This is a genomic window from Streptomyces sp. NPDC088124 (assembly GCF_040685895.1).
GTDB lineage: Bacteria > Actinomycetota > Actinomycetes > Streptomycetales > Streptomycetaceae > Streptomyces.
Genome location: NZ_JBFBJB010000058.1, coordinates 1 through 55536 on the forward strand (window position 1 = coordinate 1; position 55536 = coordinate 55536).

Sequence of the window (55536 nt, forward strand, 5' to 3'; positions counted from 1 at the left end):
CGCCCGGTTACATTCCGAACCCGGAAGCTAAGCCTCACAGCGCCGATGGTACTGCAGGGGGGACCCTGTGGGAGAGTAGGACGCCGCCGAACAATTATTGTGGGAATGCCCCGCACCGTATGGTGCGGGGCATTTCTGCGTTCAGGGGCCGTTTAGGCTCGGTGGTATGCGCTACGAACTCGTCATCTTCGACAACGACGGCGTCCTCGTCGACAGTGAGCGGCTCTCCAACACCATCCTGGCCGGCTATCTCACCGAGCTGGGCCACCCCACCTCCTACGAGGACTCCCTGCGGGACTTCATGGGGGCCGCCGTGCACCGCGTCCACGATCTCGTTCAGGCGCGGACCGGGCAGCGGCTGCCCGAGGATTTCGACGAGGTGCTGCACTCCCGGGTCTTCGCCGCCTTCGAGCGGGAGTTGACGCCGGTCGAGGGTGTGGTCGCGGTGATCGAGAAGCTGGCCGCCGACGGCGTGCCGTACTGCCTCGCCTCCTCCGGCAGCCATGAGCGCATCCGTGTCGGGCACCGGAAGACCGGCCTCGACCGGTGGTTCCGCCACGGGGAGGCGGAAAGTGGCGCGGGCAACGTCGTCTTCAGTGCCGAGGACGTCGGGCGCGGGAAGCCGGCGCCCGATCTCTTTCTGTACGCCGCCGAGCGGATGGGGGTCGCCCCCGGGCGGTGTGCCGTCGTCGAGGACAGTGCCCTCGGGGTCCAGGCCGCGCGGGCCGCCGGCATGGACGTGTACGCGTTCACGGCGATGACGCCCGCCGGGAAACTGCCGGGTGCCACCGGGTACTTCGCCGCGATGGCCGAGCTGCCGGGATTGCTTGGCCGATCCGTTGCCTGATCCACCTACCCATGGGTAGAAGGGCGTCCTACGCTGTCCGGCCATGACAGATGTGCGTATGCGGCACGGTCGGTTCGCCCTGGGGCTCAGCTTCTTCGTCCAAGGGGTGAGCTTCGCCCTTCTGGTGACGCGTATCCCCGCCATCCAGGACCGGTACGGGATATCCGACGGTCTCCTCCCCCTCTTCCTCGCCGCCGTGCCCGTGCTGGCCGGTGTCGGCAGCGTCGCCACCGAGAAGGTGGTCGCACGGGTCCGGCCGGGGCTCGTGCTGCGCTGGGCTCAGCCCGTCGTGCTGCTGGCCCTGCTCGGTGTCGGGGCCGGTGACGCCGTCTGGCAGCTCGCGGTCGCGCTCGGGGCGTTCGGGCTCTCCGTCGGCGCGCTGGACGCGTCGATGAACATGCTCGGCGTCAGCCTCCAGCGGTCGTACGGGCGCAGCATCATGCTCGGCTTCCACGCGGCGTTCAGCCTCGGCGGGATCGCCGGTGCCTCGCTGGCCTGGGCGGGGGTGCACTGGCACCTCTCGCTGCTGGTGTCGTATCTGCCGGTCGTCGTGGTGCTGTTGCCGGCCGCGCTCGTCGGATCCCGCTGGTACGTGGATGCCGGGGAGGAAGCGGGAGCGGTGAGGGCGGACGGTGAAAGGGCGGCGGGGGATCGTACGCCGGTGGCTTTTCGGGTGCTGCTGCCGCTCTGCCTGGTGATGTGTTTCGCGTACATCGGTGACTCCACCGTCTCCAACTGGAGTGCCAAGTACCTCCAGGACGTGCTGGGCAGCTCGGAGGAGCTCGCGACCGTCCCGTACAACGCTTATATGGTCACCACTCTGGTGGGGCGTGCGGTCGGGGATCTCGGGGTGCGGCGGTTCGGGTCCGTGGTCGTCGTGCGGAGCGGATCCGTGCTGGCGGGGGCCGGGTTCGGGGTGGTGGCGGTGGCGCCGGGGGCGTGGGTCGGGATCCTCGGGTTCACGCTGCTGGGGCTCGGGCTGTGTGTGATCGTGCCGCAGACGTTCGCGGCGGCCGGGCGGCTGTTCCCGGGGGCGAGTGACGCGGCCGTGGCCCGGCTCAATGTCTTCAACTACGTGGGTTTTCTCGTCGGGTCGCCGCTGGTGGGGGCGTTGGGCGAGGCATGGGACTACCGGGGGGCGATGCTCGTGCCGATGGTGATGGTCCTCGTGACACTGGTGTACGCCCGCTCGTTCGCGGCGGAGGAGGACCGATACGGTGGCGGGCATGAGCGGCCGCGCACAGTTGATGTGGGATGACGCAGTCACGGCGTACGACTTCGGGCCCAGCCACCCGATGGATCCGGTGCGGCTGGCCCTGACGATGGGGTTGGTGCGGGCGTACGGGCTGGACAGAGCGGTGGACGTCGTCGCGGCGCCGCCCGCCGGGGACTCGACCCTGCGTCTCGTCCACCGGCAGGAGTACGTGGACGCGGTGCGGCGTGCCTCCCGCGACCCGCGGGCCGCCGAGATGTCGTACGGGCTCGGTACGACCGACGATCCGGCCTTCGCGGGGATGCACGAGGCGTCGGCGCTGATCGCCGGGCAGTCCGTGGGTGCGGCGGAGGCGCTGTGGCGCGGGGAGTGCGCGCACGCGGTGAACTTCGCGGGCGGGCTGCACCACGCGATGCCGGGGGCGGCGTCCGGGTTCTGCGTGTACAACGACGCGGCGCTGGCTATCGCGCGGCTGCTGGAGCTGGGTGCGGAGCGGGTCGCGTACGTCGATGTGGACGTGCATCACGGGGACGGTGTGCAGGCGGCGTTCTGGGAGGACCCGCGGGTGCTGACGGTGTCGTTGCACGAGCATCCCCGGACGCTCTTCCCGGCGACCGGCTGGCCGGAGGAGACCGGTGCCGGTGCGGGTGAGGGCGGTGCGGTCAATGTGGCGCTGCCGGCGGGGACGGGGGACGAGGGGTGGCTGCGGGCGTTCCACGCGGTGGTGCCGGAGCTGCTGGCGGACTTCCGGCCGCAGGTGCTGGTGACGCAGCACGGCGCGGACACGCACTTCGAGGATCCGCTCGCGCATCTCGCGGTGTCGCTGGACGCGCAGCGCGCGGTGCAGGCGTCCTGCCACGATCTGGCGCACGAGTACGTGGACGGCGGACGGTGGCTGGCGCTCGGCGGGGGCGGGTACGCGGTGGTCGACGTGGTGCCGCGGTCCTGGACCCATCTCGTGGGGATCGCGGCGCACGAGCCGGTCGATCCGCTGTCGGAGCCGCCGGAGTCGTGGCGGCACGAGGTGTACGCGCGGACGCGGCAGCGGGGTCCGGGGCGGATGACGGACGGGCGGACGCCGGCCTGGCGGTCGTGGGAGTCGGGGTACGACCCGGCGGACCGGCTGGACCAGGCGGTGCTGGCGACGCGTAAGGCGGTGTTCCCGCTGCGGGGGCTGCTGGCGTGAGCGGTGGCGCCGGTCCGTAGCGCTCGTTACGCCAACCGTGCGGTGTCGGCGGGGTTCCCGCCCGGCGGGGCGGGCAAGGCGGCAGCATCGGTGAGGTGTTGAGCACCGGTGCCCTGCGGGCGCATCTTCTGGCGGCCAGGCTGGCCGGTCCTGTGGCGACCTCGCGGGAGGAGAGCCTGCGCAGTTACCGTCTCTTCGCCGCGCGGGATCCGCGGGTGACGATCGGAATCGATCCTGAATGGGCATGGGATGAGCGAGACTTGCTCCGTCTCATGGCCGACAAGTGCGGGGTGTCGGGCGATTCCGATCATGTGTCGGGGCCTGATGTGATTGATCCGGAGCTGACGCTGACGGCGCTGGCGGCTTTCGCGGAACGGCTGGGCGAGGCGGCGGCGCGGCGGATTCCGGTGCTGCTGGGGACGGGGCATCCGCACCGGCTGCTGGGCTTCTACACGGGATTGGCAGACGCTTTGTCGGCGGCGGGATGTCTCGTCCTCACCCCGGCGCAGGGGCGATGTATCGACATAACGACCCGGTTCGGAGTACGCACGTACAACCTCGACTACGTACGGGGAGTCGCTCTGGTGCGGGAACCGGGCGTGCCGTGCGCGGGGCGTGAGACCGGCGCACACACCCACTCGCCGCTGCCGGTCCGGGCCGTTCTGGATGCTCTGGCGGAGGCCGGAGGGCCCCTTCCGGGACTGGTCGTCGGGGACCACGGATGGGTCTGCGGGGCAGGTCAGCTCGGCTTTGAGGCCATCGGTCTGGCGGACACGGACGATCCCGCGCTCTTCGTCGGGGAGGCGGAGGGGCGGGTGTCGGTGGCCGTCCCGCTCGATGACGCGGTGCGGTCCGATTACTACCTGCCGCTTACTCGCTATGTACTCAATCGGGCGTGTCTGTCACAGTAGGCGGCCGGAGGCTGCTCCTCTTCCCCACTCGCATCACCCGCCCCTAGTCTGGGATGTGAGCGCACAGCGACGAAGAGTTACCGGAGGGGAAGCCGGTGGCCGTCGGGTGCGGAAGGTACAGGTGGATCATGGTTGCTGGCGAGAGGCCTCTCAACGAGGTCAAGTTCCTTACCGTGGCGGAGGTCGCCTCGGTGATGCGAGTGTCGAAGATGACCGTGTACCGCTTGGTGCACAGCGGTCATCTGCCGGCGATCCGGGTGGGCAGGTCCTTCCGGGTTCCGGAGCAAGCGGTTCACGAGTACCTCCGCGAGTCCTTTGTGGGGGTCGAGTCCGCGTAGTACCCGTGACCGGCGGTGTTCTGTCCTCCAGGGCTTGTCGGAGGGCGAATACCGCCGGGAGGGGGGACTGGGTCTTCCCTCGGATTACGTCCCTCACTCGGCGGCGGGTAGGCTAGGCCGACGTAGGTCGTGTGGGCCCAGACGCCCCGCACCGAGTGAAGAGAAGTGAGCGAGGGTAGTCGTGGGCTCTGTTATCAAGAAGCGGCGTAAGCGGATGGCCAAGAAGAAGCACCGCAAGCTGCTCAAGCGCACCCGCGTTCAGCGTCGCAACAAGAAGTAAGTGCGATAGCTGTACGCGCATTCGTGGCCCTTTCACCGACGTGGTGAGAGGGCCACGATTGTTTCCCGGCGTCCTCCGCACGTGGCCGTCCGTCGGTCGAATGGGCGCGTGGCGCGTCCTCCGGTCGTCACATCGTGACGGCGACCCGCTACGGTGACGTGGCAGACCCAGTGGGAACACCAGTGGGAACAGGGAAGGCGCTGATCTTGGGCAAGGTCGTGCTCGTGACCGGGGCGGCCCGGCAGCTCGGCGGCCGTTTCGTACGGCGTGTGCAACGGGAGTCCGGTGTGGACCGGGTGATCGCCGTGGACGCGGTGACCCCGGGGCACGGACTGGGCGAGGCGGAGTTCGTCCGGGCGGACATCCGCAGACCGGCCATCGCGCGGGTCCTCGCCGAGCACGCGGTCGACACCGTCGTCCATCTCGATGTGACGGGCACTCCGCTGGGCGCGGGCGGCCGGGCGGCGGTCAAGGAGACCAACGTCATCGGCACGATGCAGCTTCTCGGCGCTTGTCAGAAATCGCCGGCTGTCAAGCGGCTGGTCGTGAAGTCCAGCACCAGCGTGTACGGCTCGGCGCCCCGGGACCCGGCGGTCTTCCTGGAGACCACGCCGCCCAAGTCGCTGCCGAGCGGCGGCTTCGCCAAGGACGCGGTGGAGGTCGAGGGGTACGTACGCGGCTTCGCGCGCCGCAGGCCCGATGTGGCGGTCTGCGTGCTGCGCTTCGCGAACATCCTGGGACCCTCGGCCGACTCCCCGCTCGCCGAGTATCTGTCGCTGCCCGTCCTGCCGACGGTCTTCGGCTACGACCCGCGGCTGCAGTTCGTGCACGAGGACGATGTGCTCGATGTCCTGCTGATCGCGTCGGAGGCGCCGCGGCGCGGGACGCTGAACAGCGGCACGTTCAATGTGGCCGGTGACGGTGTGCTGACCCTCTCGCAGTGCTCACGGCGGCTGGGGCGGCCCACGGTGCCCGTGCCGCTGCCCGCGGTGACCTGGGTGGGTTCGGCGCTGCGCACGGTCGGTGTCTCGGACTTCTCGCCGGAGCAGATCCGGCTGCTGACCCACGGCCGGGTGGTCAGTACGGACCAGATGCGCGACACACTGGGTTTTGTGCCCTCGTACACGACCGCGGAGGCCTTCGCGGACTTCGCGCGCACCCGGGACGCCGGCCTGCTGCCGCCGGAGGCGGTGGGCCGTACCGTCGACCGTCTCTCCACCCTCGTCAGCAAGGAGCGCCCCGGACATGGCTGATGCCAAGGTCATCCCCTTCGGTGAGGAGCCGAGGTCGCGGCGCGGGGCCGGCTCGGGCGGCGGCTCGGGACCGGGCTCAGGGGGCGGCGGTGGCCGGCGGCAGCAGCACGGCAAGGACGGTGCGTCGAAGCGCGCTCAGGGGCCGCTGACGCCCGTACCGGAACCGCGGGCGGGCGACGGCCCCGACGGCCCCGACGGTCCTGAGGACGGTGAGCGGGCCGCGGCGCCGGAGGACGCCGCCGCGGGAGGCTGGGAGCGGCGGCTCGCGGGCGGACTGGCGTTTCTGCGCCGCCGGGTCACCGGGGAGTACGAGGTCGACGAGTTCGGCTACGACAAGGAACTGACCGACCAGGTCCTGATGTCGCTGCTCCGGCCGCTGTACGAAAACTACTTCCGTGTCGAGGTGAAGGGCATCGAGAACATCCCGTCGGACGGTGGGGCGCTCGTGGTGGCCAACCACTCGGGCACGCTGCCGCTGGACGGGCTGATGATGCAGGTGGCCGTCCACGACAACCATCCGGCACAGCGGCATCTGCGGCTGCTCGCGGCGGATCTCGTCTTCGTGCTGCCGGTCTTCAACGAGCTGGCGCGGAAGGCCGGGCACACGCTGGCCTGCGCGGAGGACGCGGAGCGGCTGCTGCTGGGCGGTGAGGTCGTCGGGGTGATGCCGGAGGGGTTCAAGGGCATCGGGAAGCCGTTCGGCGAGCGGTACAAGTTGCAGCGTTTCGGGCGGGGCGGGTTCGTCTCGACGGCACTGCGGGCCGGGGTGCCGATCGTGCCGTGCTCGATCGTGGGTGCCGAGGAGATCTATCCGATGATCGGCAACGCGCGGACGCTGGCTCGGTTGCTGGGGCTTCCGTACTTTCCGATCACGCCGACCTTTCCGTGGCTGGGGCCGCTGGGGGCGCTGCCGCTGCCGACGAAGTGGACGATCCAGTTCGGTGAGCCGATCCCGACGGACGGCTATCCGCCGGAGGCGGCGGAGGATCCGATGCTGATGTTCAACCTGACCGATCAGGTCCGCGAACAGATCCAGCACACGCTCTACAAGCTGCTGGTGCAGCGGCGGTCGGTCTTCTTCTGATCGCGTGCGTCTTCTTCGCACGATTGTTGCGGTGTGCTGGGCGGGGAGGCCCCCGCCCAGCACACCAAGGGGAAACCCCTGTGATACCGGCCTAGTCGGTGTCCTCCGCCTTGATGCCGAGCCCTGGGAGGAGGTCGGGCAGCAGGGGCGGGATGGTGATGTCCGGGCCGGGGCGGTCGGTGCTGTCCTTGTTGTTGTTGTCGTCGGACGGCGAGGGGGTGACGCTGTCCGGCGGCGGGTCGAGCAGGCCGCCCGTACTTCCGCCGAGCAGACCGTCCTCGGAGGAGGAGGCCGCGCCGGGGCTCGACGGATCCGTCTTCCGCTCCTCGGTGTGCGCGGAGCCGCTGCCCGTACCGCCGCTCTCGTGCGGGGTGGCGGGTGCGGGGCGGTCCTGGTGCGGGTGGCCGCCGCCGGTGGAGTCCTGGGTGGAGCCGGGTCGGGTGGGGTCCTGGTGCGTCTCCGGTTCTTGTGGCAGGAGCGACTGGAGGGGGGCCACCTCTTCGTCTATGGCGTCGAACACCGAACTCACCTCGTTGCCGACGTCCGTGAGCTGGACGGGCAGCCGCTCGCGCAGCCCGTTCCACGTCTGACGGTGCGAGGTGGAGAACGAGGAGAGGGTGGCGATCGGGCCGAGCGAGCCGTCCCGTTCGTAGGCCCGGTGGAGCAGTTGGTGGCCCTGGGTGACGTCGTGCTTCATGACGCCCAGGGTGCGGCGGATCTCGCTGAGGGACTCGTGGTCCAACTGGCCGGAGCGGCCCCGCTCCATCAGCCGGCGTGCCTCGTTGAGGCGGGTCGAGGCATGGTCGAGGTACAGCTCGCCGCGGTCGGACTCGTCGCCCGCCAGGTTGAGCTTGAAGTCCTCCATGCCGCGCTTGAGCCCGTACAGGGAGTCGCCGGGCAGGGCGTCGGAGCTGGCGGCGGCGACGCCGCCGAAGGCGCCCGCGGCCACTCCGACCGTGAGTCCGCCGGCCGCGAGCCCCTTGGACCAGCGGGATCTCGGCCGCAATGTGCGCAGCCGGGACGCGCGGTGGGCCCCGCGGCCCGACTTCCGCTGCTCGGGGACCGTAGGGCTGGGATTCACCTCCCCGGCGGCTGTGCCCTCCAGCAGCATGGCCTCCATGGCGGCCACGAGCTTCGCCCGGTGCACCACTTTGACCTCGGGATCCAGCGTGGGTCCCGGCAGTTCACCGAGACCACTTGCCAGGGCCAACAGCCGCCCCTGTTCAGCCGGTTCGGCCGAATCGGCGGGCTGTTCGGCCGCCGTGCCCTGGAGCGTCCGGTCTTCCAGGGCCTGGGCGAAGGCGTTCGCCCGCCGGTGTGCCGAAACGTTCGCGATCACTGGCGGCACCTCCTCTCGTCATGACGATCGACTCCCCTGGGGGTCCGGAAGGTTGCACGCCTTGAGCGCATCCACACGAATGAGTGAGTGGACTGCGGGCATGGCGTGACCGCAGGGAGCCTGCATCTCGCACAACGAGCGGCGCGGCACTTGGGTTACGGACGAAGGATGATCGGACCAGTGCGTCACCGGGACGTCACTGAAGGTGAGTTGGGGCGGCGGTGCGGGCGGGCGTGGGGAGATGTGGAGCGAGATGCGGGGCGGGATGTGGGGGACGAGATGCGGGAGTGACGTCGGGGTGATGCGGGGTGGGGCGGGGTGATGCGGGATGGGGCGCGGCCGCGGGGTGGGGGCCGTGAGCGGGACGGTCAGCGGGCGTCTTCGGGGAGCAGTCGGGCCAGGGTGCGGACGGCTCGGTACTGCAAGGTTTTGATCGCTCCTTCGTTCTTGCCCATGACCCGCGCGGTCTCGGCGACCGAGAGGCCCTGGAGGAAGCGGAGCGTGACGCACTCCTGCTGCTGGGGGTTGAGCTTCCGTACGGCTTCGAGGAGTGCCGCGTTCGAGAGGGACTCCAGGACCGAGTCCTCGGGGCTGCGCTCGACCTCGTTGGCGTCGAGCATTTCGCCGGTGGTCACTTCCAGCCGGAAGCGGCTCGACTTGAAGTGGTCGGCCACCAGGTTCCTGGCGATCGTGACCAGCCAGGCGCCGAAGTCGCGGCCTTGCCAGGTGAAGGTGGAGATGCGGCGCAGGGCGCGCAGAAACGTCTCGCTGGTGAGGTCCTCGGCGGTCGCCTTCCCGCCCACGCGGTAGTAGATGTAGCGATAGACGGTGTCGCTGTACTGGTCGTACAGCCGGCCGAAGGCTTCGGCCTCACCGGCCTGGGCGCGCTCCACCAGCTCCATCATGCGGGCGCTGTCGCTGTCGGCGCTGGGCCGGCGGGCGGTGGCCGGGGCGGCGGAGCTGCTGCGGCCACCCCGTCTGCCGACGGCCGCACCACCATTCGCCAGGGCGTAACAAGGTCCGATAGGGCCGCTCACGGCAGGGGCCGGTGCGGCGAGGGCGGGGACGGCGTACGCGGTGGGGACGAAGCCGCGCAAGTGGTCGATGACCGTTGCGCGCAGCGTAGCCAGGCCCGAGGCGTCAACCCCGACGTGTGGGTACACGGGACTCCCAGAGGCAGAGCTTCCATCACGTGCAGTGCGGGACCGTTCACTCACCGTGGTGGCTCGTGGGGTCCGGTATGCGTCTGAGGAGAATAACGCTTCGTACAGGCAGTGCTACACCCAGTTGCTCAAATCATCGATTACGTCGCTTCCGTGCCCCCTAGGGGGCGGATCTAGTAGCACATCGTGACCATTTATTGATCAGATTGCGTCAAGATCTGCTTGCTCTCGTGATGGGTTGTGGCTGAGTGACGGCGTGCAGATGTGCGGACGGCCCCGCGCGTGTTGCCGCGGGGCCGTCCGTTGTGTCGCTCGGCGTGTCGAAACATATGGAACACGCCGGATGTGCCTGATGTGCTGAATGTCGAGTGCCGAATGGCGGACGCGCCGGGCCCCTCCGGGGGTCAGCGCCGGCGGCGGTGCAGGGCCACCGCGGCGGCCGTGCCGCCGGCGAGGGCGCCGACCCCGGCCGCGGCCGGGATGCCGACCTTGGCCGCCTTGCGGCCGGTGCGGTAGTCACGCAGCCGCCAGTCCAGTTTCCGCGCGTGCTTGCGGAGCTTGGCGTCGGGGTTGATCGCGTACGGGTGTCCGACCAGCGAGAGCATCGGGATGTCGTTGTGCGAGTCGCTGTACGCGGCGCAGCGGTCCAGGTCGAAGCCCTCGGCGGCGGCGAGCGCGCGGACGGCCTCGGCCTTGGCGGGGCCGTGCAGCGGTTCGCCGACGAGCCGGCCGGTGTAGACGCCGTCGACCGACTCGGCGACGGTGCCGAGGGCGCCGGTCAGGCCGAGGCGGCGGGCGATGATCGTGGCGGTCTCGACGGGCGCGGCGGTCACCAGCCAGACCTGCTGGCCGGCGTCGAGGTGGGCCTGGGCGAGGGCGCGGGTGCCCGGCCAGATGCGGTCGGCCATGTATTCGTCGTAGACCTCCTCGCCGATGGACATCAGCTCGGAGACGCGGTGGCCCTTGACGATGGACAGGGCGCTCTCGCGGGCGTCCTGCATGTGGCCCGGGTCCTCGACGCCCGCGAGCCGGAACCAGGTCTGCTGCCAGGCGAACCGGGCCAGCTCGCGGCGCTGGAAGAACTTCCGCTTGTACAGGCCGCGGCCGAGGTGGAAGATCGCGGCGCCCTGCATCACGGTGTTGTCGAGGTCGAAGAAGGCGGCGGCGCGTACGTCCCCGGCGACGGGGAAGTCCGGCACCTCGGCGGCCGTGTCCGGGGCGGGTTCGGTGACCTGTGACTCCTGTGTGGACCTGAGTCCTGCCTCGGCTGCGGCCTCGCCTGCGAGCACGCTCCTCGCGGTGGCGGAGCGCTTACGGGGGGTGAGCCATCCCAGTGCGGCCATAGCGTGAGCATAGCCAGTCTGTTCGGTGGTTCCGGACGGGCGGGGAGGACGAGGGGTGAACTCTCCGTGACCGGTGTGCTAATGCGGTGATCATGCCAACAGGGTCCGGTTGTGGACAACCGGCGGGTCCCGGCGCCCGGCGGGCGGAGAATGGGGGCCATGAGTCCTTTGTTGCGGCGTACGACGAAGAAGAAGGCTGGCGAGCGGATGGTGACGCTTGTCTCGAAACCGGGGTGTCATCTCTGCGACGACGCCCGCGCGGTCGTCGAGGCGGTCTGCTCCGAGACCGGTGCTTCCTGGGAGGAGAAGGACATCACGCGGGACGAGGCGCTGCACCGTGCCTACTGGGAGCAGATCCCGGTGGTGCTGGTCGACGGCGAGCAGCACACGTTCTGGCGGGTGGACGCGGAGCGGCTCCGGCGCGAGCTGGGGGCGTGAGTCAAAAGACGGCTACCATCGTGGGCGCTTTGCAGCCTTCTCTCCGGTGATCGTCCTCCCGTGCGCGACCCGGGTGCGGGGGTGGATCGCCGCCGGTGCGGGGACCGGTGCCGGGAGGGTGCGGGAGCGGTCGCGGGGGCGTATTTCGTGAGGAGTGTGTGCGGTTTTGCCCCCTTCGTGTGTGCAACGGGCTGAAGCGGTCCCCGGTTCCGGGATGGCCGGATCGGGACGCGTGACCCCGGTCACTTTGCTCGGACAAAGCGGACACAATCTTTGTGCACGCGTTCACAAAGACATAGCCTGCATTCGACGGGGCGGTCCTGGGACATACGGCCGCCTGCAGCCCAGCTCATCCCGTTGGAGCACCGTGGCAACTGGCCGAACTCACCGACCGGCGACCCGTAGCCGAGGAATCCCCGAGGCCACCGTCGCCAGGCTTCCGCTGTATCTGCGGGCGCTGACCGCTCTCTCCGAGCGTTCGGTACCCACGGTCTCCTCCGAGGAGCTCGCCACCGCCGCCGGGGTCAACTCCGCGAAGCTGCGCAAGGACTTCTCGTACCTCGGCTCCTACGGGACCCGCGGTGTGGGCTACGACGTCGAGTACCTCGTCTACCAGATCTCGCGCGAGCTGGGCCTGACACAGGACTGGCCGGTCGTGATCGTCGGGATCGGTAATCTCGGCGCCGCGCTCGCCAACTACGGCGGGTTCGCCTCCCGCGGCTTCCGGGTCGCCGCGCTGATCGACGCCGACCCCGCGATGGCGGGCCGGCCGGTCGCGGGGATCCCCGTCCAGCACACGGACGAGCTGGAGACGATCATCAGCGACAACGGCGTCTCGATCGGGGTCATCGCGACCCCCGCGGGCGCCGCCCAGCAGGTCTGTGAGCGGCTGGTCGCCGCCGGGGTCACCTCGATCCTCAACTTCGCGCCGACCGTGCTGTCGGTACCCGACGGTGTGGACGTCCGCAAGGTCGACCTCTCCATCGAACTCCAGATCCTCGCCTTCCACGAGCAGCGCAAGGCCGGTGAGGGCGCCGCCGCCGAGGCGGCCCTCGCGGCGATGACGCCCGCCGAGCGCGAGACCGCCGCGGGCGTGACGGAGACGACGGCCGACACCGCCCCCTCCGGCCGGAAGGGACCCGACGGGGACGTCCCCGCGGTGATGCCGGCATGAGTCTCCTGGTCGTCGGACTGAGCCACCGCAGCGCGCCGGTGAGCGTCCTCGAACACGCGTCGCTCACCGCGGACGCGCAGGTCAAGCTGTTGCAGGACACCCTCGCCGCGGAGCCCGCGACCGAGGCCACCGTCCTCGCCACCTGCAACCGCATCGAGCTCTACGCCGACGTCGACAAGTTCCACGCCGGGGTCGCCGAGCTGTCCACCCTCCTCGCCCAGCACAGCGGCGTCGGGCTGGACGAGCTGACCCCCTATCTCTACGTGCACTACGAGGACCGCGCCGTCCACCACCTCTTCTCGGTGGCCTGCGGCCTGGACTCGATGGTCGTCGGCGAGGGCCAGATCCTCGGCCAGATCAAGGACGCGCTCGCGCTCGGCCAGGAGCTGCACACCGCGGGCCGTCTCCTCAACGACCTGTTCCAGCAGGCCCTGCGGGTCGGCAAGCGGGCCCACAGCGAGACCGGGATCGACCGGGCCGGGCAGTCGCTCGTCACCTTCGGCCTCGAACAGCTCGCCACCGGCGCCGACGTGGACGCCTGGGCCGAGGGCAAGCGCGCGCTGGTGATCGGCGCGGGCTCCATGTCCTCGCTGGCCGCCGCGACCCTCGCCCGGGCCGGCGTCGCCGAGATCGTCGTCGCCAACCGCACGGCCGGCCGGGCCGAGCGGCTCGTCCAGATACTGGCCCAGTACAGCCTGACCGAGTCCGGCGGGGGCGTCACCGCCCGCGCCGTGGACATGGGCGCCGTACCCGGCGAGCTGGCCCGCGCCGATGTCGTCGTCTCCTGCACCGGCGCCACCGGCCTCGTCCTGACGGCCGACGCCGTCGAGGCGGCGCTGCTGGACCGCGCCCGCCCGGCGCCGCTCGCGCTCCTCGACCTCGCCATGCCCCGCGACATCGACGCCGGGGCGCACCGGCTCGGCGGCGCACGGCTGGTGGACATCGAGACACTGGCCGAGGCGTCCGCCGACGCGCCCATGGCGGCCGACGTCGACCAGGTCCGCACGATCGTCTCCGACGAGGTGGCCGCCTTCGGCGCCGCCCAGCGCGCCGCCCACATCACCCCGACCGTGGTCGCGCTGCGCGCCATGGCCGCCGACGTGGTGAACAGCGAGATCGCCCGACTCGACAGCAGGCTCCCCGGCCTCGACGGGAAACAGCGCGCCGAGGTCACCAGGACCGTGCGCCGCGTTGTCGACAAACTCCTGCACGCGCCCACCGTGCGGGTCAAGCAGCTCGCCAGCGAGCCCGGCGGCGCCGGGTACGCGGACGCGCTGCGTGAACTCTTCGACCTCGACCCGCAGACGGTCGCCGCCGTCAGCCGGGCCGACCTGAATGACACCGACGGTGTAGGCAGAGGGCGAGTATGACCGAGAAGGCACTGAGGCCCGGAACGGCCTCACGGCCCGAGGAGCCGTTGAGGCCCGACAAGGCCCTGAGGCTGGGCACGAGGCGCAGCAAGCTCGCCATGGCGCAGTCCGGCCAGGTGGCGGAGGCGGTGCGCCTGCTCACCGGGCGCCCCGTCGAACTGGTCGAGATCACCACGTACGGCGACATCTCGCGCGAGCACCTGGCGCAGATCGGCGGCACCGGCGTCTTCGTCACCGCGCTCCGGGACGCGGTGCTGCGCGGCGAGGTCGACTTCGCCGTGCACTCCCTCAAGGACCTGCCGACGGCGCAGCCGGCCGAGCTGACGCTGGCCGCCGTGCCGCGCCGCGAGGACCCCAGGGACGCGCTGATCGCCCGGGACGGGCTGCTCTTCAAGGGGCTGCCCGACGGGGCCCGCGTCGGTACGGGTTCGCCGCGCCGCACCGCCCAGCTCAACGCGTACGCGCGCAGTCATGGGCTGACCATAGAGACCGTGCCGATCCGCGGGAACATAGACACCCGGATCGGATACGTCCGCAGCGGGGAGCTCGACGCCGTCGTGCTCGCCGCCGCCGGGCTCCATCGCATCGGCAGGTCGGACGAAGTGACCGACCTCCTGCCGGTCGACACCGTTTTGCCGGCCCCCGGCCAGGGGGCCCTCGCAGTGGAGTGCGCCGCGGTCAACGTGGACCTCGCCGCTGTGCTCGCCGAGCTCGACGACCCGTACACCCGGGTCGCCGTGACCGCCGAGCGTTCCCTGCTCGCCGCCCTGGAGGCCGGCTGCAGCGCACCTGTGGGCGCGCTGGCCGACCTGCTGGCCGACGGACAGGTTGTCAACGAAATGCGCCTGCGCGGCGTCGTCGGCACGACCGACGGCTCGACGCTGGTGCAGCAGTCCATCACCGGTCCCGTACCCACGTCGCTCGACGACGCCCTCGCGCTCGGGCGCGAACTCGCGTCGGGGATGCTCGCCAAGGGTGCGGCCGGTCTTATGGGGGAGCGAGCACATTGAGCCCCACCACCTCTGACCTTCCGGCCTGCTCCGCATCGGGGCACGTCACCTTCCTAGGTGCCGGACCCGGAGATCCGGGTCTGCTGACACTCCGCGCCGTCGAGGCGCTCGCGGGGGCGGACGTACTGATCGCCGAGCCTGATGTGCTCGACGTCGTACGGAGCCATGCGCGGGCCGGCGTGAGCACCCCCGCACTGACGGTTGTCGACGATGCGTCAGCAGCCGCCGGGATCCCCGCGATCCGGGATGCGGCCAATATTGTCATGGAGGCCGCGCGGGGCGGCAGGCGGGTGGTCCGTGCGGTCGCGGGCGACCCCGGGCTCGACGCCGACGCGGGCACGGAGATGCTCGCCTGCGCCACCGCGGGCATCCCCTTCGAGGTCGTCCCCGGCGTCGCCGCCGCGGTCGGTGTGCCGGCGTACGCCGGGGTGCCGCTGCGCGACGCCCAGGGCACGGACGTACGCATGGTGGACGCCAGGACCGCCAGCGAGCGCTGCTGGAGCGAGGTCGGCGCCAGCGACGGCACGGTCGTCGTCTCCACCACCCTGGAGTCGGTGGCGGCCACCGCCGGTGAGCTGGTCGCGGCCGGCCGCAAGCCGGACACCCCGATGACCGTCACCGTCGCCGGTACGACCACGCGCCAGCGGACGTGGAACGCGACGCTCGGCACGATCGCGCAGATCCTGAAGCAGGCGAAGGTGCTGCCGTCGTCGGAGGGACACCGGCCGGTCATAGCCGTGGTCGGGGAGCGCAGCGCGGCGGCCCAGCGCGACCAGCTCGCGTGGTTCGAGTCCAAGCCGCTCTTCGGCTGGAAGGTCCTCGTCCCGCGCACGAAGGAGCAGGCCGCCTCGCTCTCCGACCAGCTCAGGTCGTACGGCGCGGTCCCGCACGAGGTCCCGACCATCGCGGTCGAGCCGCCGCGTACGCCACAGCAGATGGAGCGCGCGGTCAAGGGCCTGGTCACGGGGCGGTACGAGTGGATCGCGTTCACCTCGGTCAACGCGGTCAAGGCCGTACGGGAGAAGTTCGAGGAGTACGGGCTCGACGCCCGCGCCTTCGCCGGGATCAAGGTGGCCGCGGTGGGCGAGCAGACCGCCGCGGCGCTGGTCGACTTCGGTGTGAAGCCCGACCTGGTGCCCTCCGGTGAGCAGTCCGCCGCCGGGCTGCTGGAGGACTGGCCGCCGTACGACCCGGTCTTCGACCCGATCGACCGGGTGTTCCTGCCGCGCGCCGACATCGCCACGGAGACGCTGGTGGCCGGGCTGATCGAGCTGGGCTGGGAGGTCGACGACGTCACGGCGTACCGCACCGTGCGCGCCTCGCCGCCGCCGGCCGAGACCCGCGAGGCGATCAAGGGCGGCGGCTTCGACGCCGTGCTGTTCACCTCGTCCTCGACGGTCCGGAACCTGGTCGGTATCGCGGGCAAGCCGCACAACGTGACGGTGATCGCGTGCATCGGCCCCGCGACCGCGAAGACCGCCGAGGAGCACGGGCTGCGCGTCGACGTCCTGGCGCCGGAGCCGTCGGTGCACAAGCTGGCGGAGGCGCTGGCCGCGTTCGGCACGCAGCGCCGGGAGGCGGCCAAGGAGGCCGGTGAAACGGTCACCCGGCCGAGCGAACGCCGTCCGGGCAGCAGGAGACGGCGTACGACGACCTGAGGTCGTACGCGGGAGACAGGGGCGCGGCCCGGTCGCTGAGGCGGCCGGGCCGCGCCGTGCGTGACGGCTCCGGGGGCCGCGGTCCCGGAGTTTCCCGGTCCCGGTGTCGGTAAGGCCATGGGGCGCCCGGGGCTATCGTCGAAGGTGGCCCCGCACGCGCAGGACGCGCCCGTAAGGACACCCAAGAGGGGCAAGAGGCGACTGACGATGACTGACTACGGATCCTTCCCCGGTACGCGGCCCCGCCGGCTGCGCGTCAACCCGGTCATGCGCCGGATGGTCGCGGAGACCCGGGTCCACCCGGCGGATCTGATCCTCCCCGCGTTCGTACGCGAGGGGATCAGCGAGCCCGTGGCGATCTCCGCGATGCCCGGCGTCGTCCAGCACACCCTGGACACGCTGCGGAAGGCGGCGGCCGAGGCGGCCTCGGCCGGAGTCTCCGGCATCATGCTCTTCGGCGTCCCGGAGGAAGCCAGGAAGGACGCCACGGGGTCGGCCGGCACGGACCCCGACGGGATCCTCCAGGTCGCGATCCGCGCCGTGAAGGCCGAGGTCGGCGACGACCTGCTCGTCATGTCCGACCTCTGCCTGGACGAGTTCACGGACCACGGCCACTGCGGGGTGCTGGACGGCGAGGGCCGGGTCGACAACGACGCCACCCTGGAGCGGTACGCGGAGATGGCGCAGGTCCAGGCCGACGCGGGCGTCCATGTGGTGGGCCCCAGCGGCATGATGGACGGCCAGATCGGGGTGGTCCGCGACGCGCTCGACACGATCGGCAAGGAGGACGTGGCGATCCTCGCGTACACGGCGAAGTACTCGTCGGCGTTCTACGGCCCGTTCCGGGAGGCCGTCGGCTCCTCCCTCCGGGGCGACCGCAAGACGTACCAGCAGGACCCGGCCAACGCCCGCGAGGCCCTGCGCGAGCTGGCGCTCGACCTCGAAGAGGGTGCCGACATGGTGATGGTCAAGCCGGCCCTGCCGTACCTGGACATCCTGGCGCGGATCGCGGAGAGCTCGGACGTGCCGGTCGCCGCGTACCAGATCTCCGGCGAGTACGCGATGGTCGAGGCGGCGGCGGAGAAGGGCTGGATCGACCGGGACGCGGCGATCCTGGAGACCCTGACCGGGATCAAGCGCGCGGGCGCCTCCATGATCCTGACGTACTGGGCGACGGAGGCCGCGCACCGGCTCTGAACCGCCGGTCCGCCGGGGCCGGGGCCGGTTGTCAGTGGCTGCTGATGGAACGTCAGGTGTCCGAAGCGGCCCGAACCGAGCCCCGGGAGCCTCAACTTGTCGTACGTGCAGCACGTCCGGGAATTCCACGGACTCCCCGTCTTCACCGTTCCGCCGTTCGCCCACCCGGCGGAGCTGCCGGATGCGGAGACCGTGGCCTGGCGCCTGCGGTGCGGCCTCTACGTGACCGACGAGGACCAGGGCAGCTACTGGGAGCGCTTCACCGGCGCGGTCGAGCCGGAGAAGGTGCGGGCGGTCATCCTCGGCCATCCCTGGTACGACTCCGACGGGGGCGGCGGGGAGCACTGCCTGATGGAGCTGGGCTCCCGGCTGACCTCGCTGGAGGCGGTCTTCCTCGGTGACGTCGAGGACGACGAGGCGATGATCTCCACGACAGGCCAGAGCGATCTCTCGCCGTTCCTGGAGGCGTTCCCCGGGCTGCGGGAGCTGGCCGTACGCGGTGGGGACGGCCTGGACTTCCCCGTGACGGGCCACAAGGAACCGCGGGTGCTGCGCGTCGAGTCGGGCGGTCTGCCCCGGGAGGCGGCGGCGCACATCGCCGCGGCCGAACTGCCCGCGCTGGAGCGCCTGGAGCTGTGGCTCGGCGACGACGAGTACGGGGGCGGCACCACGGTCGAGGACCTCGCCCCGCTGTTCGCGGGAGTGGGCAAGCCGAGCCTGCGCCACCTGGGGGTCCAGAACAGCCCCCGCCAGGACGAGATGGCCGCCGCGTTCGCCTCGGCACCGGTCGTGGAGCAGCTGACCTCGCTGAGCCTGTCGATGGGCACGCTCTCCGACGCGGGCGCGGCGGCGCTGCTGCGCGGACAGCCGCTGACCCATCTCGAACTGCTCGACCTCTCGCACCACTTCCTCAGCCGGGACATGATGCTGCGGCTGTGGACGACGCTGGAACCGGCGAGGGTCCGGGTACACCTGCGCGGGCGGAACGACGAGAACGACGAGAACGACGAGGACGACGAGCTTCTCGAATTCGCCGGGGAGGACCACGGCCGCTATGTCGCGGCGGCCGAATGAGAGCCGTATCCGCGGGCGTTCCCGCCGTTCCCGCCGTCACACCGCTTCGAGAGGCGTCACGATGAGGCACACCCCCGAGTTCGAGGATCCGGACGACAACCGGATCACCAGTCTCCGGCTGGCCGGTGAGGCGCCCTGGTGGACGACCGACAGGACGGTGCCGTACGGACATGTCCTGTACGCGGCGGGCCGGACGGGGTGGAGCGCCGACGCCGTGGTGGCACGGCTGACCGCGCTGGGGTTCGCCGACATCGCGCTGCCCGAAGGCCCGCTGCCCGAGCGGGTCACACCCGACGACGCCCTGCTGTCCAATGCGGGAGGCAGGACGGACTACGACCTCCGCTGGATCGATGCCGGCGCGCCGGTGCCGACGGAACTCGGCTACCGGCTGCCCGAGGAGGTGACGTACCCGGAGATACGGGGTTCGGGCGCGGTCTCCCGGGCGGCCACGGCGCCCGTCGGGCGGTGACCGCTGACCGCGGGTGACGGCCCGACCGCAGGCGACGGCCTTGCCCGTAGGGAAGGCGGCGGCCTGATGCCCGCACGGCGGCTGCGGGGCGGCCCCCGCATCGACCGCACCAGCTACAAGGCCACCACCGGCATCGAAATCCTCGCAGCCGCAGGCCCTTGAACCCCGGGCCGACCAGCAACGAGGCCCGGCGCTCCGGGCACCGTTCACGGGCGGGCCGGCTGCGCGGCCAGGAAGTCGCGGAACGAGCGCGGCGTCGTACCCGTGATCTCCTCGACCCTCGTCGTCGTACGGTCCTCGGCTCCGCCCGCGATCGCCGTGTCCAGTCCGGCGAGCAGGTCCGCGAACGCGGCGGGCATCCCGTCGCGCTGGAGAAACGCCGACAACTCCGCCGCGCTCACCCGCCGGTGACGTACCGTCCGGCCGGTGGATTCGGTGAGCGCGACCGCGACCTCGTCGAAGGTGAGCGGCTGCGGCCCGGTGAGCACCAGGTCGCGCGCCGGGGCGTGCGGGGCGGTGAGCACCTGGTACGCGACGGACGCGATGTCGTCGGGGTCGATGAACGGAACGCGGCCGTCGTCGGTGGCGCTGACGATCTCGCCGTACCGGCGGATGGACTCGGCGTGCGGATGGGCGCCGGTGAAGTTGCTCGCGAACCAACTCGGCCGCAGCGCCGTCCACTCCGGTACGTACCGCTCCAGCAACCCGCCGAGAGCACCGGGCCCGTCGGCTCCGGGCCCGGAGCCGGGGTCGCTCATCGGGACGGCGGACGACCCGAGCAGCGCGACCCGTTCCACCCCCGCCCGCCGAGCCGCCGCGAGGAACGGCTCCACCACCGGAACCGGCTCGGCGACGCCGATCGGCGCCACCAGATAGACGGCCCGTACGCCGCGTACAGCGGGTTCGAACGTGGCCGGGTCCGCCCAGTCGAAACGGAGATCGGCGGCTGCGGACCGCCCGGCCTTCCGGACCGGCACACCGGCGTCGCCCAGCCGACGCGCGAGCCGGCCACCGGTGGTGCCGCTGGCGCCGATGACCAGGACGGTTCCCTTTGCGGAGCCGGTCACGCGACGGCTCCTTCCGCAAGGGTCGTGTCCTGGAACGCCAGGGGGCTCCAGTAGTCGCGGTAGTGCCGGATAAGGCCGTCGACGATGGTCAGTACGGCGACATAGCGGGCGGTGTAGGGCGCGTCCGTGGCGACGATCCGCCCGCTGATGGCCAGCTCCGCGACGATGACCTCGGGGTTGGTGGTCTCGTGCACGGTCACATCGTGGATGCGCTGGATATCGAGCAGGTCCGTGTACCCGTCGAGATACGCCTCGACGGCCGCGCGTCCGTCCAGCCGCTGCGGCCGGCCGGGCGGCGCGAAGGGGAACTCCATGACGGCGTCGTCCGCGTACAGCGCTGCGAACGCGGCCATGTCATGGGCGAGCAGGTGGTCGGTGGCGCGGCGGAACACGGCCACCGGGGTCTGTGCGGCTGTGGACATGGACTTCGCTCCTTCTGGTGATGGACGGATAAGATACGGACTACTGGTCCGCTCTCCACCTTACCGGACCGATAGTCCGTTTCAGGGTGAGAAGAAGACAAGCAGAAGGAGGGCCCGCCATGCGGGCGGACAAGGCGCGCAACAGGGACGCGGTGCTGGCGGCGGCGGGCCGCCTGTTCGACGCGGCCACCGACCCGGACGAGGTCTCCATGGACGCGGTTGCGACCGCCGCGGGCGTCGGCAAGGGCACGATCTTCCGCGGCTTCGGCGACCGTCGCGGCCTGATCCGCGCCCTGTACGACGGCCGGGTCGCAGCCGAGTTCGACGCGCTCGGCCCGATCGAGGACGCAACCGGGGACCCGGGCGCCGCACCGGCGGACATCGCGTACGGACTCCTCGTGCGCACCTGGCGGTTCAAGGAACGGAACCGCGTGCTGGCGCTCGCACTCGAACGCGAGGGATACGGCAGCCCCTACCAGAACGAGAGCTACGACAGCCTCCACGCACAACTCAAAACCCTGATCGCCCACACCCGCGGCACCACCAACGCCGACTTCGTGGCCCACGGCCTGCTGGCCGCCGTACGCAGCGACCTCGTAGAACACCTGCACGCCCACCCGGACACAGACCCGGAAGCGGGCCTGCGGGCCCTGGTGGAAGGCGTCTTCGGCACGAGCGGCACAGAACCGGAGCGGTGAGCGGGGCAGAGCCCGCTGCACTCACACCGCCCCGCACCCTCTGATGGGTGAGGGCGGGCTGCTGCCCGACCCGGCCCAGCACCTGACGCAGGACGCCCCCGAAGCCGACCCGGCCCAGCACCCGATGCAGGACGCCCCCGAAGCCGACCCGGACGAGCGCCGGCCGGGAGGGGCACTAGCCCGCCGCGTACCGCCAGAAGTCGTGCATCAGGGCGGGCGGGGTCGGGCCGGTCATCGCCACCTGGCTGAGCAGGATCGACACCGCGCCGGTGGACGGGACGAGGTGCGCGGCCGTTCCCGTACCGCCGACCCAGCCGTACCGGCCCGGTACGTTCCAGGGCGCCGACTCCACGACGTCCACCGAGCCGCCGAACCCCCACCCCTGCCCCTCCGTGAACAGCCCGCTCGCCTCGCGCTGCGCCGGGGTGAGGTGGTCCGTGGTCATCTGCGCCACCGACTCCGGCGACAGCAGCGCCCGGCCGTCCGCGCGTCCCCCGGCGAGCAGCATCCGCGCGAAGGCGTACAGGTCGTCGGCGGTCGACACCAGCCCGCCCGCGCCGGACGGGAACGACGGCGGGGTGCTCCACTGCCCGTCCGGGGCGTCGACCAGGTCGAGGCCGTCGCCGGGACCGCTCTCTCCGTCCCTCTTGTAGTAGCTGGTGAAGCGGTCGAGTTTCGCGGCCGGCACGACGAATCCGGTGTCCGTCATGCCCAGCGGCTCGAAGACCCGCTCCGCCAGGAACTCCGGCAGCGACCGGCCCGCGACCCGGGCGATCAGCACGCCCTGGATGTCGGAGCACGTGTTGTAGAGCCACGCCTCGCCCGGCTGGTGCAGCAGCGGGATCCGGGACAGCTTCTCCATCCACGCGCCGGGCGTCGTCAGGTGCAGCGGCTCCGGCGTGCCCTGGGTCAGCTCCTTGAAGAGCAGCCGGACCGCGGGGAGCGAGAAGTCGGCGGGAAAGCCGTACCCGGCGCGGAAGGTGAGCAGGTCGAAGACAGTGATCGGCGCGGTGGCGGGGACCACGTCGTCGACCGGGCTCCCGGGCGTACGGACGACACGCGGCGCGGCCAGCTCCGGCAGCCACCGCGCCACCGGGTCGTGCAGCCCGATCAGCCCGTCGTCGACCAGCATCATGAGCGCGGCGGCGGTGATCGGCTTGGTGGCCGACGCGATACGGAAGATCGTGTCCCGGGCCATCGGAGCGCCCCCGGCCGTATCGACGGAACCGACCGCCGCCACCTCAGGATCCCGCCCGGCGCCGTGCGCCACCAGGCCCACCACGCCGGGTACGGATCCGCTGTTGACATGGGAATCAAGGACATCGCTCAGGCTGTTCATACGGCCCACTTTCTCCGGGATGCGGTGTGAAGGTGGACTTCCGACACGGCCCGAACTCATCGGATCGGCCGCGATCGGGCCGGCCCGAGGATCAGGGGAAGCACAGAGCGATCAAGGGAAGCACAGAGCGATCAGGGGGAGCGCAGCGCCGCCGTGATCACCGCGTCCGGGTTGTCCCGGTACACGGAGTGCCCCGCCCCTTCCACCACCGACCAGCGGAAGCCGGAGTTGAGGCCCTCGATACGGCGGCCCACCTCGGCGGTGAAGACCGGGCCACGGCTCGGGTCGGCGGCGAGCACCGTGACGGGCCGCGGATACGCGGCCAGCGCCTTCTCGTACGACCACGGACCGTTGTCCCGCAGGAACGTCTCGACCACGTACGGCGTGGTCCGGCGCGCCGCCTGCGCCTTCAGATAGGCGTCCTCGGGGTGCCAGTGCGGGTTCTCCCTGAGCATCTGCTCCGGGTCGGCGTTCCGGATCTCGGCGGAGACCGAGCGGACGAAGCCCTCGATGACCTCCTCCCGTACGGTGATGACGGGGTCGAGCAGCAGCAGCCGGTCCGCCCAGCCGTGGTCGGCGCTCGCGGCGGCGGTGGCGACGAGACCACCCAGGGAGTGCCCGACGACGAGGTCCCACGCCGCTGATCCGCCGGGCGGCCGGATGGGCAGCACGTCGGCCACGAACCCGTCGATGTCGTAACGCCGGGTCCGTGGCGCGAGCCCGTGCCCCCGGAGGTCCGGGGCGGTGACCGACCAGCCCGCGCCGGCGAGTTCATCCGCCACGCGCCACCAGCAGGCCGCCGCCGAGGTGAGACCGTGGAGCAGCAGGACGCGCCGGGGCGCGTCCTGTCGACCCCAGTGCAGGACAGGCAGTTGTACGGGGGTGTGATCCATCGCGCCATCGAAGCACGGCGTGGGGCGCGTGGGGTACGGGAATCAGAGAGTGGCGGGCTTGACTTCCCCGGAGAGAGGCAGTCCGAGCCGCGCCACGGCCTGGGCGACCAGACGGGACATCTGGGTGGCGCCGTTCTGCTGGAAGTGGGTGTCGTCCGAGACCCCGTTCGGGAAGTTGGGGTACTGCCCGGGGTTCAGCCACAGGAAGACGTTCTTGGACGCCTCGATCCCGATGCCGTTCAGGTAGGCGCGGCTGAGCGCGGAGAGGTCGACCAGCGGCGCGCCCTCCTCGGCGGCGACGGCCTTGGCGGCGTCGACGTACGCGGGGAACGAGACGTTGAACTGCCCGGTGGACGCGTTGTACGACCGCCGGGAGACCGGAGTCACCACGACGGGGGTCGCCCCTCGGGCACGGGTGGCCCGGATGTAGTCGTTGCGCAGGTACTCCTTGTAGTCGGCGGGCGGGGTGTAGCGCTCGGCGTTGCCGACGGTGGCGTCGTTGTGGCCGAACTGTACGAAGAGGTAGTCGCCCGGCTTGATGACCTGGTGGATGGAGGCGAGCCGCCCCTGCTCGATGAAGGAACGCGAACTGCGCCCGCCGATGGCCCGGTTGGCGACGGTGATGTTGGAGGAGAAGAACCCGGGCAGTGTCTGCCCCCACCCGGCCTGCGGGTAGTAGCCGGAGTTGTACGTCTGCGCGGTGGAGTCACTGGCGATGTAGAGGGTGCCGGTGGCCGCGCTTGCCGCTGACGCGGCGGACGCGGTGCCGGGCAGCCCGAGCGCGGTGGCGGCTCCGGCACCGAGCGCGGCGGTGGTGCCGAGGAGGAAGCGCCTGCGATCGGCGGAGAACGCGGAGAAGGCGGAGAAGGCGGAGAAGGGGTGGGAGCGGGGCGTGGTGGGGGACATCCGGGACTCCTGACGGGGGTGGGGTCGTGCCGTCGTCAGCCGGAAGTCGCCACCGGGGGCGGAAAGGTTGGCGGGGGCGCTTGAGGTGCGGCCCGGCGCGGGGTCATTCCTCCGCGTCGCGGACCAGGAGCGCGATCTGCACGCGGTTCTCGACCGCCAGCTTGCTGAACAGGTTGCCGGTGTGCGCCTTGACGGTGGCGACGCTGATCCGCAGCCTCCGGGCGATGTCCGGGTTGGCCAGTCCGTCCGCGATGGCCCGAGCGGTTTCGCGTTCTCGTACGGTCAGTTCGGACAGCTTTTTCCGCGCGGTCTCGCGGGATGAGCCGCGAGCGTGGGGTGAGCGCGGACCGGTGGCCGCGGCGATCACCGTTGCCGTGGCCGCCGGGGACAGCGCGGGGTTGCCGCCCGCGACGCTCCGCACCGCGTCGAGGAACCGTGCCGGCTGGGTGTCCTTGAGGACGAATCCGAGGGCGCCGGCCTCCAGCGCGCCGAGCACGAGATCGTCGGAGTCGAAGGTGGTCAGGACGAGCACCCGGGGCGGCGCCGGCCGGGCGAGGATCTCCCGGGTCGCGCTGAGACCGTCACGGCCGGGCATCCGTACGTCCATCAGCACGACGTCCGGCCGCTGCTCGTCCACCACGGTGATCGCGGCGTCCCCGTCCGCGGCCTCCGCGACGACGGTCAGGTCCGGTTCGCCGTCGATGATGAGCCGCAGCACCATGCGTACCAGCTGGTCGTCGTCGACGACGACGACCCGCACCGGCTCCCGTTCGCTGTCCACTCAGGTTCCCTTCTCGTGGGCAGGGTCCGGCCAGGGTAGTTGTGCGCTGAGCACATACCCGTTGTCGGACGTGGGGTGATGGGAGAGTTGTCCGCCGACGAGGCCGACGCGTTCGGTGAGGCCGAGCAGGCCGAATCCCGATGCCGGTGGCCGCGGGCTCTCCGTGGTGGCCGAGGCTGTGGCCGCCAAGGCTGTGGCCGCTGAGGAATTGCGGACGCTGACGTCCAGTCCGTCGCCCGCCGTTCCTTCGAGAGTGATGTGGACGGGTGCGCCCGGGGCGTGTTTGGCGGCGTTGGTCAGTCCTTCCTGGACGATCCGGTAACAGGTCCGTCCGACGACGTCGGACGGCTTTCCCGTCACGGCGGTCGTGAGCGTGACGTCCAGTCCGGAGGCACGGGCTTCGGCCGCGAGTGCGGGTATCCGGTCGAGGGAGGGCTGCGGTGGTTCCGGGCGGCCCGGGTCGGCCCGGAGCACACCGAGAACGTCCCGTAGCTCTTCCAGTGCCTGCTGGGAGCCGTCGGCGATACCGCGGATCAGCACGCGGTTCTCCTCGGCGGTGAGGTCGCCGCGGTGGTCCAGCGCTCCGGCCTGCATGGCGACCAGGGAGATCCGGTGCGCGAGCACGTCGTGCATCTCGCGGGCGATCCGGTTCCGTTCCCGGGCCCGTGCCTGCGCCGCACGTGCCGTCTGCTCCCGTTCCGCGCTCTCCGCCCGGTCCCGCAGCGACCGTACTTCGGCCCGGCGCGCGCCGACGGCCATGCCCACGGCCGCCGCGATGCCCGCGGTCAGCGCCGGGAACACGACCAGGGCCCACCACAAGTCGGGCGGGGTCTCGACCGGGTGGAGCACGGCGGCGAACTGCGACGCGATCACGTAGGCCAGCCCGACGGCGCCGATCTCCACCGGGCGGCGACGGGTGGAGATCGAGCACAGCGCCACGAGCGCGGCGCCGGTGGCCAGTGCCGACATGGTCGAGGCGACCGAGACCGTCATGGCGACGGCGAGCGGGAACCGCCGGCGCCACAGAAGCGCCGCCAGGCAGCCGAGCGCCACCAGTGGATCACCGATGAGGAGCCAGGAGTTCGACTCGCCCGTCTGCCGGTACAGCAGCACACCGCTGGGGAGCCAGACGGCCACGCCCACCGCCGTGGCCGCCGCCAGCCGCCAGGCCTGCTCCCACCACGCGAGCCGTGGCGCACCGTCCCTGTTCACCGGGCCAGTATCGCGAAACGGGGGTGGCCGGTGCGCCGGACCAAGGGCTGACGTGCCCTGACCAAAGTCGCGTCTTCGCCTCGACCGTGGTCGACGTCGGTCGGGCCGCTGGGCTGATGTGCCGGCCGCGCCGCGCGGACAGACTCGTTCTCGCCGCGCACGCGTTCGGTCCACACCGCTCCGCCTCGGCCCCGTAACTCCGTCCGGAACGACGTGCCGACCCCCAGGAACGGCCGGCCGCCGGGCCGCCCCGCCGCCGGGCCGCCCCGCCGCCCGCCCGTACCGGCGCCCCCGCGCGCCCCTCAGGAGGACACCCGATGAACAGAACCCTGTCCCTCGCCCTCGCCGCCCTCACGGTGGCGGCGACCGCGATCCCGGGAGTGTCGGTGGCGGCGACGCCGGACACCGTACGGTGGGGCCCGTGCCCGGAGGGCGTCGCCGGGCCCCGCCTCCAGTGCTCGACGCTCGAAGTCCCGCTGGACTACCGGGATCCCGACGGCCGGCAGATAGAGATCGCGATCTCCCGGCTGGCGAGCGAGAAACCGGCCCAGCGCCGAGGCGTACTGCTGACCAATCCCGGCGGCCCCGGCGGCGCGGGGCTCGACTACCCGGCCGTTCTCGCCGCCTCGGGGCTGCCGCGGGAGGTGCTGGACGCCTACGACGTGATCGGCTTCGACCCGCGTGGGGTCGGCCGCAGCGCGCCGGTGACCTGCGATCTGACGCCGGAGCAGCAGGCGCGGGGCTACGCCCGGTACGCGTACACCGATGCCGATGTGGTCGAGGAGGTGGGGCCCGCCCGGGCCGTCGCCGAACAGTGCGCCACGTCGAGCACGGCGGGGATGCTGCCGCACACCACCACCCCGAACACCGCGCGCGACATGGACCGGATCCGGGCGGCACTGGGCGAGCCGAAGCTCTCGTACCTCGGGCACTCCTACGGCACCTACCTCGGCGCGGTGTACACGACGATGTTCCCCGGGCGCGGCGACCGGATCGTGCTCGACAGCAACCTGGGCCCCGGCGGTTACGACGTCACGGCCATGCGGACGTTCGCCCGTGGGCTGGAGGACCGGTTCCCGGACTTCGCGGCGTACGCGGCCGCCCGTCCCGAGTACGGTCTGGGCACCACACCGCAGCAGGTGACCGCGGAGTTCTTCGATCTCGCGAAGCGGCTGGACGAGAAGCCGGTCCAGGGCATGGACGGAACGGCGTTCCGCTGGGCCACGTTCCAGTACCTCTACAGCGACCTGACCATGCGCCTGCTGGCCGCCACCTGGCAAGCGCTCGACAACGACCGGCCGCTGCCGCCCCCACTGCCGGCGACGGAGAACCTGGAGAACAGCCTGGCCTCCCGCCTGTACGTGGTCTGCGGTGATTCCCGCTGGCCGGGGACGGTCCGGGAGTATCAGAAGAACGTCCGGACCGACCGGGTGCGCTACCCCATGCTGGGCGGGTCCTCGGCCAGCGTCAGTCCGTGCGCGTTCTGGCCGACCGAGCGGGTCGAGGCGCCCGTACGCATCGGTGACCGGGGCCCGTCGAACGTGCTCATGGTGCAGAACGAACGCGACCCGGGGACGCCGCTGGCCGGAGCCCAGGAGCTGCGGCGGGCGTTCGGCAAGCGGGCCACGATGGTGACGGCCGACCAAGGAGGGCACGGGGTCTATCCGTTCGGCGCCAACACGTGCGCGAACGACGCGGTGACGGCGTTCCTGACCGCCGGGCAGCGCCCGTCGAAGGACCTCGCCTGCGCGGCGGAGCCGAGCGAGTAGCACTGGCCGCTCGACGACGGCGCGGGCGGCTGACGGCGCTTCCGGTCGTGCGCGGTCAGCCGGCCGCGTACGGGGTGAAGGCGGCCCAGGCGGCGGGGGTGAGGGTGAGGGTGGGGCCGGTGGGGTTCTTGGAGTCGCGGATGTGGATGGCGTGGGGGCAGGGGGCGACCTCGACGCAGGCACCGCCCTGTTCGGTGCTGTAGCTGGACTTGTGCCAGTCGTAGGCGACTTCGAGGCAGACGCCGCCCTCGTCGTCACTGTAACTGGACTTGAACCACTTGAGGCCGGTGTTCATAGCTCTCCCAGGAGACGGTCCAGCAGGTCGATGGAGTCTTCAGTATTGAGGGCCTGTGTTCGCAGCATCGCATACTTGCGTGCCATGGTGGACACGTCGTCAGGGTCGGAGAACCAATGGCTGCCCCGCTGCGATTCCGCGTAGGCGAGGTGTTGGTGGTCGGACGTTTCCAGGAGGAGAAAGGGGCCGCTGACACCGGCGTGGGATGCCCGGTCGAGAGGAAGGAACTGGAGCGACAGACCAGGGAGTTCGGCGCAGGTGCGCAGATGTTCCAGTTGGTCGCGGTGGACCTTCGGGCCGCCGAGTGGGAATCGGAGCACCGGTTCCCAGATCACGAAGCTGAGCGTTGGCGGGACCCGGCGATGAAGGATCTCCTGACGTTCGACGCGGGCGGCGGTCTTGGTCTCAATCTCGTCCTCGCTGAAGGCGGGGACACGTCCCTGGAACAATGCCCTTGCGTAGGGCGTGGTCTGGAGGAGCCCGCTCACCACATTGTTGTCGTAGGAAGACAGCGAAATCGCCTCGCGCTCGTGGTCCATGTATTGCTCGGACCACATGGGGTAGAGATCAATCTCCGGCAAGTTTTTGAGTCCCACCGACAACGCGCCTTTGGTGTCGAGCAGTTCGTCCAGCATTTTGGCCAGATCCGGCTTGAGGGGACGTCTCCCTCCCTCGATCGAGCGGATCGTCTCCTCATCGACAATGACGAGTCCGGCAAGCGACTTCTGAGTGTGCCCCGCCGCCCTGCGGAACACCCCCACCTGGGCGCCCAGCATCTTCATCGCGGATGCGTTCTTCCTGTTCGGACGGCTCCTGGGGTTCATGTCATCCAACTCCCCGCGTACATCGGCATCTGATCCGCTTCGATCGGTACGAGTGGTTCGTACCGCACCACGCACTGTGCCGGCGTAGTCACGTTCGGCAACATTCGGATCGTGAATGCGACAACTCGCCATTGCGTGATGAGGGAGCGGTTCTTCCGCCGCGATCGCCGGTCCGTCCCCGCGGCCAGGAAGTTCGCCCACTGGGCCCTGACCGACTGGGCCTTGACCGAGGGGTTCCGCTTCGAGGACGTGTTGCTCTGCGTGAGCGAAGTTTCAACCAACGCCCTGCTGCACGGCGTTCCGCCCGGCCGGGGCTTCCGGCTCTTCCTGCGGTACGACGGTGCCGTGCTCCGCGCCGAGGTGCACGACAGCGGGCCCGGTGTGCCGCGTGTGGTGGAGTCGGCGGACGGGGAGGGCGGGCGCGGGCTGCTGCTCGTGGCGGCGTACGCGGACCGGTGGGGGGTGAGTGAACGGCGGCCCGGCAAGGTCGTGTGGTGCGAGTTCGACGTCGGGCGGGACGAGCTCGACGCCGCTGCGCCTCCCGTGCTCCGGGAATGTGCCGGGGGCGGGTGACCGCCGTGCCAGGTAGGTCGTTGCAGTGGTTGCCGGGGTGAATCCGGTGTGGACCACGCTGGCAAGGCGGTCGTGCGGTTGCGGTGGCATCGGGTTCTGGTGTGCGTGTCCAGTGGCGTGCTGGTGGTCGGACTCGGCCTTCTGTGCCTGCTGAGAAGTGTTTCGGAGGCGGCCAACGCCGCGACCGTGCTTGGTTCCGCCGGCGTGGTCGCGTTGTTCGTGGAGTGGGCCCGCCGTCGGAGCCGGACGCAGAGCACCTCGGACCAGGTGGACGAGGCGGCGAGGGCGCTGGCGCGGCTGGTCGGCCGGCAGTGGGAGGAGGAGGCGGTGTTACGGCAGCTGTTCGACCCGGCGCCCCTCCCGGTGACATGGTCCGACTGCCCGGAGGCCGGTGTGGCAGACCACCGGGAACTGGTGGGCGACCCCATCACCTGGTACGTGGACCATCCGGACTCCCTGGCGCGGGACTTCAGGGGGCTGCGACGCCGCCGGCTCGTGGCGGTCGGACCGGCGGGCTCGGGCAAGAGCACCTTCGCGGTGCTGCTGACGCTCGGGTTGCTGCGCTCCCCCGAGGAAGGCGACCCGGTTCCGGTGCTGCTCTCGCTCGCCTCCTTCGATCCTGGCCGGGAGGCCCCGGCGGAGTGGCTCCGGCGCAGGATCACTTCGGACTACCCGACGCTGGCCGATGCCGAGGCGTACGGGCCGAGCGTCGTGCGGGACCTGTTGGCCGAAGGCCGGATCCTGCCCGTACTGGACGGCCTGGACGAACTCCCGGCCTCCGGCCACCGAGCGGTGCTTGCCGCCCTGAACCGTGCCTATCCGGCGGGCGCGCCGCTGGTGCTGACGTGTCGTACCGAAAGTTACGTCGCTGCCGTGACCGAGGCGGGGGTGCTGGCAGGCGCCGCCGTGATCGCTCCCGCGCCGGTGCGCCATGCCGACGCGGCCGCCCTGCTGCGGCTGGCCGCGTCGCCCGGCCGGGGCCAGGAGCGTTGGACGATCCTCGTCGACCACCTGGCCCGTCACCCCGAAGGTCCGGCGGCCCGGGCGCTGGCCAGCCCGCTGATGGTCGCCCTGGTCCGCTCCGTCTACGCGGACGCCTCCCCCGGCACCGGCGCCGATCCGGCCGAGCTCACCGAGTCCACCCGCTTCCCCACCGCGGCCGCCATCGAGCATCACCTCTTGGACTCCTTGGTCCCCACCCTCTACGGGCGCGCGAGCAGCACCGAGCCCGGCACCCGCCGCTGGGACCCGGGCCGCGCCCGCCGCCACCTCAGCTGCCTCGCCCGGTATCTGAACGGGCAGAGCACCTATGACCTGGCCTGGTGGCGGCTGTACCACGCGGTACCGGCCTTGGCCTCGACCTGGAGCCGGGCACTCCTGTGGAGCCTGCCGATCGCGATGGTGGGCGGCCTGCGGATCCTGCGGGTCTCGGCCGAAGAACGCGGCCACGGGCTGACGGACAACACGCTGCTGCTCGCCGTGGAATACGCCTCGATCTTCGCCCTCACCTTCTTCGGCATGCAGTGCGTGGCGTCGGCGCTGCCGCGCCAGGACACCGCCGCGGCCTGGATCACCGCCCTGTACGGGACACTGACCGCCTCCGCGGTGATTTTTGTCTGGTACACAACGGTGAGTGACAAGAGCTTCGTCGACGCGGCTCTCACCTCGCTGTACGACACCATCGGTGGAACCTTCGCGTTCTTTGTCGTCCTGCTCACCACCGGCCCTCCGGTGCCGCCGCAAGCACCCAGCCGAGCCGCCTTCAACGTCCGGCACTGGCGCCGTCGGCTGCCCCGTGCCATCGCCCGCGCTGTCGGCGTGGCCCTTGTCTTCGTCCTGGTACTCCACGTCTACTGGCTGGCGGAGGGCAGGAACCGGCCACCGGTCGCCGCCATGGGCGTGAGCCTTCTGATCGGTCTGTTCTTCGGCACAGGACTGGCCGCCCTTCAGTGGACCAGGAGCGCGGTGACCGTCCAGGACATCGCCTCCCCCCGGTCGTCGATCCGGGGCGACCGGGGCGTCACGCTGCTGCAGGGCGCCTATGTCGCACTGTTGACGAGCATCCATACCGCCGCCGTGAACATCTTCTTCGTCCTGTCCGAACCACCCAGCCTTGCCGCGGTCATGGAGGAAGCCATGAGACCGCGTTACGTCTCCCTCGGCCTGTTCGGAATGATCCTGGCCCTGGCCGCCTCCGCGTGGCCGCACTACCTCACGGCCCGACTCGTGCTGGCCGCCGACGGTGGCCTGCCGTGGCGGCTGCAGGCATTCCTCGCCGACGCCCGCCGCCTCGGAGTGCTCCGTCAGGTCGGTCCCGTCCACCAGTTCCGCCATGCCCGCCTTCAGCACCACCTCGCCGGTGTTCCCGAACTCCCCCGTCCGCGCCCACGCCCGGAACCGTCCGGCACCGTCCCGGCACCGACCGACCCTCACTGACGGTGAGCCGGATCCGCCGCGACCGCCGGTCCGTCCCCGCGGCCAGGAAGTTCGCCCACCGGGCGATGTGCGCGGGCTGATCAGTCGGTCGCCGTCAGGGCCGCGTGCGCGGTGGTGAGGATCTCCTCGGAGAGCGGGGAACCCTTGGTGGCCCTGGCCAGGACGAGTGCGCCGAGCATGGTGCACAGCCGGGTGATGCCGTCCTGGTCCTCGGTGGCGAGCGACTCGGCGAAGGCGCTCACGCCCTCGGTGTAGACGCGGCGGGCCTCGCCGTCCCCGGGGGCGCGGGTCATGTCGGTGGCGAGCGCGGCGACGGGGCAGCCGTCTGCCGCGCTGTCGCGGTGTTCGACGGAGAGGTAGCTGTCGACCAGTGCCCGCTGGGCGGCGTCGCGCTGCCCGGCGTGCTGCTGAAGTCCGTCGTGGTGGAGCCGGGCGAGCTCGCCGAACGCGTGGGCGGTGGCTTCGTCGACGAGCGCCTCTTTCGAGGCGAACTGCTTGTAGAAGCCGCCGTGGGTCAGGCCGGACGCCTTCATCAGGTCGGCGACGCTCACGTGGGTGCCCTGCTCCCGGAACAGCCGGGAGGCGGTTTCCACGACCCGCCGGCGGTTCTCCTCCGCCTGTGCCTGCGATACGCGGCCCATCGGCCACCTCCCGTTGGATGCTCTTTGGATGTCGACTGGCATCTATTCTAGGCCAGGGGTTAGATTGTGAGCGTAATCTAATTTGGTCGCGGGCCGCTCGGCGGGTCCCGTCACGCAGGGAGTGGTCATGGAACTGAAGAACGCGGTCGCGGTGGTCACCGGCGCCAACCGGGGGCTCGGGCGGCAGCTGGCCGCCCAGCTCGTGGAGCGTGGAGCGACGGTGTACGCGGCGGCCCGCCGCCCCGAGACGGTGGACCTGCCCGGCGTCACCCCGCTGCGGCTGGACGTGACGGACGGGGAGTCGGTCCGGGCCGCCGCACGCGCCGCGTCCGACGCGACACTGCTGGTGAACAACGCGGGTATCTCCACCGCCACGCCGCTGATGGCGGGTGGCCTGGACGCCGTGCGCCTGGAGATGGAGACGAACTTCTTCGGCCCGCTCGCCGTGACGCGAGCCTTCGCCCCCGTCATCGAGCGCAACGGCGGCGGCGCCGTACTCAACGTCCTGTCCGTGCTGTCCTGGCTGCACCCCGCCGGCCTCGGCTCCTACGCCGCGGCCAAGGCGGCGGCATGGGCGCTGACCGACGCGACCCGGGAGGAACTGGCGCCCCGCGGCATCACTGTCTCGGCGCTGCACGTCGCATACATGGACACCGACATGGCCGCGTCCGTCCCCGCCGAGCAGAAGAGCGACCCCGCCGAGGTCGCCGCACAGGCCCTGGACGGCATCGAGACGGGGCTGCCCGAGATCCTCGCCGACGAGATCACCCGGCAGGTCAGGCAGGGCCTGGCCGCCCCGGTGGCCTGACGCGCGGAGGCGGGCCGGGGTCGGTCCCCGGCTGCGGGGCGGAGCGCCTCGGGGGCGCGTGTGGAGATGCCGGAGCCTGCCTCCACGTAATTACTTGGCCAGCCACATAATTGGTGCTACTTTTATGTGGCTAGCCACGGAAAGTGGCCGGCGCGGCATCCCACCTGAGGAGACCACCGTCATGAAGGCCATTGTTTTCGACACGTTCGGCGGCACCGAGGTTCTGCACGAGGCCGAGATCGACATCCCCCGGCCCGGCCCCGGCCAGGTCCGTGTGCGGGTATGGGCCGTCGGCGTCAACCCGGTCGACGGCAAGATCCGCTCCGGTGGGATGGAGGCGATCTTCCCCACCACGCTGCCCGCCGTGCCCGGCGGGGAGATCGCCGGTGTGGTCGACGCCGTCGGTGACGGCGTCGACCACCTGAAGGTGGGGGACGAGGTCCTCGGCTGGTCCGACACCGGCTCCTACGCCCAGTACGCCCTGGCACCCGCGGCCGTCCTCGCGCCCAAGCCGGCCGGCCTGGAGTGGACGAACGCCGCGGCCCTGCCCGTGGCGAGCGACGGCGCGGAACGCGTGCTGGATCTGCTCGACGTCACCTCGGGCGAGACGCTGCTGATCCACGGGGCGTCCGGCGCGCTCGGCACCATCGCCGTCCAGCTCGCCGTCGCACGCGGCGCCCGTGTCATCGGCACCGCAGGACCGGCCAACCAGGAGTACGTCACCTCGCTCGGCGCGACCGCGCTGGTCTACGGGGACAACCTGGTCCAGCGGGTCCGCGAACTCGCCCCCGGCGGGGTGGACGCCGTCTTCGACGCCGCGGGCAAGGGCGCGCTGGAGGACTCCATCACCCTGCGCGGCGGCACCGACCGGATCGTCACCACCGCGGACTTCCGGGCCGCCGAACTCGGAATCGTCTTCGCCGAGGGTCCGCAGCGCCGCTCCGCGGCCCGGCTGGCCGAACTGGCCCGGCAGGCCGCCGACGGCACACTGGTGACCACGATCAGCGCCACCTACCCGCTGGCGGAGGCGGCGAAGGCGCAGCAGGCCAGCGACGGCGGCCACAACCGCGGCAAAATCGTGCTCACCGTCAACTGACCGATCACCCCACTCTTGTGACCAGGGAGCAGCGATGCCCGACACCACCTCATCGGAAGTGCCGGACACGGCGCGTGACGGGCGATTGAGTTACGCCATCTTCCAGCTCGCCCGTGCCCACCGCGGCCACGCCGCCGCCATGCTGCGCGCCCTGAACCTGCACCCGGGACAGGAACTGCTGCTGATGCAGCTCTTCGACCGCGACGGCCGGACGCAGGCGGAACTTCTGGAGCGGGCCGGCCTCGACCACTCCACCGTCTCCAAGTCACTGCGCCGCATGCAGGAGGCCGGACTGCTCACCCGGGAGCCCGCTCCGCACGACCGGCGGGTCATGGTGGTCCACCTCACCGATGCCGGCCGGGCCCTGCGGGAGCCCATCGCGGACATGTGGCGCACCCTGGAGCAGATTTCCGTACGCGATCTGACCCCTGACCAGATCGAGATGTTCACCGCGTGTGCGCGGACCGTCGAGAAGTCGGTCAGGGACCACGGCCGGCAGGCCTCCGGCGGGTGAATCCGACCCGGGCCGGGGGCCGTTCCCCCTGCCGGGCGTACCCAGCAGCCCCACGCGGCGCCGGCGGGCGCAGAGTGGGGCTATGGGGCAGCGTGGGTTCGACCGGTTCAAGGTGGCGGCGGCGCTCTGCCTGCCGGGGCTTCTCCTCGTGACGTGCGACGCTCCCGCACGTGACCGGTCGGCCCCGCCCCGCAATGAAGCGCGGGCCCGGCCCGCGGGGGCGCAGAGGCCGCCCGTGGTGGAGCGGCGGGCGTGGCGGGCGGACGAGACGGCCGTACGGGAGAAACCGCTGTACACCGGGCCGGTACAGGCTGTGTTCGTCCACCACACACTGCACTCGAACAAGTACGACTGCGCGACGGACGTGCCCGCCATGCTGCTGTCCATGGAGCGGCACCACATCAACCGCATGGGGTGGGCCGACCTCGGCTACAACTTCGTCGTTGACCGCTGCGGAACGATCTACGAGGGACGCGCGGGCGGTGTCGACCGGGCGGTCAAGGGGGCGCACACGATCGGCTTCAACGAGCGCAGCGTCGGTATCGCCGCCCTCGGCCACTTCGAGAAGGGCGAGCCCGTCCCCGCGCCGATGCTCCGGGCCCTGGCGACGGTGGCGGCCTGGAAACTGGGGCCCGGGGCCGACCCGGAGGGGCGGACACGGCTGGTCTCCAGCAGCGACGACAGCCGGCATCCGGAGGGCACGCCGGTGGAGGTGAACGTGATCTCGGGCCACCGCGACGAGTTCGACACCACCTGCCCCGGCGACGCCCTGTACGAGGCGCTGCCCCGGCTGCGCGAGGAGACGGCCCGTATACGGCAGGGAAGGGCCCCGGTGGGTCCCGCAGGAGCGCGCGGGGCGCGGTAAATCGGTCGCCCGCCGGTCTCCTTCTTCCTAGTCTGCGTCGATGATGGATTTCGGACGTGCGGACCGGGCCGGGCGCCGCGTCGTACTGCGGGACGTGGACGACGAGAACTGGCGCGCGGTCGCGGACACGGCGCCCCTGGACGATCAGCGCGACTACGTTCCCGCCCTGGCGGCCCGCTATCTGCTGCTGTCGGCGCGCGAGGGCGTGTGGAACTCCCTCGCGGCGTGCGCGGACGACACGGTCGTGGGCCATGTCATGTGGGGCCGCGACGAGGACGACGGCTCGTACTGGATCGGCGGCATGCTGATCGACGGCCCGGAACAGGGCAAGGGCGTCGGGCGGGCCGTGGCACGGACCCTGATGGCCTGGCTGGCGGCCCGGGAGGACTGCCGGGTGCTCCGGCTGTCGTACCACCCGGACAACACCGTTGCCCGCGATCTCTGCACGTCGCTGGGGTTCCGGCCGACGGAGACCGTCGAGGGGGACGAAGTGGTCGCCTGGCTGCCGGCGCAGGAGGCCGCGGCGACGGGGGAGGGCTGAGTGCGCGGTCGACCCGGGCGAAGGCGTCACGCCACGCGGACGTGAGGAGCCCCGCCCGGGCCGGCCGGTCGGCGTCCTACAGGCGCTCGGGGGCCTTGATGCCCAGGAGTGCCAGGCCCTGCTTGAGGGTGCGGGCGGTGATGTCGCAGAGGAAGAGGCGGTTCTCCACCAGCTCGGCCGGGTTCTCGTCGCTCAGGACGTGGCACTGGTCGTAGAACGTCGTGAACAGCGACGAGAGCTGGTACAGGTACGCGGCCAGCTTGTGCGGCTCGTACGACGACGCCACCTCCGCGAGGACCTCGCCGAACTGGTCCACGTGCAGGCCGAGCGCCCGCTCCGCCGGGGCCAGGGGCAGCTCCGGGTGCGCGGCGGGGACCGCGTCGCCCGCCTTGCGGAGGATGGAGCGGATCCGGGCGTGCGCGTACTGGATGTAGACGGACGTGTCGCCGTTGAGCGAGACCATCTGGTCCAGGTCGAACTTGTAGTCCCGGGCGGCCGATGTCGACAGGTCGGCGTACTTCACCGCGCCGATGCCGACCTGCTTGCCGTTCGTGACGATCTCGTCCTCCGAGAGACCGATCTTCTCGGACTTCTCCCGGACGACCGCCGTCGCCCGGTCGACCGCCTCGTCGAGCAGGTCCACCAGCCGCACCGTCTCGCCCTCACGGGTCTTGAACGGCTTGCCGTCCCTGCCCAGGACCGTGCCGAAGGCCAGCTGGACGGCCTTCACGTCGTCGTTCAGCCAGCCGGCCCGGCGGGCCGTCTCGAAGACCATCCTGAAGTGCAGCGACTGCCGGGCGTCCACCACGTACAGCAGGGTCGACGCGGACAGGTTGCCCACCCGGTCGCGGACCGCGGAGAGGTCCGTCGCCGCGTAGCCGTAGCCGCCGTTCGACTTCTTGACGATCAGGGGGACCTGGTTGCCGTCCGGGCCCTTCACGTCGTCGAAGAAGACGCAGAGCGCGCCCTCGGAGCGGACCGCCACCCCGGACTCCTCCAGGAGCCGGCAGGTCTCCTCCAGCATGTCGTTGTAGCCGGACTCGCCGACGATGTCGGCGTCCCGGATCTCCATGTCGAGCTGGTCGAAGACCGAGTAGAAGTAGATCTTCGACTCGTCGACGAAGCGCTGCCAGAGCGCCAGCGTCTCCTTGTCCCCGGCCTGGAGCTCCACCACCCGGTCCCGGGAGCGCGCCTTGAACTCCTCGTCGGAGTCGAAGAGCGCCCGCGATGCCTTGTAGAGGCGGTTCAGGTTGGACATCGCGGTCTCGCCGTCCGCCCCGGGCGACGGGGCGGCGGCCTCGTGGTCCAGCTCGTGCGGGTGCTCGATCAGGTACTGGATGAGCATGCCGAACTGGGTGCCCCAGTCGCCGATGTGGTGGCGCCGTACCACCCGCTCGCCCGTGAACTCCAGGATCTCGACCATCGCCGCGCCGATCACCGCCGAGCGCAGGTGCCCGACGTGCATCTCCTTCGCCACGTTCGGCTGCGCGTAGTCGATCACCGTCGTCCCGGGCCGCTCCGCGTACGGGACGCCGAGCCGGTCGTCCGCCGCGCGGGCCGCCAGGGTCTCGATGATCGCCCGGTCCGCGACGGTGATGTTGAGGAAGCCGGGGCCCGAGACCTCGATCTCCTCGATCAGGCCGGGCGCGGCGAGCGCCGACACCACCTGGGTCGCCAGCTCTCTGGGGTTGCCCTTGAGCTTCTTCGCGAGCGCCAAAATGCCGTTGGCCTGGTAGTCGGCCCGGTCGCTGCGTCGCAGCAACGGATCGGCGGAACCGGCCTCCGGCAGGGCAGCCGAGAGGGCGTCCGCGATGCGCTGATCGACGGTCGAGGCGAGGGAGGTGACCGGGGCCATGGGGTGGGTGCCGTTCCTGTCGGGGATCGGGGAGGGTGTGCTCTCCGGGTGAGCCGCCGCGGGGAAGTCCGTCAGGAGTCCGTCAGGAAATCTGTCAGGAATCTGTCAGGGGGTCCTCGCGAAGTCCTCCCAGTATCCCATGGGGCAACAAGCCATTTTCGCTCTGTCGGTGGTACCTGGGAGAATGACGTACGAGATCGTTCGAGCGTATGAGGAAAGAAGAAGGACGTGCCGATCGTGGCTCAGAGCACCGAGACCGACTGGGTCTCCCGTTTCGCGGACGAGGTCATCGCCGAGGCGGAGCGACGTGCGCCCGGCACGAAACCACTCGTCGTCGTCGCGTCCGGGCTCTCGCCCTCGGGCCCGATCCACTTGGGCAACCTGCGCGAGGTCATGACCCCGCACCTGGTCGCGGACGAGATCCGCCGGCGGGGGTACGAGGTCAGGCACCTGATCTCCTGGGACGACTACGACCGCTACCGCAAGGTGCCCGCGGGCGTTCCGGGTACGGACACCTCCTGGTCCGAGCACATCGGCAAGCCCCTGACCTCGGTGCCCGCGCCGGCCGGGTCGGCGTATCCGAACTGGGCCGAGCACTTCAAGGCCGCCATGACCGAGTCGCTGGCCGAGATGGGCGTCACGTACGAGGGGATCAGCCAGACCGAGCAGTACACCTCGGGCGTGTACCGCGAGCAGATCCTGCACGCGATGAGGCACCGGGCGGACATCGACGCGATCCTCGACCGGTACCGGACCAAGGACAAGCCGAAGACCTCGCAGCAGCAGGGACAGAAGCAGGGACAGAAGAAGGTCGAGGAGGCGGAGCTCGAAGCCGCCGAGGGCTCCGGCGCCGCCGCCGAGGACGACGGCAGCGGCGGCTCGGCCGGGTACTTCCCGTACAAGCCGTACTGCGGCGGCTGCGGCAAGGACCTGACGACCGTCACCGCGTACGACGACGCGACGACGGAGCTCACGTACACCTGCGCGGAGTGCGGCTTCTCCGAGACGGTCGCGCTCAGCGAGTTCAACCGGGGCAAGCTGGTCTGGAAGGTCGACTGGCCGATGCGCTGGGCCTACGAGGGCGTGGTCTTCGAGCCGTCCGGTGTGGACCACTCCTCGCCGGGGTCCTCCTTCGTCGTCGGCGGGCAGATCGTGCGCGAGATCTTCGGCGGTGTGCAGCCGATCGGCCCGATGTACGCCTTCGTCGGGATCTCCGGGATGGCGAAGATGTCGTCCAGCAAGGGCGGCGTGCCCACCCCGGCCGACGCGCTGAAGATCATGGAGGCGCCGCTGCTGCGCTGGCTGTACGCGCGTCGTCGGCCGAACCAGTCGTTCAAGATCGCCTTCGACCAGGAGATCCAGCGGCTGTACGACGAGTGGGACGCCCTGGAGCGCAAGGTCGCCGACGGCTCGGTCCTGCCGGCCGACGCCGCCGCGTACGCGCGGGCGACGACCACGGCCACGGGTGAGCTGCCGCGCACGCCGCGCCCGCTGCCGTACCGGACCCTCGCCTCGGTCGTGGACATCACGGCCGGCGCCGAGGAGCAGACCCTGCGCATCCTGAGCGAGCTGGACCCGGAGCACCCGCTGTCCTCGCTGGCGGAGGCGCGCCCCCGGCTCGACCGCGCGGAGAACTGGATCACCAGCCAGGTGCCGGCCGAGGCGCGCACGATCGTGCGCGCCGAGCCGGACGCGGAGCTGCTGGGCTCGCTCGACGAGGAGGGGCGCGAGTCGCTGCGGCGGCTGCTCGAAGGGCTGGACAGCCACTGGTCGCTGGACGGGCTGACGACGCTCGTCTACGGCGTGCCGAAGGTGATGGCGGGGCTGGAGCCGGACGCCAAGCCGACGCCCGAGCTGAAGGTCGCCCAGCGGGCGTTCTTCGCGCTGCTGTACCGGCTGCTGGTGAGCCGGGAGACCGGGCCGCGGCTGCCCACGCTGCTGCTGGCGGTGGGGGCGGACCGGGTGCGGAAGCTGCTCGGCGGCTGAGGAGCACGTGGCACGGCGGGCGGAGGGCTCTGCTTCGGACGGGTGACCGTCGGGGGAGGGCCCTCCGCCCGGCCCGTTACGGCTGCGGGTCCGCCATGTCGTCCGGGCGGTCGAGACGGTCCAGGCGGTCCAGGCGGTCGCGCTGGGACGGGGAGAGACGGAGGTCCGCGGCCGCCAGGTTCTCCTCCAGGTGGTCGGTCCTGGCGGTGCCCGGGATCGGGAGGACGACCGGCGCGTGGCCGAGGAGCCAGGCGAGCGAGACCTGGGTGGGCGTGGCGCCGAGTTCGGCCGCCACCGCGGCGATCTCGGCCCGTTCCCCCGCGGCGCCCGCCGCGACGGGCCGCCACGGCAGGAACGCGATGCCCGCCGCGGCGCAGGCCGCCAGGACGGGCTCGTGCTCGCGGTCCAGCAGGTTGTAGCGGTTCTGCACGCTCGCGATGTCGACGATCTCCCGCGCCCGGTCGAGTTCCGCGACGGTGATCTCGGAGAGCCCGATCCGGCCGATCTTGCCTTCGGCCCGCAGCTCCCGCAACGTCCCGATCTGGTCGGCGAGCGGCGTCGCGGGATCGATCCGGTGGAGCTGGAGCAGCTCGATCCGCTCGACGCGCAGCCGGCGCAGGGCCCGCTCGACCTGTGCGCGCAGGACGGCGGGCCGGCCGTCGAGCCCCCACTCGCCCGAGTCCGCCGAGCGCTCGACGCCCACCTTCGTGGTGACGGTCAGCCCGTCCGGGTAGGGGTGCAGGGCCTCGACGAGGAGTTCCTCGTTGGCCCCGCCGCCGTAGAGGTACGCGGTGTCGATCAGCGTGACGCCCAGCTCGACCGCCCGCCGGGCGACGGCGACCGCTCGCGCACGGTCGGCGGCGGGCTCGGTCGGCAGGTGCATGGCACCGAATCCGAGCCTCCGTACGAGCAGATCGCCACTGATACGGAAGGTCGACGAGGGCGTGGGCACGGGGCGGCTCTCCTGACGTGGTCGGCTTGCGCGGACGCTTCTCTCAGGCGCTGAACTCGCTGTCCAGTTCCGACTGGTACCGGAGACCGAAGTCCTTGAGGTAGGTCTTGAGCGAGTTCTCGCTCAGCGGGTTCCCGCCGCGCCCTGTGATGCCGTACAGGTCCATCAGATAGATGGCGAACTGGCGGGCGTTGGGGAAGCCGCCGTACTCGTTGGTGTACTTGCGGAAGGCGCTGAAGAACGCCTCCTCGCGGGACATGTCGTCGGGCAGACCGGAGACGGGCTGGTCCTCGGCCGCTTCCTCGGGCCGGCCCTGGCTCTGGCCCTGGTCCTGCGGCGGGGACTGCGGGTCGGGGTACTGCGACTGCGACGCCTGCCCCGGGATGCCGCCCAGGGGACGGCGGCTGCGGCCGGGCGCGGGCGCGGGGCCGCCGTCGGGGGTGCCCTCGGGGCCGGAGGGGACCATCACCGGGGTGGGCTCAAGGCCCTCGATGTAGGTGGGGTTGTACGCGCCCTCGTACGCGCCCTCCGGGACCTGCGGCGCCGCGAACCAGGGGCTCACCTGGGTGGTGGGAGAGGAAGCGGGAGCGGGGGCCTGGGGCTGCTGCTCCTGCTGTGGCTGCTGGGTCGACTGTTGCTGTTGCTGCTGCTGGTCCCACTGAGCCTGCTGCTGCTCCTGCTGCTCCTGCTGCACCTGCTGTTCCTGCTGCAGGTCTTGCTGGGGCTGCTTCCGCAGCCGCGCGGGCTCGACCGCCGGTATCTCCCGCTGCTGCTGCGGCTGTTCGAGCTCCTGGTACTGGTCCTGCTGCTGGTCCGCCGTCAGCTCGCCCTTGGCCTGCGGGAGTTCGGCCCGTACCGGAACCGGCTCAGGCGCGGGCGCCGGCGGCAGCAGCACCGGTTCGATCCCGGCCGCCGCCAGCCCCGAGTGGGCCGTGTCGGCGAGCGGTACGCCGTACTTCGCGAGCCGCAGCGGCATCAGGGCTTCGACGGGCGCCTTGCGCTTCCAGTTGCGGCCGAACCGGGCCTGGAGGCGCGACTGGTAGATGAGCCGGTCCTGTTCGAGCTTGATGACCTGCTCGTACGACCGCAGCTCCCACAGCTTCATCCGCCGCCACAGCATGAACGTCGGAATGGGCGAGAGCAGCCAGCGCGTCAGCCGTACGCCCTCCATGTGCTTGTCGGCGGTGATGTCCGCGATCCGGCCGACCGCGTGGCGCGCCGCCTCGACCGAGACGATGAAGAGGAGCGGGATGACCGCGTGCATCCCGACGCCGAGCGGGTCGGGCCAGGCCGCCGCGCCGTTGAACGCGATGGTGGCGGCGGTCAGCAGCCAGGCCGACTGGCGCAGCAGCGGGAAGGGGATCCGCATCCAGGTCAGGAGCAGGTCGAGCGCGAGCAGTACGCAGATGCCCGCGTCGATGCCGATCGGGAAGACCAGCGAGAACGCCCCGAAACCCTTGAGCTCGGCGAGTTCGCGTACGGCGGCGTAGGAGCCCGCGAAACCGATGGCGGCGATGATCACCGCTCCCGTGACGACGACCCCGATAAGTATCCGGTGCGTACGTGTCAGCTCCATCGCGGCCACCCGCGACCCCTCCCCGTTTCGGCATCAGGTACATGACGTCCTGACGTCATCTGGCGGGCACAGCCTGGCACATGTGTGCGGGAGGTGTGGCGTGGGGAGCGGGGAGCGGCCCTCCGGGGAGGGCCGCTTTCCGGGCAGAACGGAAGAAAGGGTGCCGGTTTGCGGGCGTGACCGAGATTACTCGGACTTTGCCTTGGCGTCGGACTCCACGGACGCCCCGGAGGACTCCGGCTCGGGCGCCTTGCCCTTCGCGGGGCTCTCGGAGGCGTCGGCGCCCGGGGAGCCCGCGCCGCCGCCCGCGACGGCCGCCACGGCCTCCTTCGCGGCGGTCACGGCGTCCTTCGACAGATCGGCGGCGCTCGGGGACTTGGCGCCCGCGTATCCCGCGCCGTTGTAGGTGAGCGTGATGACGACGTTCTCGGTACGGGCCACGACGGTGGCGTACGAGAAGTCCACGCCGGTCTTCTTGAGCGAGTACGTGATCGTGCTCGCCTCGTTGCCGATGCCGGTCCCGGGCGCCGTCTTGACGTCCTTGGCGGCCTCGGTGCCCTGGGCGCTCGCCAGCTCCTTCGTGTAGAACTCGCCGGCCCGCTTGGCGCCGCTGCCGAGCGTCGCGTCGGAGTCGTACCGCATAAGGGAGATGTCGAGCCAGCGGTACTGGGACCCGTCGACGCCCTTGTCGTCCAGACCGTTCCAGGAGCAGCTGCCGCGCGTGGCGATGTCGCTGGACTTGCCGGCCGTACCGCCCTTGGACTTGGCCTTCGGGACCAGCGATTCGACCGTCTTGCCGCCGACCGTCTTGCACGCGTCGGGCAGCGCGCTGAACTTCGCGGGGACGACGGTGGGGGACGGGGCGCTGCTGGGACTGGTCCCGGAGCTGTTCGAGCTGTCCTTGTCGCCGTCGCCGGAGTCGGACGAGCAGCCGGCGACGGCGAGCATCACCGGAACGGCTGCGCAGGCGAGTATGCGGGTGAGTCGCGAGGCTGATCGGTGCATGGTTCCTTCAGAGTTCTTGAGTCAGTCGGTCGCGTGCGGTCTCAGTCGGTCGCGTACGGTTCTCGGTCGGTCGCGTGCGGTTCTTGGTCGGTCTCGGTCCGTCCCGGGCTCGGTCCCGGTCTCGGTCCCGGGCTCGGTCTGTCTCGGACGGTCCGCGGCCACGGTAACCGGCGAGCCCGCCCCGCGGGGCCCGGAGCCCGACTCCGGCGCCGGGCGGCGGGTGCTTCGCGGCCGGGCCGTACCCGCTCCTACTCGTTGAGCTGGTCGACGAGCCTACGGGCCAGTCCCCGGGCCTTGTCCTGGAGTTCTTTGCTGTCGGGGACCCCGGCGGCGAGGGCCGGCTGCTCCGTGTACCGGACGGTCACGATCACATTCGATGTGCGGAACACCACGCTCACCGTGCGGTGCTGGGCGGCCGCACCGGAGCGCGCGAGGACGTCGTCGAGGAAGGCGGCGTCGCCGAGGTCGTCGAGGACGCGGGGTTCGAGACCGCCGGTCGCCGACGCGGATGCCGAAGCCGAAGCCGACGCGGACGAGGGGGCGGAAGGGGACCCCGAGGCCGAGCCGGAGGGGGCGGCGGTCTGGGCCTCGGGAGCGCCCGATGCGCCCGGAGAGCCTGACGCGCTCGGGGCGTCCGGCGTACCGGATGAACCGGACGAGCCGGATGCGCTGGAGGAGGGTGTGGAGGGGGCGAGGTTCGCGCCCGTCTCCTTCTTGGCGTAGACCTCCTGCGCGCGGGTGTCGTCGCTCACACTCGGGTCGTACGACACCACACGCTCGAAGTCGATCACGAGCTGGTGCGAGGCGGCGGGCGAGGCCGCCTTCCAGCTGCAGCCCACGCGGCGGTCGGTGTCGTACGTCACGGCGGCCGTGCCCTGGTACGCCTTCTCCTGCTGCTCCTCGGGGAGCGAGGCGGCGCCCGGCAGCAGGTCCTTGAGCGTGGAGCGCGGCACGGAACCGCACGCCTCGCGCAGGGTCCGGTACTTGCCGGGCTGCGCCGCGGTCGCGCTCTCCGTCTCGCCGGGCTTGGAGTCGCCGGCCGAGCCGTCGTCGCCGCTGCCGCCCGAACAGCCGGCGACGGCCATCAGGAGGAGCACGGCCAGGCCGGGGGCGTACGCGCGTGGCGCCTTGAGCTGCACGGTCCCGGGCTCCCTTCCGCCAAAACTGTTTGCCGCCGGACGGCGGTCGATGGACACAATGTCTATCGCACGCGATGCCGTCGACGCTGGTCGGCCGTCCTCTGTGGCTGCCTTTGCTCCGGTTTTTGCGTTATTCGGACTTTCGGGGGAATTGAGGAAATATGTCATACGTAGAGATACCGGGCGCGAAGGTGCCCATACGGATGTGGGCCGACCCGGCGACGGTCGAGGACGGCGCGATGCAGCAGCTGCGCAATGTCGCCACCCTGCCGTGGATCAAGGGCCTCGCCGTGATGCCGGACGTGCACTACGGCAAGGGCGCCACGGTCGGCTCGGTGATCGCCATGCACGGCGCGGTCTGCCCGGCGGCGGTGGGTGTGGACATCGGCTGCGGCATGTCGGCGGTGAAGACGTCCCTGACGGCGAACGACCTGCCGGGCGACCTGTCCCGGCTGCGCTCCAAGATCGAACAGGCCATTCCGGTGGGTCGCGGGATGCACGACGACCCGGTGGATCCGGGACGGCTGCACGGATTCCCGACGGCGGGGTGGGACGACTTCTGGGCGCGGTTCGGGGGTGTCGCCGACGCGGTCAAGTTCCGTGAGGACCGCGCGGTCAAGCAGATGGGAACGCTTGGATCGGGTAACCATTTTATCGAGTTCTGCATCGACGAGTCGGGCGCGGTCTGGCTGATGCTGCACTCCGGATCCCGGAACATCGGCAAGGAACTGGCCGACCACCACATCGGCACGGCACAGAAGCTTCCGCACAACCAGGGGCTGATCGACCGGGACCTGGCCGTCTTCATCGCGGACACCCCGCAGATGGCGGCGTACCGGAACGACCTCTTCTGGGCGCAGGAGTACGCGAAGTACAACCGCGCGATCATGATGGGGCTCTTCCAGGACGTGGTCCGCAAGGAGTTCAAGAAGGCCCGGGTGACGTTCGAACCGGTGATCTCCTGCCACCACAACTACGTGTCGGAGGAGCGGTACGAGGACATGGAACTGCTGGTCACGCGGAAGGGCGCGATCCGGGCGGGCAGCGGGGAGTTCGGGATCATCCCGGGGTCCATGGGCACGGGTTCGTACATCGTGAAGGGGCTGGGGAACGCGGCGTCGTTCAACTCGGCCTCGCACGGCGCCGGCCGGCGGATGAGCCGTAACGCGGCGAAGCGGCGGTTCTCGACCCAGGATCTGGAGGAGCAGACGCGCGGGGTCGAGTGCCGCAAGGACTCCGGTGTCGTGGACGAGATCCCGGCGGCGTACAAGCCGATCGAGCAGGTCATCGATCAGCAGCGGGACCTGGTGGAAGTCGTGGCCAAGCTGAAGCAGGTCATCTGCGTGAAGGGCTGAGGCGGCGGGGCCCCGTGTGTGAAGGGCAAGGGGCGGGGCCCCGGTGTGCCGCGGGCCGAGGGCACGGTGCTCACAGCTCGCGGTGGACCTTGGTGTTGGAGGCCTGGGCGCGGGGGCGCAGGAGCAGGAGGTCGACGTTGACATGGCTCGGGCGGGTGATCGCCCAGGTGATGGTGTCGGCCACGTCGTCCGCGGTGAGGGGGGCCGCCACGCCCTCGTAGACCTTGGCCGCCTTCTCCTTGTCGCCGCCGAAGCGGGTGGTGGCGAATTCCTCGGTCTTGACCATGCCGGGGGCGATCTCGATGACCCGGACCGGGGTGCCGACGATCTCCAGGCGGAGGGTCTCGGCGAGGACGTGGGCGCCGTGCTTGGCGGCCACGTAGCCCGCCCCGCCCTCGTACGTGCCGTGGCCCGCTGTCGAGGAGAGGACGACGACCGTGCCGTCGCCGCTCGCGGTGAGCGCGGGAAGCAGGGCCTGGGTGACGTTGAGGGTGCCGATGACGTTCGTCTCGTACATCCGGCGCCAGTCCGCCGGGTCGCCGGTGGCCACCGGGTCCGCGCCCAGGGCGCCGCCCGCGTTGTTGACCAGGACGTTCACCGAGGGGAAACGGTCCAGCTCGGCGGCGAAGGCGTCGACCGCCGCGCGGTCGGTGACATCGAGGACGTACGCGGTGGCGCGGTGGCCGGCGGCGGTGAGCTCGGCGGCGAGCGCCTCGATCCGGTCCTTGCGGCGCGCCGTGACGACGACGTGGTGCCCGGCGGCGGCGAGCTGCCGTGCGGTGGCGGCACCGATGCCGCTGCTCGCTCCGGTGATGACGGCGATGGGGGTCCCCGCGGCGGTCATGACGTACTCCTCGCGCGTGTGATCGAGCGTGTGATCGACTCCGGTCAGGATAGGACCCGCGGGTGAGCGGGGTGGGGGAGAGGGCGGCGGAACGGAGCACGAGCGTGCGGTCGGCCTGCCACGCGCCCACGGCCTGCGGCATGCGGGTGACCGGAGGCGCGTCGGGTTGGCGAGTGACCCGGGTCACATTGTGATGATCATTATCTTCCGGTCATGGGTGATACGCGGAAAGTGGTGCTGGTACTGGTCTCGGCCGCCACGGCGGTGGTCATGGGCACGGCTCCGGGGGCCGGAGCGAGTGTGCAGAAGCGGGGCGCGGGCACGGATGCCGTCGAGGCCGATCTTGCCCACCACGGGCATGTGACGCTGTCGAGTGGCCGGCTCACGGTCCGCCTCGGCTCCGAGAACCACGGTCCCGCCGGGCTGGCCGACGCGACCGTACGGCTCGAATTCTCGGCCCCGATGGTCGCGGGACAGCCGCTGCCGCCCACCTGCCTGTGGTCGGGCGACCGTACGATCCTGTGCCGTACGGGGCCGCTCCGGCCGATCGGGCAGGGCCACGAGGTGACCCTGGAACTGCGGACGATCGGCACGCCGTACGAGATCGTCGTCCGGATCGACACCGCGTGGAACGGCGGCGCGACCGACCTCAACCCCGAGAACCACCGGCACCGCGTCCTGGCCCCGGACACCGGGGACCCGTACGTCTTCTGAGGCGGCCTGTCCACGGCGGCCTGCGCCACGGCGGCCTGTGCCGGAGCGGCCGGGCGTCCGTTCGCCCCGCTCGCCCCGTTCGTCACGCCGCCGCGTCGCCGAACTCCCGTACCGCGTCGTCGACGATCGCCGCCAGGCGGGCGTGGTGCGCGCCGCGCCAGTAGACCCGGCCGCAGGCCGCGCAGCGGGCGAAGACGTCGTACCCCCGCTGGGTGCCGTGCTGGAGCTGTTCCTGGACGGACTCCTTGTCCGCCGGGCCCAGTTGGCCGTTGCAGGCGGTGCAGCGGGTCCAGGGGGCGAGGGCGGGCGCGAAGCGCTGGAGTACGTCCCTGAGCTGGTCGTCCGGGCGGTCGCTGTAGATGTACGCCCCGGCCCAGATCTCCCGGCGCCGCAGCAGCCCGCGGTCGCGCGAGAGCATCACCCGGCGTTCGGCGGCGGAGAGCGTGGCCAGGGCGGGGTCGCCCAGGTCCTCGCTCTCGTACGCCGCGTCGACGCCCAGCAGCCGCAGCCGGCGGGCGAGGGTGCCGAGGTGGACGTCGAGGAGGAAGCGCAGCGGTGCGCCGGGGACGGTCTGCGGCCGGGGCACGGAGCGCACCTCCACGGACTCGCCCGCGGCCGGGATGTGCGAGAAGGGCACCTCGCGGCCGTCGACCAGGAGGGCGCCTGCTTCGGTGAGCGGGACGCCGAGGGATTCCACGGCGTGGCCGAGGGTGGACGAGCCGTCGGTGCGCAGGGCGGTGCGTCCCGGGCGCCGCTCGGCCGCGACGAAGAGGCGCAGTTCGGGGGCGAAGGCGATCTGGATCTCCGGTCCGTTCACGCCGCCAGGATGCCACCGCGCGCCCGGGCGGGCCAGGGGTTTCCCGGCCGGGTGGACGGGGCGGGGAGTGGCCGCGGAGGTGGCTGCCGATGTGGCTGTGGAGCTGTGTGTGGGGGTGGAGGCGTGTGATGTCAGGTGAGGCGCAGTCGCCAGTTGTTGACGCGGCGGGGATGCCCCGGCGGGTACTCGAAGTCGCGCTCGCCCAGCAGGGAGAAGCCCGCCCTGCGGCACAGCGCGTTCGACGCCGGGTTGTCGACGCACGGGAACGCGTGCAGGAAGCGGTGCGTCCGCTCGGCCCGTGCCCGCTCGACGACCGCGGCGACGGCGGCCGCCGCGATGCCCCGGCCCTGGTGGGCGGCGAGCACCGTCCACCCCGTCTCGTACACCTGCTCCCCGTCCCAGGTCTGCTCCCAGAAGCCGATCGTGCCGACCGGGATCTCCTCGGGGAGGAGGACGACGCGGAACATCCGGCCCTTGTCCGGGCGGTCCGCGCTCAGCGCCACGTACCGCTCGTGCCGCTTGAGGATCTGCTCCTCGGTCTCGGGGCCGCCGAGGTGGGTCATCAGCTCCGCCGCGTTCGCCGCCCGGAGCAGGTCCAGGTCGCCCGCCGACCACGCGTCGATCCTGACCCGCGGTGGCCCGGGTGCCGGGCGCTCCCGTCCGGCCTCGCCGCGCCGGCCGCCCGCGCCGTGCCCGTCGGCTCCGCTGTCTCCGCCGGCTTCGCTGCCCAGGCCGTCCCGGCTCTGTTCGGTCCCCTCGGTCCTCATGACACGCAACTGTAGGTCGCGGGTCCGACAGCGGCGCTCTCAGCGGGCGTACGCCGTCGGCGGGACCCCGACCGTCGCCGTGAAGTCCCGGACGAGATGGGCCTGGTCGCTGTAGCCGAGGTCGGCGGCGAGCGCGGGCCAGTCGACGGCGCCGGACTCCGCGCGTTCCAGCGCCTCGTGGATGCGGTACCGCAGGATGACCCACTTCGGGCCGACGCCCACGTACCCGGCGAAGAGCCGTTGCAGCGAGCGCGCCGAGACGCCCTCCTCCTCGGTGAGGCGGCCGACGCGCCGGATCGTACGGTCCGTCCTGATCCGGTCGGCCAGGGCCATGGCGCGCAGGGCCTCCGGGTCGGGGCGCGGGTCGAGGCCCAGCAGATACGTGTCCAGCGCGGCGACCCGGGCGTCCTCATCCTCGGGGGAGTCGGGGGAGTCGGGGGAGTCGGGGGAGTCGGGGGAGTCCGGGGCGTCCGGGCCGAGAATCGCCGCGAGGTCCGCCTCCGTCGTCGGCAGGACCTCGCCGACCGGCACCCGGCGCCCCGTCCACTCCGCCACCGGCCGCTCCGGCGCGAAGGGACGGAAGCCGCCCGGCCGGAACTGGACCCCGCAGACCCGGCCGCGGCCCTCCAGCCTCTGCGCGAACAGCTCCAGGCCAACGCCCGCGACCTCCCCGAACGCCACGCGGCCCGGGGTGTCGAAGCGCTGGAACACCACGTTCACCGAGGGGTGCGGCACCACATGGGAGACGTACGGCTGCTCCAGGTCCCAGTCGATCAGCCAGTAGTGCTCCAGATACGGCCGCAGGGCCGGCGCGGGCTCGCGGCGGCGGAACCGTACGCGCGCGAAGAGGCCGGGGGCGTCGACGATGCCCCGGGTGTCACGCCGCGGACCTGCCATGCGCGGAACGTATCGCCGCGCGTCGCGTTTGTTCAAGACGCGGGGGCGGCGCCCGCCCTACCGTGCGCCCCATGAGCGAGAAGAACGACACCGAGATCAGCACACCGAACGGCATCAAGATCAGCGCACTGTTGAAGCTGGCGGCGGACGGTGCCCTCCCCGTCGTCCGCGGCATCGGCGACGAGCGGCTCGGTGCGCCGACGCCGTGCGCGGAGTACGACGTCCACGCCCTGCTCGACCATCTCTTCCAGGTCGTCGTGAACTTCCAGGCGCTCGCCGCGAAGCGGGACGCGGACTTCGGCGCCGCCCCCGAACATCTCGCGGGGGAGTGGCGCGAGCGGTTCGCCGCGGAGACGGCGCGGCTCGTCGACGCCTGGGACGCGCCGGGCGCCGAGGAGGGCACGTCAGGGGCGATGGGGCTGCCGGCCAGGACGGTCGGCTCGATGGTGCTCGGGGACCTGACCGTGCACGCGTGGGACCTGGCGCGGGCGACGGGACAGCCGTACGAGCCGGACGCGTCCCTCGTCGGCCTGCTGACGGCGGAGTTCGGGGCGCTGGCGCCGACGGCCAGGAAGATGGGCGTGTTCGGGGAGCCGGTGCCGGTGGCGCCGGACGCGGCGCCCTTCGACGTACTGCTGGCGCTGACCGGCCGCGACCCGGGCTGGGCGCCCCCGCGCCCCGCGTAGCCACCGCCGCGCTGTCCCGGACACCGGGGTACGGCGGCCGGCTACCGAGGTACGTGCCCGGCTACCGGCGTACGGACTCCGCGCTACCGACGTACGGACTCCGCCACCGCCGTACGGTCTCCCTCGTCGGCCGGCCCGGTCGCCCCACCCGGGCCCGGGGCCGCGGCCGTGGCCGCCGCGTGGCGGCGCAGGAGTTTTTCGCCCTCGACATCCACGTCCGGGAGCAGCCGGTCCACGGCGCGGGGCAGCCACCACGCCCGGCGGCCGAGGACGGCCATCACGGCCGGGACCAGCGTCATCCGTACGACGAACGCGTCCAGCAGGACGCCGACGGCGAGGGCGAACCCCATGCCCTTGATCACCTGCAGCTCGGCGAAGACGAAGGAGCCGAAGACGGCGATCATGATCAGCGCGGCGGCGGTGACCACCTTCGCGCTGTGGCCGAAGCCGCGGACCATCGCCTCGGTCGGCGGGCGGCCGTGCACGTACTCCTCGCGCATGCGGGAGACGAGGAAGACCTCGTAATCCATGGCCAGCCCGAACAGGATGCCGACCAGCAGCATCGGCAGGAAGCTGAGCACCGGACCGGTCTGTTCGATGCCGAGGAGCCCGGCGAGCCACCCCCACTGGAAGACCGCCACCACGGCGCCCAGCGAGGCGCCGAGGGAGAGCAGGAAGCCCAGCGCGGCCTTCAGCGGCACGGCGACCGCGCGGAACACCACGGTCAGCAGGGCCAGGGCCAGGCCCATCACCAGCAGGCAGTAGACGGGCAGGGCGGACGACAGCTTGTCCGCCACGTCGATGTTCACCGCGGTCGCGCCGGTGACGTTCAGCTCCGTACCCGTGCGCCGCTCGACACCGTCCCGCACCTCCCGGATGTCGGTCAGCAGGCGCTGCGTGGACGCCGACTCGGGTCCGCCGGACGGTGTGACGTTGACGAGCGCGGCGTCGGCGGAGGCGGCGGGCACCACGGGGGAGACCGCGACGACCCCCGGCAGTTCCGCGACCCGGTCCGCGAGCTGCTGAGCGGCGGCCGGCGCCGTGGCCCCGTCGCCACCGCCGGTCCCGCCCGGGCCGGCGCCCCCGCCCTGGGCCAGCACGATCAGGGTGCCGCTGTAGCCGGGGCCGAAGCCGTCGTCGACCAGCTTCTGCGCCCGCGCGGCGGAGCTGTCCGCGTCCTGCGACCCGCCGAGCCCCAGCCGCAGATCCGCGGCCGGTACGGCCAGGACACCCAGGCCGAGGACGCAAGCCGCCAGCACGGCCCAGCGGCGGCGTGCCGCCAGGGCCGCCCAGCGCTGTCCCAGGGGGGCCCGGTCCTCCCGGGCGAGCCGCGATTCCTCGTGCCGGGCCAGGCGGCGCAGTACGGGCACGGTGCTCGTGGCGATGGCCGGACCTATGAGCCCGAGCACGGCCGGAAGGAGCGTGACGGCGATCAGTACGGAGGCCACCACGGTGGCGGCGGCGCCCAGCCCCATGACGGTCAGGAACGGAATGTTCACGACGGCGAGCGCGGCGAGCGCGATCACGACCGTGGCACCGGCGAAGACCACGGCCCCGCCGGCCGTGCCGGTCGCGAGCCCGGCCGACTCCTCCGGGTCCATGCCACGCCTCACCTGGGTCTGGTGCCGGGAGACGATGAACAGGGCGTAGTCGATGCCCACGGCCAGACCCAGCATCACGGCCAGGATGACCGAGGTGCTGTCCATCGTGATCACACTGGTCAGGGCCAGCAGGCACAGGACGCCGACGCCGACGCCGACGAGCGCGGTCGCCACGGGGACGATCGCGGCGCGCAGGCTGCGGAAGACCAGGATCAGCACGCCCAGCGCGATCACCACGCCGACGGCCTCGCCAGGGCCGAGCACCTTGATCTCGCCGTCGGTGAAGGCGGCCCCGCCGAGTTCGACGGCCGGCCCGGCCGCACGGGCCGCGGCGGCGGTCCGCTCCAGCTCCGCCCTCGTCGCGGCGGGGATCCCGTCGGCCTTCGCGGCGTCGAAGGTGAGCTGGGCGATACCCGTACGGCCGTCGGCGGACACGGTGCCCGCCTCGGCGGCCGGCGGGACGGCCGAGGCCACCCCGGGGAGCCCGCCGGCCCGCCGCGCCGCCTCGGCGACCGCCCGCGCGGTGTCACCGGCGGTGACCGTCTGCCCGGCGGGGGCCCGGAAGACGATCGTGCCGGTCACCTGCCCGCCGGCGGCCGGGAACTCCTTCTCCAGCACATCGAGGGTGCGCTGGGCCTCCGTGCCCGGGATGGTGGTGGACGAGGCGAAGGGCTTCATCAGCCCGAGAGCGGCGACCCCGGCCGCGAGGAGCACGGCGAGCCAGACGCCGATCACGGCCCATTTGTGCCGGTAGGCGAAGCGTCCGAGGCGGTGGAGGAGCGTGGACACGCAAGGACTCCCGAGGAGGTGAGGGAGGGAAGGGAAGGGGAGAGGAGGAGGGAAGGTACGGGTCCGGGCCACGCTAGGTCGGCGGCCGTCGCCTCCTCGCCGCATCGGGCTCCAGGGGCCGGAGTTCACACGTAACTCCCATGGAGCGCCGTCCGGTGATCGGACATGATCGGACGAGTCCCCGATCGATCAAGGAGAGGGCATCCGGATGACGGAGCGGAGCGTCATGCCCGACGGCGCGGCCCCGGCGCGGCCAAGCCGAGTGCTGGTGGTCGACGACGAACCGGCGATCCTCGACACGGTGAGCCGTTTCCTGTCCTTCCTCGGCTACGACGTGCGCACCGCCGCCACCGCCCACGAAGCTCTCGCGGTGGCCCGTGACTGCCTTCCCGAGCTGATCCTGCTGGACGTGATGCTGCCCGACGGCGACGGTTTCGAGGTCATGCGGCGGCTGCGCGGGGACGGACTGCCGCACGCCGTCGTCTTCCTCACGGCGCGCGACAGCCGTAAGGACCTGGTCAGGGGGTTGACCGCGGGCGGGGACGACTACATCACCAAGCCCTTCGGGCTGGACGAGGTGGCCGCCCGTGTCCAGGCCGTGCTCCGCCGTACCCGTACCCGCGGCCACACCGGAGGTGCCGGTGCCGCCGCCGGTTCCGGTGCCGGTTCGGGGGCGGGTGACGAGGGCGAGGCCGGCACTGTCCTGCGCGTCGCCGATCTCGAACTCGACACCGTCGCCTACGCCGTACGCCGGGCCGGGACGCCGATCGACCTGTCGCCGACCGAGTTCCGTCTGCTGCGCTACCTGATGCTCCACCGGGGCCGGATCCTCCCGCGCGCCCAACTCCTCGACCACGTCTGGTCGTACGACTTCAACGGCGACGACACCGTCGTCGCCACCTACATCAGCTATCTGCGCCGCAAGATCGATGTCCTCGGCCCGTCCCTGATCCACACCCGGCGCGGTGTCGGCTACGGCATCAGGGAGCCGGAGTGCTGAACCGCGGGGCGGTGAGCCGGCTGGTGCTGAACCGCCGCCTGGTGAGCCGCCTGCGGCGGTGGCCGGTACGCAGCCGGCTCAGCGGGGTCGTCACCGGGCTGTGCGCGCTCGCCATGGCCGCCACCGCCGCCGTCTGGCTGGGCAGCGGCGACCCCGCCGCGATCGTCGCCGTGGAACTGGTCGGGCTCGCGCTGGTGGCCCTCGTCACCACCGCCGTGGTCCGCTGCGAACTGCGCCCCCTGGAGGAGGCGGCGCGTACGGCGGACACGGTCGCGTCCGGGGACCTCGACCACCGGCTCGCCGTGGCCACCCAGGCCCCCGCCACCGAGGTCGGCCGGCTGGTGGACGCGCTGAACCGCATGCTGGACCAGGTCCAGGCCGCCCTCACCGCGCGTGAGACGTCCGAGGCGCGCATGCGCCAGTTCGTCGCGGACGCCTCGCACGAGCTGCGTACGCCCCTGCAGTCCCTGCGCGGTTACGCCGAGCTCTACCAGCACGGTGCGCTGCCCGACACGGCCGCGGTGGA

The 55536-nt window shown here is 71.5% G+C and carries 54 protein-coding genes and 1 rRNA gene (1 of these 55 only partly in view); 32 read left to right on the forward strand and 23 right to left on the reverse strand.

All coding sequences use genetic code 11. The features are described from left to right. The 9 genes from rrf to AB0P17_RS34435 form a co-directional block, all read left to right on the forward strand. Nucleotides 1–92, forward strand: a 5S ribosomal RNA gene (gene rrf / locus AB0P17_RS34395); the annotation flags it as partial. 74 nt (nucleotides 93–166) lie between these two features. Further along, nucleotides 167–847, forward strand: coding sequence for an HAD family hydrolase (locus tag AB0P17_RS34400; protein ID WP_365817298.1), 681 nt, complete (start codon nucleotides 167–169; stop codon nucleotides 845–847). 43 nt (nucleotides 848–890) lie between these two features. Then, nucleotides 891–2105 carry an MFS transporter gene (locus tag AB0P17_RS34405; RefSeq protein WP_365817300.1) on the forward strand — a complete coding sequence of 405 codons (1215 nt, stop codon included), beginning with the start codon at nucleotides 891–893 and terminating at the stop codon, nucleotides 2103–2105. Then, on the forward strand, nucleotides 2074–3246 hold the full coding sequence (locus AB0P17_RS34410; RefSeq protein ID WP_365817302.1) for an acetoin utilization protein AcuC: 1173 nt from the start codon (nucleotides 2074–2076) through the stop codon (nucleotides 3244–3246). The genes AB0P17_RS34405 and AB0P17_RS34410 overlap by 32 nt, the downstream gene beginning before the upstream one ends. Before the next feature lie 95 nt (nucleotides 3247–3341). Then, the gene (locus tag AB0P17_RS34415; protein ID WP_365817304.1) at nucleotides 3342–4157 is read left to right on the forward strand and encodes a phosphatase; all 816 of its coding nucleotides are present in this window, start codon (nucleotides 3342–3344) and stop codon (nucleotides 4155–4157) included. Nucleotides 4158–4285: 128 nt separating this feature from the next. After that, complete coding sequence (locus AB0P17_RS34420; protein ID WP_158575903.1) at nucleotides 4286–4495, forward strand: helix-turn-helix domain-containing protein; 210 nt, start codon at nucleotides 4286–4288, stop codon at nucleotides 4493–4495. Nucleotides 4496–4676: 181 nt separating this feature from the next. Beyond that, on the forward strand, nucleotides 4677–4775 hold the full coding sequence (locus AB0P17_RS34425) for an AURKAIP1/COX24 domain-containing protein (RefSeq protein ID WP_003948845.1): 99 nt from the start codon (nucleotides 4677–4679) through the stop codon (nucleotides 4773–4775). Between the two features lie 206 nt (nucleotides 4776–4981). Then, entirely contained in the window at nucleotides 4982–6028 is a 1047-nt protein-coding gene (locus tag AB0P17_RS34430) for an NAD-dependent epimerase/dehydratase family protein (RefSeq protein ID WP_365817413.1), read from the forward strand. Beyond that, nucleotides 6021–7112 carry a lysophospholipid acyltransferase family protein gene (locus AB0P17_RS34435; protein WP_365817307.1) on the forward strand — a complete coding sequence of 364 codons (1092 nt, stop codon included), beginning with the start codon at nucleotides 6021–6023 and terminating at the stop codon, nucleotides 7110–7112. The genes AB0P17_RS34430 and AB0P17_RS34435 overlap by 8 nt, the downstream gene beginning before the upstream one ends. A 91-nt stretch (nucleotides 7113–7203) precedes the next feature. Here AB0P17_RS34435 and AB0P17_RS34440 read toward each other — a convergent pair whose 3' ends face one another. The 3 genes from AB0P17_RS34440 to AB0P17_RS34450 all read right to left on the reverse strand — a co-directional run bounded on the left by AB0P17_RS34440 (nucleotide 7204) and on the right by AB0P17_RS34450 (nucleotide 10957). Then, nucleotides 7204–8451 carry a DUF5667 domain-containing protein gene (locus tag AB0P17_RS34440; RefSeq protein WP_365817309.1) on the reverse strand — a complete coding sequence of 416 codons (1248 nt, stop codon included), beginning with the start codon at nucleotides 8449–8451 and terminating at the stop codon, nucleotides 7204–7206. A 368-nt stretch (nucleotides 8452–8819) separates the two neighbouring features. Beyond that, a complete protein-coding gene (locus AB0P17_RS34445; protein ID WP_365817311.1) occupies nucleotides 8820–9614 on the reverse strand; it encodes an ECF subfamily RNA polymerase sigma factor, BldN family in 795 nt (264 codons plus the stop codon). Between the two features lie 404 nt (nucleotides 9615–10018). After that, a complete protein-coding gene (locus AB0P17_RS34450) occupies nucleotides 10019–10957 on the reverse strand; it encodes an HAD-IB family hydrolase (RefSeq protein WP_365817314.1) in 939 nt (312 codons plus the stop codon). Nucleotides 10958–11116: 159 nt separating this feature from the next. Here AB0P17_RS34450 and AB0P17_RS34455 point away from each other — a divergent pair, with 159 nt between their 5' ends. From AB0P17_RS34455 to AB0P17_RS34490, 8 genes are all read left to right on the forward strand, one after another. Further along, nucleotides 11117–11395, forward strand: coding sequence for a glutaredoxin family protein (locus tag AB0P17_RS34455; protein ID WP_365817316.1), 279 nt, complete (start codon nucleotides 11117–11119; stop codon nucleotides 11393–11395). A 367-nt stretch (nucleotides 11396–11762) separates the two neighbouring features. Next, nucleotides 11763–12569, forward strand: a complete 807-nt coding sequence (locus tag AB0P17_RS34460; RefSeq protein WP_365817318.1) for a redox-sensing transcriptional repressor Rex — start codon at nucleotides 11763–11765, stop codon at nucleotides 12567–12569. Continuing rightward, nucleotides 12566–13939 carry a glutamyl-tRNA reductase gene (locus tag AB0P17_RS34465; RefSeq protein ID WP_365817320.1) on the forward strand — a complete coding sequence of 458 codons (1374 nt, stop codon included), beginning with the start codon at nucleotides 12566–12568 and terminating at the stop codon, nucleotides 13937–13939. Before AB0P17_RS34460 ends, AB0P17_RS34465 begins: the two co-directional genes overlap by 4 nt. Then, on the forward strand, nucleotides 13936–14949 hold the full coding sequence (hemC, locus tag AB0P17_RS34470; RefSeq protein ID WP_365817322.1) for a hydroxymethylbilane synthase: 1014 nt from the start codon (nucleotides 13936–13938) through the stop codon (nucleotides 14947–14949). Before AB0P17_RS34465 ends, hemC begins: the two co-directional genes overlap by 4 nt. Further along, complete coding sequence (locus tag AB0P17_RS34475; protein ID WP_365817324.1) at nucleotides 14946–16607, forward strand: bifunctional uroporphyrinogen-III C-methyltransferase/uroporphyrinogen-III synthase; 1662 nt, start codon at nucleotides 14946–14948, stop codon at nucleotides 16605–16607. The genes hemC and AB0P17_RS34475 overlap by 4 nt, the downstream gene beginning before the upstream one ends. 207 nt (nucleotides 16608–16814) lie before the next feature. Then, nucleotides 16815–17804 (forward strand): porphobilinogen synthase, encoded by a 990-nt coding sequence (hemB, locus tag AB0P17_RS34480; RefSeq protein WP_365817326.1) that lies wholly within the window; start codon nucleotides 16815–16817, stop codon nucleotides 17802–17804. Nucleotides 17805–17909: 105 nt separating this feature from the next. After that, nucleotides 17910–18878 (forward strand): STM4015 family protein, encoded by a 969-nt coding sequence (locus tag AB0P17_RS34485; RefSeq protein WP_365817328.1) that lies wholly within the window; start codon nucleotides 17910–17912, stop codon nucleotides 18876–18878. Nucleotides 18879–18939: 61 nt separating this feature from the next. Beyond that, entirely contained in the window at nucleotides 18940–19347 is a 408-nt protein-coding gene (locus AB0P17_RS34490; protein ID WP_365817330.1) for a hypothetical protein, read from the forward strand. Between the two features lie 206 nt (nucleotides 19348–19553). Here the strand turns inward: AB0P17_RS34490 and AB0P17_RS34495 are convergent, their stop codons facing one another. Both AB0P17_RS34495 and AB0P17_RS34500 read right to left on the reverse strand, forming a co-directional pair. After that, nucleotides 19554–20414, reverse strand: a complete 861-nt coding sequence (locus AB0P17_RS34495) for an ergot alkaloid biosynthesis protein (protein WP_365817332.1) — start codon at nucleotides 20412–20414, stop codon at nucleotides 19554–19556. Further along, nucleotides 20411–20836 (reverse strand): nuclear transport factor 2 family protein, encoded by a 426-nt coding sequence (locus tag AB0P17_RS34500; RefSeq protein ID WP_365817334.1) that lies wholly within the window; start codon nucleotides 20834–20836, stop codon nucleotides 20411–20413. Before AB0P17_RS34500 ends, AB0P17_RS34495 begins: the two co-directional genes overlap by 4 nt. A 119-nt stretch (nucleotides 20837–20955) precedes the next feature. Here AB0P17_RS34500 and AB0P17_RS34505 point away from each other — a divergent pair, with 119 nt between their 5' ends. Further along, nucleotides 20956–21534 carry a TetR/AcrR family transcriptional regulator gene (locus tag AB0P17_RS34505; protein ID WP_365817336.1) on the forward strand — a complete coding sequence of 193 codons (579 nt, stop codon included), beginning with the start codon at nucleotides 20956–20958 and terminating at the stop codon, nucleotides 21532–21534. Between the two features lie 175 nt (nucleotides 21535–21709). Here AB0P17_RS34505 and AB0P17_RS34510 read toward each other — a convergent pair whose 3' ends face one another. From AB0P17_RS34510 to AB0P17_RS34530, 5 genes are all read right to left on the reverse strand, one after another. Then, nucleotides 21710–22873 carry a serine hydrolase domain-containing protein gene (locus AB0P17_RS34510; protein ID WP_365817339.1) on the reverse strand — a complete coding sequence of 388 codons (1164 nt, stop codon included), beginning with the start codon at nucleotides 22871–22873 and terminating at the stop codon, nucleotides 21710–21712. Between the two features lie 131 nt (nucleotides 22874–23004). Further along, nucleotides 23005–23766 carry an alpha/beta hydrolase gene (locus tag AB0P17_RS34515; RefSeq protein WP_365817341.1) on the reverse strand — a complete coding sequence of 254 codons (762 nt, stop codon included), beginning with the start codon at nucleotides 23764–23766 and terminating at the stop codon, nucleotides 23005–23007. 42 nt (nucleotides 23767–23808) lie between these two features. Further along, on the reverse strand, nucleotides 23809–24672 hold the full coding sequence (locus tag AB0P17_RS34520) for a rhamnogalacturonan acetylesterase (RefSeq protein WP_365817343.1): 864 nt from the start codon (nucleotides 24670–24672) through the stop codon (nucleotides 23809–23811). 103 nt (nucleotides 24673–24775) lie between these two features. Continuing rightward, the gene (locus AB0P17_RS34525) at nucleotides 24776–25453 is read right to left on the reverse strand and encodes a response regulator transcription factor (RefSeq protein WP_365817345.1); all 678 of its coding nucleotides are present in this window, start codon (nucleotides 25451–25453) and stop codon (nucleotides 24776–24778) included. Then, entirely contained in the window at nucleotides 25454–26665 is a 1212-nt protein-coding gene (locus AB0P17_RS34530; protein WP_365817347.1) for a histidine kinase, read from the reverse strand. It lies immediately after the preceding gene. Nucleotides 26666–26982: 317 nt separating this feature from the next. Between AB0P17_RS34530 and AB0P17_RS34535 the strand changes: the two genes are divergently transcribed. Continuing rightward, on the forward strand, nucleotides 26983–28434 hold the full coding sequence (locus tag AB0P17_RS34535; protein ID WP_365817349.1) for an alpha/beta hydrolase: 1452 nt from the start codon (nucleotides 26983–26985) through the stop codon (nucleotides 28432–28434). A 55-nt stretch (nucleotides 28435–28489) separates the two neighbouring features. Here AB0P17_RS34535 and AB0P17_RS34540 read toward each other — a convergent pair whose 3' ends face one another. Together AB0P17_RS34540 and AB0P17_RS34545 are read right to left on the reverse strand one after the other, a co-directional pair. Next, nucleotides 28490–28729, reverse strand: a complete 240-nt coding sequence (locus AB0P17_RS34540; protein WP_365817351.1) for a DUF397 domain-containing protein — start codon at nucleotides 28727–28729, stop codon at nucleotides 28490–28492. Continuing rightward, nucleotides 28726–29511, reverse strand: a complete 786-nt coding sequence (locus AB0P17_RS34545; protein WP_365817353.1) for a helix-turn-helix transcriptional regulator — start codon at nucleotides 29509–29511, stop codon at nucleotides 28726–28728. Before AB0P17_RS34545 ends, AB0P17_RS34540 begins: the two co-directional genes overlap by 4 nt. A 180-nt stretch (nucleotides 29512–29691) precedes the next feature. On the opposite strand from AB0P17_RS34545, the gene AB0P17_RS34550 reads away from it, so the two are divergent. Then, a complete protein-coding gene (locus AB0P17_RS34550; RefSeq protein ID WP_365817355.1) occupies nucleotides 29692–30126 on the forward strand; it encodes an ATP-binding protein in 435 nt (144 codons plus the stop codon). 186 nt (nucleotides 30127–30312) lie between these two features. Continuing rightward, the gene (locus AB0P17_RS34555; RefSeq protein WP_365817357.1) at nucleotides 30313–32562 is read left to right on the forward strand and encodes an NACHT domain-containing protein; all 2250 of its coding nucleotides are present in this window, start codon (nucleotides 30313–30315) and stop codon (nucleotides 32560–32562) included. Between the two features lie 80 nt (nucleotides 32563–32642). On the opposite strand, the gene AB0P17_RS34560 is transcribed toward AB0P17_RS34555, so the two are convergent. Continuing rightward, on the reverse strand, nucleotides 32643–33203 hold the full coding sequence (locus AB0P17_RS34560) for a TetR/AcrR family transcriptional regulator (protein WP_365817359.1): 561 nt from the start codon (nucleotides 33201–33203) through the stop codon (nucleotides 32643–32645). Between the two features lie 127 nt (nucleotides 33204–33330). Between AB0P17_RS34560 and AB0P17_RS34565 the strand changes: the two genes are divergently transcribed. The 5 genes from AB0P17_RS34565 (at nucleotide 33331) to AB0P17_RS34585 (ending at nucleotide 37027) form a co-directional block, all read left to right on the forward strand. Next, nucleotides 33331–34011, forward strand: coding sequence for an SDR family oxidoreductase (locus tag AB0P17_RS34565; protein WP_365817361.1), 681 nt, complete (start codon nucleotides 33331–33333; stop codon nucleotides 34009–34011). 181 nt (nucleotides 34012–34192) lie between these two features. Then, nucleotides 34193–35107, forward strand: a complete 915-nt coding sequence (locus AB0P17_RS34570) for an NADP-dependent oxidoreductase (RefSeq protein WP_365817363.1) — start codon at nucleotides 34193–34195, stop codon at nucleotides 35105–35107. 34 nt (nucleotides 35108–35141) lie between these two features. After that, nucleotides 35142–35621: a MarR family transcriptional regulator gene (locus tag AB0P17_RS34575; RefSeq protein WP_365817365.1), complete on the forward strand. Its 480-nt coding sequence runs from the start codon at nucleotides 35142–35144 to the stop codon at nucleotides 35619–35621. A gap of 82 nt (nucleotides 35622–35703) precedes the next feature. Beyond that, nucleotides 35704–36486: an N-acetylmuramoyl-L-alanine amidase gene (locus AB0P17_RS34580; RefSeq protein ID WP_365817367.1), complete on the forward strand. Its 783-nt coding sequence runs from the start codon at nucleotides 35704–35706 to the stop codon at nucleotides 36484–36486. A 40-nt stretch (nucleotides 36487–36526) separates the two neighbouring features. Beyond that, nucleotides 36527–37027: a GNAT family N-acetyltransferase gene (locus AB0P17_RS34585; protein WP_365817369.1), complete on the forward strand. Its 501-nt coding sequence runs from the start codon at nucleotides 36527–36529 to the stop codon at nucleotides 37025–37027. 76 nt (nucleotides 37028–37103) lie between these two features. Here the strand turns inward: AB0P17_RS34585 and argS are convergent, their stop codons facing one another. Continuing rightward, nucleotides 37104–38882 (reverse strand): arginine--tRNA ligase, encoded by a 1779-nt coding sequence (gene argS, locus AB0P17_RS34590; protein WP_365817372.1) that lies wholly within the window; start codon nucleotides 38880–38882, stop codon nucleotides 37104–37106. Nucleotides 38883–39110: 228 nt separating this feature from the next. On the opposite strand from argS, the gene lysS reads away from it, so the two are divergent. After that, entirely contained in the window at nucleotides 39111–40868 is a 1758-nt protein-coding gene (gene lysS, locus AB0P17_RS34595; protein ID WP_365817374.1) for a lysine--tRNA ligase, read from the forward strand. A 76-nt stretch (nucleotides 40869–40944) separates the two neighbouring features. Here lysS and AB0P17_RS34600 read toward each other — a convergent pair whose 3' ends face one another. The 4 genes from AB0P17_RS34600 to AB0P17_RS34615 all read right to left on the reverse strand — a co-directional run bounded on the left by AB0P17_RS34600 (nucleotide 40945) and on the right by AB0P17_RS34615 (nucleotide 45486). Further along, nucleotides 40945–41820 (reverse strand): aldo/keto reductase, encoded by an 876-nt coding sequence (locus AB0P17_RS34600; RefSeq protein ID WP_365817376.1) that lies wholly within the window; start codon nucleotides 41818–41820, stop codon nucleotides 40945–40947. A 43-nt stretch (nucleotides 41821–41863) separates the two neighbouring features. Then, nucleotides 41864–43405 (reverse strand): DUF2637 domain-containing protein, encoded by a 1542-nt coding sequence (locus AB0P17_RS34605; RefSeq protein WP_365817378.1) that lies wholly within the window; start codon nucleotides 43403–43405, stop codon nucleotides 41864–41866. Nucleotides 43406–43582: 177 nt separating this feature from the next. Further along, entirely contained in the window at nucleotides 43583–44401 is an 819-nt protein-coding gene (locus AB0P17_RS34610) for a DUF3558 domain-containing protein (protein ID WP_365817380.1), read from the reverse strand. Nucleotides 44402–44649: 248 nt separating this feature from the next. After that, on the reverse strand, nucleotides 44650–45486 hold the full coding sequence (locus tag AB0P17_RS34615; RefSeq protein WP_365817415.1) for a DUF3558 domain-containing protein: 837 nt from the start codon (nucleotides 45484–45486) through the stop codon (nucleotides 44650–44652). Nucleotides 45487–45701: 215 nt separating this feature from the next. On the opposite strand from AB0P17_RS34615, the gene AB0P17_RS34620 reads away from it, so the two are divergent. After that, nucleotides 45702–46895, forward strand: coding sequence for an RtcB family protein (locus AB0P17_RS34620; RefSeq protein ID WP_365817382.1), 1194 nt, complete (start codon nucleotides 45702–45704; stop codon nucleotides 46893–46895). A 70-nt stretch (nucleotides 46896–46965) separates the two neighbouring features. Here AB0P17_RS34620 and AB0P17_RS34625 read toward each other — a convergent pair whose 3' ends face one another. After that, nucleotides 46966–47739: an SDR family oxidoreductase gene (locus AB0P17_RS34625; protein ID WP_365817384.1), complete on the reverse strand. Its 774-nt coding sequence runs from the start codon at nucleotides 47737–47739 to the stop codon at nucleotides 46966–46968. 213 nt (nucleotides 47740–47952) lie between these two features. On the opposite strand from AB0P17_RS34625, the gene AB0P17_RS34630 reads away from it, so the two are divergent. Further along, entirely contained in the window at nucleotides 47953–48453 is a 501-nt protein-coding gene (locus AB0P17_RS34630) for a hypothetical protein (RefSeq protein WP_365817387.1), read from the forward strand. A gap of 82 nt (nucleotides 48454–48535) precedes the next feature. On the opposite strand, the gene AB0P17_RS34635 is transcribed toward AB0P17_RS34630, so the two are convergent. The 3 genes from AB0P17_RS34635 to AB0P17_RS34645 all read right to left on the reverse strand — a co-directional run bounded on the left by AB0P17_RS34635 (nucleotide 48536) and on the right by AB0P17_RS34645 (nucleotide 50934). Beyond that, entirely contained in the window at nucleotides 48536–49270 is a 735-nt protein-coding gene (locus AB0P17_RS34635; RefSeq protein WP_365817389.1) for a Mut7-C RNAse domain-containing protein, read from the reverse strand. 131 nt (nucleotides 49271–49401) lie between these two features. Next, nucleotides 49402–50037 carry a GNAT family protein gene (locus tag AB0P17_RS34640; protein ID WP_365817391.1) on the reverse strand — a complete coding sequence of 212 codons (636 nt, stop codon included), beginning with the start codon at nucleotides 50035–50037 and terminating at the stop codon, nucleotides 49402–49404. Between the two features lie 39 nt (nucleotides 50038–50076). Next, on the reverse strand, nucleotides 50077–50934 hold the full coding sequence (locus tag AB0P17_RS34645) for a helix-turn-helix domain-containing protein (RefSeq protein ID WP_365817393.1): 858 nt from the start codon (nucleotides 50932–50934) through the stop codon (nucleotides 50077–50079). Between the two features lie 71 nt (nucleotides 50935–51005). Here AB0P17_RS34645 and AB0P17_RS34650 point away from each other — a divergent pair, with 71 nt between their 5' ends. Further along, nucleotides 51006–51620, forward strand: coding sequence for a TIGR03086 family metal-binding protein (locus AB0P17_RS34650; protein WP_365817395.1), 615 nt, complete (start codon nucleotides 51006–51008; stop codon nucleotides 51618–51620). 83 nt (nucleotides 51621–51703) lie between these two features. Here the strand turns inward: AB0P17_RS34650 and AB0P17_RS34655 are convergent, their stop codons facing one another. Then, entirely contained in the window at nucleotides 51704–54010 is a 2307-nt protein-coding gene (locus AB0P17_RS34655) for an MMPL family transporter (protein WP_365817397.1), read from the reverse strand. A gap of 208 nt (nucleotides 54011–54218) precedes the next feature. On the opposite strand from AB0P17_RS34655, the gene AB0P17_RS34660 reads away from it, so the two are divergent. Both AB0P17_RS34660 and AB0P17_RS34665 read left to right on the forward strand, forming a co-directional pair. Beyond that, nucleotides 54219–55010, forward strand: a complete 792-nt coding sequence (locus AB0P17_RS34660; protein ID WP_365817399.1) for a response regulator transcription factor — start codon at nucleotides 54219–54221, stop codon at nucleotides 55008–55010. Continuing rightward, nucleotides 55004–55536, forward strand: the start of a protein-coding gene (locus AB0P17_RS34665; RefSeq protein WP_365817401.1) for a HAMP domain-containing sensor histidine kinase. 640 nt of this gene lie beyond the right edge of the window; 533 of the gene's 1173 nt are visible here — the first part of the coding sequence; it begins with the start codon at nucleotides 55004–55006; the stop codon falls past the right edge of the window. Before AB0P17_RS34660 ends, AB0P17_RS34665 begins: the two co-directional genes overlap by 7 nt.

Excerpts from the sequence above, each read along its gene's own strand:
- AB0P17_RS34400 (WP_365817298.1), top strand. The coding sequence starts at position 167 with ATGCGCTACGAACTCGTCATCTTCGACAACGACGGCGTCCTCGTCGAC.
- AB0P17_RS34405 (WP_365817300.1), top strand. The coding sequence starts at position 891 with ATGACAGATGTGCGTATGCGGCACGGTCGGTTCGCCCTGGGGCTCAGC.
- AB0P17_RS34410 (WP_365817302.1), top strand. The coding sequence starts at position 2,074 with ATGAGCGGCCGCGCACAGTTGATGTGGGATGACGCAGTCACGGCGTAC.
- AB0P17_RS34420 (WP_158575903.1), top strand. The coding sequence starts at position 4,286 with ATGGTTGCTGGCGAGAGGCCTCTCAACGAGGTCAAGTTCCTTACCGTG.
- AB0P17_RS34435 (WP_365817307.1), top strand. The coding sequence starts at position 6,021 with ATGGCTGATGCCAAGGTCATCCCCTTCGGTGAGGAGCCGAGGTCGCGG.
- AB0P17_RS34450 (WP_365817314.1), bottom strand. The coding sequence starts at position 10,957 with ATGGCCGCACTGGGATGGCTCACCCCCCGTAAGCGCTCCGCCACCGCG.
- AB0P17_RS34455 (WP_365817316.1), top strand. The coding sequence starts at position 11,117 with ATGAGTCCTTTGTTGCGGCGTACGACGAAGAAGAAGGCTGGCGAGCGG.
- AB0P17_RS34465 (WP_365817320.1), top strand. The coding sequence starts at position 12,566 with ATGAGTCTCCTGGTCGTCGGACTGAGCCACCGCAGCGCGCCGGTGAGC.
- hemC (WP_365817322.1), top strand. The coding sequence starts at position 13,936 with ATGACCGAGAAGGCACTGAGGCCCGGAACGGCCTCACGGCCCGAGGAG.
- hemB (WP_365817326.1), top strand. The coding sequence starts at position 16,815 with ATGACTGACTACGGATCCTTCCCCGGTACGCGGCCCCGCCGGCTGCGC.
- AB0P17_RS34490 (WP_365817330.1), top strand. The coding sequence starts at position 18,940 with ATGAGGCACACCCCCGAGTTCGAGGATCCGGACGACAACCGGATCACC.
- AB0P17_RS34500 (WP_365817334.1), bottom strand. The coding sequence starts at position 20,836 with ATGTCCACAGCCGCACAGACCCCGGTGGCCGTGTTCCGCCGCGCCACC.
- AB0P17_RS34505 (WP_365817336.1), top strand. The coding sequence starts at position 20,956 with ATGCGGGCGGACAAGGCGCGCAACAGGGACGCGGTGCTGGCGGCGGCG.
- AB0P17_RS34510 (WP_365817339.1), bottom strand. The coding sequence starts at position 22,873 with ATGAACAGCCTGAGCGATGTCCTTGATTCCCATGTCAACAGCGGATCC.
- AB0P17_RS34515 (WP_365817341.1), bottom strand. The coding sequence starts at position 23,766 with ATGGATCACACCCCCGTACAACTGCCTGTCCTGCACTGGGGTCGACAG.
- AB0P17_RS34520 (WP_365817343.1), bottom strand. The coding sequence starts at position 24,672 with ATGTCCCCCACCACGCCCCGCTCCCACCCCTTCTCCGCCTTCTCCGCC.
- AB0P17_RS34535 (WP_365817349.1), top strand. The coding sequence starts at position 26,983 with ATGAACAGAACCCTGTCCCTCGCCCTCGCCGCCCTCACGGTGGCGGCG.
- AB0P17_RS34540 (WP_365817351.1), bottom strand. The coding sequence starts at position 28,729 with ATGAACACCGGCCTCAAGTGGTTCAAGTCCAGTTACAGTGACGACGAG.
- AB0P17_RS34545 (WP_365817353.1), bottom strand. The coding sequence starts at position 29,511 with ATGAAGATGCTGGGCGCCCAGGTGGGGGTGTTCCGCAGGGCGGCGGGG.
- AB0P17_RS34550 (WP_365817355.1), top strand. The coding sequence starts at position 29,692 with ATGAGGGAGCGGTTCTTCCGCCGCGATCGCCGGTCCGTCCCCGCGGCC.
- AB0P17_RS34560 (WP_365817359.1), bottom strand. The coding sequence starts at position 33,203 with ATGGGCCGCGTATCGCAGGCACAGGCGGAGGAGAACCGCCGGCGGGTC.
- AB0P17_RS34565 (WP_365817361.1), top strand. The coding sequence starts at position 33,331 with ATGGAACTGAAGAACGCGGTCGCGGTGGTCACCGGCGCCAACCGGGGG.
- AB0P17_RS34570 (WP_365817363.1), top strand. The coding sequence starts at position 34,193 with ATGAAGGCCATTGTTTTCGACACGTTCGGCGGCACCGAGGTTCTGCAC.
- AB0P17_RS34575 (WP_365817365.1), top strand. The coding sequence starts at position 35,142 with ATGCCCGACACCACCTCATCGGAAGTGCCGGACACGGCGCGTGACGGG.
- AB0P17_RS34580 (WP_365817367.1), top strand. The coding sequence starts at position 35,704 with ATGGGGCAGCGTGGGTTCGACCGGTTCAAGGTGGCGGCGGCGCTCTGC.
- AB0P17_RS34585 (WP_365817369.1), top strand. The coding sequence starts at position 36,527 with ATGATGGATTTCGGACGTGCGGACCGGGCCGGGCGCCGCGTCGTACTG.
- argS (WP_365817372.1), bottom strand. The coding sequence starts at position 38,882 with ATGGCCCCGGTCACCTCCCTCGCCTCGACCGTCGATCAGCGCATCGCG.
- AB0P17_RS34610 (WP_365817380.1), bottom strand. The coding sequence starts at position 44,401 with ATGCACCGATCAGCCTCGCGACTCACCCGCATACTCGCCTGCGCAGCC.
- AB0P17_RS34615 (WP_365817415.1), bottom strand. The coding sequence starts at position 45,486 with ATGGCCGTCGCCGGCTGTTCGGGCGGCAGCGGCGACGACGGCTCGGCC.
- AB0P17_RS34620 (WP_365817382.1), top strand. The coding sequence starts at position 45,702 with ATGTCATACGTAGAGATACCGGGCGCGAAGGTGCCCATACGGATGTGG.
- AB0P17_RS34625 (WP_365817384.1), bottom strand. The coding sequence starts at position 47,739 with ATGACCGCCGCGGGGACCCCCATCGCCGTCATCACCGGAGCGAGCAGC.
- AB0P17_RS34630 (WP_365817387.1), top strand. The coding sequence starts at position 47,953 with ATGGGTGATACGCGGAAAGTGGTGCTGGTACTGGTCTCGGCCGCCACG.
- AB0P17_RS34640 (WP_365817391.1), bottom strand. The coding sequence starts at position 50,037 with ATGAGGACCGAGGGGACCGAACAGAGCCGGGACGGCCTGGGCAGCGAA.
- AB0P17_RS34645 (WP_365817393.1), bottom strand. The coding sequence starts at position 50,934 with ATGGCAGGTCCGCGGCGTGACACCCGGGGCATCGTCGACGCCCCCGGC.
- AB0P17_RS34650 (WP_365817395.1), top strand. The coding sequence starts at position 51,006 with ATGAGCGAGAAGAACGACACCGAGATCAGCACACCGAACGGCATCAAG.
- AB0P17_RS34660 (WP_365817399.1), top strand. The coding sequence starts at position 54,219 with ATGACGGAGCGGAGCGTCATGCCCGACGGCGCGGCCCCGGCGCGGCCA.